Genomic DNA, 56,817 nt, shown 5'->3' with positions numbered 1-56,817 from the left:
GTGCTGCGCGACATATTCGGAAGAACGGATTATAGCCGGGCGATCAACGGGCCGACCGGCACCTTCCCTCGCCGCGCCAGAAGTCGGATCGTGACTGCCGCCAGATACGGATCGCATTCGTGATCGGGCTTTCGCGCATCGCGTGGTCCGCCCTGACGCCATCGGCAGTCACGACACGGGGTCCCGACGACGAGACGTGACGGCTTGCCCCTTCCGCCATCCGCCGCGTCCCGCCATCGGGATCGGTGTGCCGCGACGCTTTAGCGTCGTCGCAGCGCCGGCGCTGAGCCGGTGTGATGCGTGCGCGCCGCAGCCCACGCGGCGTGCATGATTCTCTCCAGCCGGACGGCATCGACCGCCAGTGCGCGGAACACGATGCCGGCGTCGTTCGGCAGCTGACTGGCACCGGCCAGCGTACCCTCGACCTCAGCAAGCGCCCGCAAGGTCTGCAGCAATTCGGCATCGGCTGATTCGCCCAGCAGCCACAGCGACCCGTGCATGCGCAGCCCGGCGTTTGCGCCGGCGTTGCCCGACAGCCAGTTTCCGCCGTCGATGCACATCCGTTCCCGTGCCAGCAGCTGTCCGTTCGCGTCGCGCACCGTCATCGCCGATTCGAGCCGGGCAAACGATCGCTGCCCACCAGTGGGGTCGTGTGGCAGAAAGCTGTCGGCAACCACGACCAGCGCGCCGTCCGCCAGTGTCACCTCGACATCGCTCACCATGTGGCTGCCCGGAAACAGGATGAGCGGCGCCGGCATGTACTCCAGCAATGCGCGCGGATGTGCGACGAGCCGCAGGCGCTGCACCGCCGATCCACCGTGCATCGCGTGCACGATGGTCGATGCCGGGGTGGCGACGTGGGCGCGCGCACCCTGCCCCACGTCGATCCGGCCGGCCAGCCGCTCGTGCTCGAACAATCCGCCCGACACCGACTGCAGATATACGACGCACAGATCGGGCGCCGAGCCATCGACGTGCAGCGCACGACCGACGTGCACCGGGTAGCCGACGAACTGGCGCCCCAGGTAGCTGCGGCCGGTCGCGTCGCGCGCGAAGGCGAGATCGACGCAGGGCCGAATCTCGACCGGCGGCACCTGTTCTGCAACCGAGCGCAGCGCATCGACAAGTGCCGGCTCAGCGATCAAACAGCACCTCCTGCGCGATGCGCTCGACCACCGCGTCGACACCGTCGCCGCGCGCGCAGTTGGTGAGCAGCGTCGCGCGGCCGGCGCGCACCTCTTCCGCTTCGGCCACCATGCGCGGCAGATTCACATTCACGTGTGGTGCGAGATCGACCTTGTTGATCACCAGCAGGTCGCACTGCAGTACGCCCAGGCCGCGTTTGCGCGGAATATCGTCGCCGCCAGCCACGTCGATCACGAACAGCCAGTAGTCGACCAGATCGAGCGAGAAGGAGGACGCCAAGTTGTCGCCGCCACTCTCGATCAGGATCAGTTCCAGGCCGGGGTAGGCGCGGTCCAGCTCGTCGGCGGCGGCGAGGTTGAGCGTGGGGTCTTCGCGGATTGCGGTGTGCGGGCAGGCGCCGGTTTCCACCGCCAGCACGCGCTCCGGCGCGATCAAGCCGCTGCGGCGCACGCGCTCGGCGTCCTCGGCGGTGACCAGATCGTTGGTGATGACCGCGATGTCGGTGCCGCGCGCGATGAAACGCGGAATGAGCTGTTCCAGCAGCGCGGTCTTGCCCGAACCGACCGGGCCGCCGATGCCGACGCGGGCGGCGCCGCGCGGTCGTGCGTGGGAATTCAGTTGTGCGGACATGGCATCACCTCAGCATGTAAAGACGGTTCAATGGCACGCGGTCGACCGGCGGGCAGCTGATGACGCGGCCATCCACGCTCACTTCGAAGGTCTGCGGATTGACCGTGATGTTCGGGCAGGCAGCGTTGCGCACCATGTCGGACTTCTGCAGCGTGCGCGTGCCCTTGCAGGGCAGCAGTGCCTTGCGGATGTCGAGCCGGCCATGCAGGTCGCTGTCGAGCGACGCGGCACACACGAAATTGGCCGACAGCCCCTGCGGTGCGCGACCGAAGGCGCCCCACTGCGGACGCATGATGAGCGGCTCGCAGGTCATCAGCGACGCGGCCGAGTCACCCATCGCGCCATAGGCAATGAAGCCGCCCTTGACCACGATTTCCGGCTTGATACCGAAGAAGGCGGGCCGCCACAGCACGATGTCGGCGAGCTTGCCCGGCTCCAGCGAACCGACGTGGTGATCGACGCCGAACGATCGCGCCGCGTTGATCGTGTACTTCGCGATGTAGCGCAGGATGCGTTCGTTGTCGGCGCTGCGCGTGGTTTCCTCCGGCAGGCGACCGAACTGGTCCTTCATCTTGCTGGCCAGCTGCCAGGTGCGGCAGATCACTTCGTTGATGCGCCCCATGCCCTGGCTGTCCGAGCCCAGCATCGAGATCGCGCCCATGTCGTGCAGCACGTCCTCGGCAGCGATGGTCTGCGCGCGGATGCGGCTTTCGGCGAAGGCCACGTCCTCGGGCACCGCCGGATTCAGGTGGTGGCACACCATGATCATGTCCAGGTGCTCGTCGAAGGTATTCACCGTGTAGGGGTTGGTCGGGTTGGTCGACGACGGCAGGCAGTGCTGCAACCCGGCCACGCAGATCACGTCCGGCGCATGGCCGCCGCCCGCACCTTCGGTGTGGTACATGTGAATGGTGCGGCCCCTCGTCGCCGCCAGCGTGTCCTCGAGGAAGCCGGATTCGTTCAGCGTGTCGGTGTGCAGCTGGACCTGGAAATCCATCTCGTCGGCCACCGACAGGCAGGTGTCTATCGTGGCCGGCGTGGCGCCCCAGTCCTCGTGGATCTTCAGGCCGATGCAGCCGGCCTTCATCTGTTCGACCAGCGATTCCGGGCGCGACGAATTGCCGCGGCCAAGGAAGCCGAAGTTCATCGGCCACTGTTCGGACGCCTGCAGCATGCGACCGACATTCCATGCGCCGCCGCAGTCGATGCCCACGGTGATCGGCCCGAGCGATCCGCCGAACATGGTCGTGATGCCGGAGGCCAGCGCGTGCTCCACCAGCTGCGCCGAATCGAAATGCACGTGCACGTCCAGCCCGCCGGCGGTGGCGATCAGCCCTTCGCCGTCGCGCACGGTGGTGGCGTTGCCGACCAGCAGCTGCGGATGCACGCCATCCATCACGTGCGGATTGCCGGCCTTGCCGATGGCGACGATGCGCCCGTCTTTGATGCCGATGTCGCCCTTGACGATGCCGGCAACCGCATCAATCACGACGACGTTGCTGATCAGCATGTCGAGCGCGCCCTGTTCGGACGTGAGGCCGCCCATCATGCCGAGCCCGTCGCGCAGCGTCTTGCCGCCACCATGCAGGCACTCGTCGCCGGGCGTCGAGAAGTCGTGCTCGATTTCCGCCAGCAGCGAGGTGTCGCCCAAGCGCACCATGTCGCCCTTGGTCGGACCGTACATCGCCGCGTAGTCGCGGCGGGTGAGCCATGTCATGTCGTGTTCTCCCTGTTGTCGATGACAGCGCTCAGGCGCCGCGGAATCCGGCCTGGCGTGCGCGCGCCAGCGCGTCCGGCAGGCCGGTGGCGTCGCCGGTCGGGCCCTCGGCCAGACGGTTAAGACCGAACACCTCGCCGCTGCCGCCGAAGGCGACCAGCGTCACTTCCTTGTCCTCACCGGGCTCGAAGCGCACCGCGGTGCCGGCAGCGATGTCGAGGTGCATGCCCCAGGCCTGGGCGCGGTCGAATTCGAGCGCGCGGTTCACCTCGAAGAAGTGGAAATGGCTGCCCACCTGTATCGGCCGGTCGCCGGTGTTCAGCGCGCGCAGCGTGGCGCGGCGGCGACCGGCGTTCAGTTCAATCTTCCCCTCGGCCGGGATGATTTCGCCCGGCGTGCGCAGCGGTGTGCCCGCTGTCTCGGTCTGTGCACCCGCGCCCGGACGTATCGGGTCATGCACGGTCACCAGCTTGGTGCCGTCGGGAAAGCTGGCTTCGACCTGGATCATCGGCATCAGCGCCGCGACGCCGGGCAGCACGTCGTCGCTGTTCAGAATTTGCGAGCCGAAGCCGATCAGTTCGGCCACCGTGCGGCCGTCGCGTGCCCCCTCGAGAATGTCGTCGACGATGATCGCGATCGCCTCTGGACAATTGAGCTTCAGGCCGCGCGCGCGGCGCCGGCGCGCCAGTTCGGCGGCGTTGAATATCGTCAGTCTTTCGAGTTCGGTCGGTGTCAGCAGCATGGGGTGCCTCCTCTCTTCTGCATGTCAGTCAGCACTCAGTTCGCGAACAGCCGGGCATTGCGCGGCTCGTGGCGCATGGCGGCGATGTCGAGCGCCGGTGCGCCGTTCCACAGTTCGTCGGTCGAGGGCGGCGTCGTGTCGATGACGCGCGCGATCAGCGGCCGCGTGCGCGCCAACAGGCGCTGACCTTCGGTGTGACCGATCAGACCCATGCGCAGCGCGGCACCCACCACCGTGGTGCACAGGCCGCTGGCCGCCATCGCGTCGCAGCCGGAGGCCGACAGTCCGTAGGCGCCCCAGACGAGGCCCTGCACCACCGGCAGATGCCCGGGCAGACCGGCGGCGCGCACCTGGTCGAGATAGACCTGGGCGATGCCGAGACCGAGATCGGCGTGCACGCGAAGCTGCGTGAAGCCGAGCCGACGGCTCGCGTCGCGCCAGCCGCGCACGAGGTTCATCGCCTCGCACAGGCGGTCCAGTTCGGTCGCCTCGGCCAGCGCGGCCGCGCCACGCTGCGACCAGGCGGTGCGCGCCGCCTGCATCAGCGGCCGGTCGAATCCAGCCCAGCGCTGTTCGATGTGGCTGCACAGCAGCTCGAACACCTGTTCGGCGCCGCCAACCTTGCCGTCGAGCTTCAGCGACTCCAGGCCCCACGAGAACGAGGTGGCACCGCTGGGAAAGAAGCTGTCGGCGAACTGCAGCATGCCGAGCATGCCGATCGCGTCGCCGCCGCCATCGTCGGGCGACGGAATGTGAAAAGGCGCGTGCGGTGCGTTCATGTCAGTGCGCATGGGGAACGGCGAGATAGCGTGTTCCGCCCTGCGCCGGCGCATCGAGCACGGTCGCGTCGCCGCGCGCCAGCAGATGCGTCATGCGCTTCAGATAGCCCTCGCGCGGGCCTTCGAGCGCGATCCACAGGCAGTCGGCTTCGAAGCGCACCTTCCAGTGCATATTGCCGGCGAAGTAGCCTATCTCCAGCGCGCCAGCGGCGTGCGCGGCGCGCAGCACCAGCCACTGCGGCTCGTCGAGCATCACCAGCACGGCGCGCCCCGGTTCGAGCAGCAGCACGGAGCCGTTCTCGAGCTGTGCGCCGCGGTCCAGCATCAGCGCCAGTTCGGTGCCGCGGTCGGTCACCAGGCGCTGACGGCGGCGGGCCAGGTCGTTGCGCGACAGGCGCACGCGCTCGACGCCGCCGTCGTGTTCGATGTGATGCAGCCGGTCGGCAATGTCCGGGTCGGACGCATTGCCGACGATGTCTGTCAGTCTGAGCATTGTTCGGTCTCTTCCTTGCGGTCGGGTCCGGGCTGTCCCGCAGATGTCGCGGGACAGCCACCAGCAGCGCAGCCGCCCGCGGGCGGCGTGCGGCTTACAGCGTCGGGTAGGGATTGGGTTCGATCAGCGGCGATTCGTAGATCAGCTTGACCTGACCGTCGGCGGTGAAGGAACCGATGCGCGCCTGTTTCCACAGGTGGTGGTTGGTCGCGTGGAACTTCACCTTGCCTTCCGGTCCTTCGAACTCGAGGTTGGCCGAGGCGGCGACCACCTTGTCGACGTCGAAGCTCTTGGCCTTCTCGACGGCCATCTTCCACAGGTAGACCGCGGTATAGGCGCTGGCCAGCGTGTCGCCGGTGACGCGCTTGTCGCCGTACTTGGCCTTGAAGGCGGCGACGAATTTCTTGTTGGCCGGGTTGTCCAGGCTCTGCAGATAACTCATGCAGGTGAGCACGTCCTGCACGTTCTCCTTGCCGATGCCCGACACTTCCTCTTCCGACACGGCCAGCGCCATCACCGTGGTCTTGTTGAAGTTCACGCCGGCCGCCTTGAGCTGCTTGTAGAAGGCGACGTTGGAGCCCCCGACCACGGTGCTCAGAATGATGTCGGGCTTGGTGGCCTTGATCTTGTTGATGGTCGAACCGAAGTTGGTGCTGCCCAGCGGCAGGTATTCCTCGCCCAGCACCTTGCCGCCGCCCTTGACTATGGTCGGGCGCGCGATCTTGTTGGTGACGCGCGGCCAGATGTAGTCGGAACCGATCAGATAGACCGTCTTGCCGCGATTGGCCAGCAGCCAGTTGCAGGCCTGTATGCACTGCTGGGTCGCTTCGTGTGCGGTGTAGAGGATGTTCGGCGACTGTTCCTGGCCTTCGTAGTAGGTCGGGTAGTACAGCAGGCCCTTCATCTGTTCGAACACCGGCAGCACCGCCTTGCGCGACGCCGAGGTATAGCAGCCGAACACCGCCGCGACCTTGTCGCGATCGAGCAGCTTGCGCGCCTTCTCGGCGAAGGTCGGCCAGTCGCTGGCGCCGTCCTCGACCACAGGTACGATCTTCTTGCCAAGCACGCCACCGGCGGCGTTGATCTCGTCGATGGCCAGCTTCTCGGCGTCGACCACCGACGCTTCGGCCAGCGCGATGGTGCCGGTCAGCGAGTGCAGGATGCCGACCTTGACCGTATCGTCGGCCATGGCGTTGCGCACCATCCACGGACCTGCGACGGATGCGAGCGCAAGGCCTTTGATGATGTCGCGCCTGATTTGATTCTTCATGATGGACCTCGATGGAAGTGATGAAAGAAAGTGGCTTGCGATCGCACCGTCGTCGTTGCCGGTGCGGACTTACGTGTCGAGAAGGCGAAAAAAAAAGGCCTGCCCGGATCCGGAGATCCAGGGCAGGCCCTTTTGCCTTGTTCCGCGCCGGCAATGCTGGCGGAGCGGAAAGTTGAATCGATGATAGGAAGGCTGCTGCGGTGCGTCAAGCATCGGCAACGGCTTTTTTCTCAAATTCTTTTCGATGGTCCGAGAGCGTGGATGCACGCGCTTTCAGATCATCAATACATCGGCATTCTCGTGCGCGCGCCGACGTTTCGCATCAGCGCGCGCCCTCCCCTGTCGGAGCGGCCTTGGCGGACCTTACGCTCCGATCGAGGCTGCAATCGCGAGCAAGCTCGCTCTCACAAGACTTCGACTCCAGCAACGCGTCACGCACCCCTGTGGGAGCGGCGCCTGCAATCTGCAGGCTTCGGTTCAGGCTACCGTCGGGGTCAAGACCCCTCCCACAGAACCCCGGCTCCAGCTCGGGTCACGGATCCGGTGCACGTCCCCTGTGGGAGCGGCCTTGGCCGCGACGCGGGGGCTGCGTGCCGCGGCCTTCGATGCGGGCTGCCGTCGCGGTCAGAAGACCGCTCCTACAAGATCGTGTCGTCTTCATCCGCAGTCGTCGATCTTCGGTACATGAACACACAACGGCCTGCGCCCGGTGCACTCGACGCACGCGCCGGATGCAGCCGGTAGCGGCCGGTCATGAAGTCGACCACGGTGCGCGCGGCGTTCACCGACAACGCCGGCTTCCACAGCCAGATGTCGCGCTCGGGATCGACGCCGCACAGGCCGAACAGCGCGTGTTCCGGGTCGTCGGCCATGCCTATGGACCACTCGTCCATGCGCGCGCCGAACTCCTTGATGTAGGTGAGGCACTCGAACTTGATCTGCTGCACGCTATAGCTCATCGCATCACCCCGGAACCGGAATCAGCCGTGCCGGCGACGACACCGCTGCGGTGCGGCTGCGCCACTGATCGAACAGCGCGGCCCCCTTCTGTTTCTCTTCGGCCGACATCTGGCCGATCATGCCTTCGAGCGCGTTGAGCGCGCTGCCCACGCCGTGCTGTGCAGCCAGCGACAGCCAGGCGAAGGCCTGCGCCCTGTCCTTGTCCACGCCCAGGCCGTTGGCGTACATGAAGCCCAGCCGCGCCTGCGAGGGAAAGTGCCCCTGCCCGGCCGCCTGCCGGTACCAGTGCGCCGCCTGCGCCTCGTCCTGCGCGGTGCCCTGCCCCTTGAAATAAAGCGTCGCCAGATTGCTCTGCGCCATCGCGTCCCCGGCCTCTGCTGCCGCGCGCAGCCAATGCAGCCCGCGTTCCGGATCGGCCGGCGTGCCGTTGCCCATCATCAGCATGGCGCCGACATTGGTCTGCGCCGGCACATGGCCGCCTTCCGCGGCACGCAGATACCAGCGAAAGGCCGTCGCCAGATCGGCCGGCACGCCTTCGCCATTCGCGTGCAGCGCGCCGACCCAGGCCTGCGCCTCGACACAGCCTTCATCCGCCAAGGTTTCGAACAGCTGCGCCGCGGTCGCCAGATCGCCGTCGTGGTAAGCGGCCACCGCATCGTCGAGCTGCAGCGTTGTTTCCATCAGTGCATGCATATGGATATCTCCCGGTGTGCGTGATCTGCCTTCAGCGCGCAGCGATGCACGCCATCACTTGTGTCTCGATCCATCGTCCGCCGGCATCAAGCCGGGTGGCGGGGTCGCAGCCGCGCCCGCCGATGCCGCCGCCTTCGATCGCCGACTGCGCCTCCGCGGCGGCGGCGAGACGGGCGTTCAGCAGCGTCTCCCATGAAAGCGTCGCGTCGTCGCCCCCGAAGATGGCGACGCGGCACAGCGTGCGGGTCAGCGATACCGGCTGCAGCACGACGGCACAGCAGCCTGGGGCGGATGACAGCAGCACCAGATTCGGAAACAGCAGCGCCGCCCGACCTTCGGCGTCGGCACGGCACAGCGCGACGTCGCCCGACACAAGCGTGGCGGAGGCCGCCAGCAGATGCTGGGCGACCAGCTTCCAGTTGGCGTCGCAGGCGATCCAGCGGCTGCGATGGCTGTCCGCCTGCACACCGGCCCACGCCGGTAGCGTCGACGTCAGCGCTCGGGCGGTCGGCCCGAACGACGACCCGTGCGGATCGAGGCTGACGAACAGCAACGGCCCCCAGCTCGCGGTGCGCACCGGCAGCAGACGCTCAGGCCGCAGGCCGAGATACTGGTACATCTCGGGCGTGCCCTCGCCCAGCTCGCCGGCGGCAATCGCCGGACGATCCAGGCTGTGACCGCAAGAGGTGAAGGAACACGGCGTCTTCGCGCCCTGCTGGCACTGCAGCGGCACCACGCGACAGCCACCGTGCTGCGCCTTGTTGAAGCGGCCGGCCAGGCCGCCGTCCGGCAGGCGCTGAACATGGATGGCATGGTCGCCGACGGTGAAGGGCAGCAGGTCGCCGGCGGCCGGCATATCGAGCGCGCTGCCCACGCATACCCACTCGCGCGTCCAGATCGCATCGTCCTCGGCGCGGGAAAAATCCAGCCCGCGGAAGGCGGCGACGTCGAATGCGCCGCTCCCCAATGGCCGGCGGTGCAGATGCACCGGATGTTCGGTCATGCATTCCATCTGACGAATCCTCGATGTGATGCCTTCTGCGCGGAGTTCGCCCGCAGTGCGGGCGAACCCTGCCCGTGCGTCAGATCAGCCCTTCGACGCCAGCGCCGGCGACTCGTAATCCGCGCGACCGCGGTGCTTGTACGCTTCCTTCGGCGCGGCCGGCAGCGGGCCGTCCAGCATGAAGCGGTCGAGCACGTTCTTGGTCAGACGCGAAATGTTGTTGTCGCAGTTGTTCCACGGCAGCGAACCGCAGTAGGCGATGGAGCTGAAGGCAAAGCAGCCCCCGCCATTGGGTGTTTCGTGGAAGGTGATGTCGGCGCGCACGCGCGGATGCACGGTGCCGTCAAGCCCCTGCTGGTTGAAGCCGAAATCCTCCATCACCAGCAGGTAGGCCTCGGTGTGACGGCCGGCCGACGTGGCGACGGTGAGGATGTGCGGCGGCGAACCCAGCATGGTGTCGACGATGTCCAGTTCCAGACCGGCCGCACCGCCGCCGACCAGACCGAAGTTGCCGAGGTTCTCCTCGTAGCTGATGCCGTCGAAGGCCCAGCTGACGCGCGGATCCAGACTTTCCGGCGTGCGCGAGAAGTAGGACGAGATGTCGAAGCCCTCGGACGACATGCCGGTGCCCGCCACCGAGTGCAGGTAGCGGCCGCGGTAACGCCACATGCCGCCCAGTTCGCCCGTTCCCTGGTGGTAGTACTCGCCCGGATCGGCGCGCCAGGTGCGGATGCCGGATTCGCAGCGGCGCATTTCGGTGACGATGCCGCGGCCCAGTCCGTCGTAGGCCGGATGGAAGGAATGCACCCAGTACCAGGCATCCGCGCCCATATACATCAGGCGGCCCCCGCGCTGCGTGTAGTTGTGCAGCGCGTCGAGCTGGGTGCCCGAATTGTGCTCGGGGTGCGAGCCGGTGATGATGACGTTGTAGTTCTCCAGCCGGGCCAGACCGTCGTAGGTCACGTCCTCGTCGGTGAACACGTCGTACTCGTAGCCCATCTGTTCCAGCCAGCAGATCAGGTGCAGATCGGCCGGGTACTGCCACGGCGCCTGCGCGAGGAAGTGGTCGTACTTGGGGCGGATGCTCAGGATGGGACGCAGTCGCGACGACAGGCAGATGCCGCTGCCGTCGGTGTGGGTGTCGTAGATCGAGCCGCCGTACTCGCGGTGTTCGGCGAGGAACATGTTCTGCTGCTGCATGATGGGCACGCGATAGACGAACAGTTCGGCGCCGCCCGCGTTGCACGCGACGTGCTCGTTCGCGTAGGCCATGTAGCTGATGGTGGGCACCATGACCGCGATCTTCGACTGTTCCTGGCCGATCTTCGGCACGATCCAGAACGGGACGTAGTCCTCGTCACCTTCCGGCGTGGTGAGCTTGGCGGCGTAGAAGCGGCTCTTGATGTCGGCCGGCACGGTCCATTCGAAGCTCACTTCCCAGCGCGCGTTGTCGAGGTCGTCGTCGTGGAAGTGGATGGCACCGTATTCCTTCGGCGCCACCTTCCAGTCGAAGGTCTGGCCGGCCCAGTTGTAGCCGGTCAGCGCGCGCGTCGGGCAGTTAACGAGCGTGGCGTCGAAGCGGTAGGGGCCGGCGTCCTTCGCGACCAGCGTGTCGATGCCGTCGGAAAAGTCCCAGGCGGCGACGATGGCTTCCGACAGCGCGCCGGTCGGGCCGGCGTTGCGGCGCTCGGTCAGGCCGGGCTGCGCGCCGCCCTTCATCATTTCGATCTCGAAGCGCGACAGCGCGCGGCTGCACAGGCGCGGGCTGTCTATCTTGCCGTTGTAGTGGCCGCCGACGATGACGCCCTGCGGCAGCGACGACAGGCCCAGCGGCCCCGGCTCGACATGGTCGACGTAACCGGCGATCACCAGCGGCAAGTCAGTGTGTTCGACCTTGCCCTTGAAGCTCGCCTTGACCGGCGGGATTTCGGGGTCCAGCGCATACACCACCTGAGGCTCGTGATACAGCACCACCTCGCCGGTCTTCGCGTCGAAACTGGCGGCTATGACGTGCCAGGCGTGGTCGCGCAGCGGCGCGCCGGTGCTGTAGGTCTCGCCATTGATACGCAGCTCGACACAGCCGTCGGTATTGATGAACAGGCCGTAACCCTTGCCGTCCGACCATTTCGTCACCAAGCCCTGGGCGCCGTGCTTCCAGTAGCGCTTGTCGGTCTTCGGCGTAGTCGGCCAGATCCAGCACTGCAGCGTGAAGCTGTCCGGCTTCAGCTGCGGCGCATCCGCCACGAAGCCGTACGAGCCGCCGTAGACGACCTGCTTGATACCGTCGTAGACGCCCTCGCAGTCCGCCTTCACCGCCTTCTCGATGAAGCCCGGACCACGCGGATTGGTGTCGCCGTTGATCATCTGCACGATGGACGCGCTGTACTTCTTCGGTCCGTCGCAATTGACGTAGAACTTGATCTTGTCGCCCGGATGGACACTGAACTTGTCGGCGTATCCGGTCAGTCGCATTGCACACATGGTCATTTCTCCAGGCCGAGCGCCGCCCTCCGGGGGCTCGGATGCTTTTGCAGTAGATGGGGTGAAGACGGGTGCGGCCGCAGCCGCGCGTCAGCGCTGGGCGGTGATCAGGTCACCGGCCAGTTGTCGTCGCGCCGCTTGTAGCCTTCGTGGTAGTGCTCCGGCATGCCGTCGGTCTCTTCCATCTCGTCGAGACGCATCAGGAAGATGGCGTGCTGGATGTCCTGCTCGCTGGTGTAGACGGTGTCGTCGACGAACACCGGCGGCACGCCGCGGATGCCGGACAGACGCCCGATGCGCCATTCCGCGTCGATCTTGGTGCAGATGACGATGAGCTTGCCTTTGGGCGACGCACCGCGCATGCGCAGCAGCACGCGCTTGAGCAAGGGGTCTTCGTGCACGCCGCCGCTGATGTGGGTGGTGTCACCGGGTGTCGCGCACTTGAGCACCGAGAAGCCGGCCACGCCGGCCATGGACTTCACGCACTCGAGGTGTTCCTGGATCAGCCGGTCGCGTTCCGGCGTGCCTTTCCTGGGGATCGGAATCACTGCACTCTCCTTCAAGGGTTGAACATCTGGAAGCTCCTGTCGCGACCGGCCGGCACTGGCCAATGCGAAAAATCGCGAAAAATCGCAAAAACTCGAAAGCGAAAAACCAAAACAAAAAGGCCTGCCGGATCCGGAGATCCGTGCAGGCCTTTTTGCCCGTCTTCGCGCCCGGCAGTGTTGGCGGGGCGAAGCGTTGAGTGAATCTTAGTGAGCCTCTTTCGCGCGGTCAAGCTCTGTTAGTATCGATCACGTTTTTTGTCACCCGGCCGCAAACCCGTGTCCACAAACGATCCCATCAAGGTCGGTGTTCTGTTCTCGCGCGAGGGCGTGACATCGCGCATCGAAAACACGATGCTCGCCGGAACGCTTTTCGCGATCCGCGAGATCAACGATGCCGGCGGCATCCACGGCCGGGAGCTGGTTCCGGTCTACTACGATCCGCAGTCGAATCCGCAGCAATTCCGCTCGCTCGCGACCCGTCTGGTGCAGGATGACAAGGTCAATGTCATCTTCGGCTGCTACATGTCGAGCACGCGCAAGGCGGTGCTGCCGGTGGTCGAAAGATGGAACCGCCTCCTGTTCTGCCCGACCATGTACGAGGGCTTCGAGTTCTCGAACAACATCATCTACACCGGCGGTGCGCCGAACCAGAACAGCGCTCTGCTTGCCGACTACATGTCGACCCGTTTCGGCGCGCGGGTGTACCTGATCGGCAGCGACTACATCTTTCCCTACGAGTCGAACCGCATCATGAGCGACTTCGTGCACCACCGTCAGGGTGGCGCCAAAGTGGGCGAGCGCTATGTGCATCTCGACGCGAAGGAAAGCGCCTTCACGCCGATCATGAAAGACATCAAGGCCAAGCAGCCGGACTTCATCTTCTCGACCATGGTCGGCAAGACCACCCGCATGCTCTACCAGGCCTACGCGGACGCCGGTTTCGATCCGAAGAAGATGCCGATCGCCAGCCTGTGCACCAGCGAGGAAGAAGTATCCGAAATGGGTATCCGGCTGGCCGAAGGTCACTACACGGCGGGCACCTATTTCCAGTCGATCGACACCCCGCGCAACCGCGACTGCGTGGCGCTGTTCCGCAAGCTGTTCGGCAACGAGGTGCAGCCCAACATGAGCTGGGAGTCGTCCTACTACCAGGTGCATGTGTTCGCCGACGCCTTCCGCGAAGCGGGCAGTGACGAACATGACATCCTGCTGCCGCACATCCTCGGGCGCGAGTTCGACGCGCCGCAGGGCCGCATCCGCATCCTGCCGCACAACCACCACGCCCGCCTCTACCCGCGCATCGGCCGGGTGAACAGCGAGGGGCAGTTCACGATACTGGCCGAGACACCGGGCGGCGTCGACGCCGACCCCTATCTGGTCAGCCATTCCTTCGACGACTGGAGCACGCGGCTGCGCGTCAATGCGAGCGAAGAGGAATCGAAGTGAGCAGTCCGCCGCGCACAGGCGTACGCAGCAAGCGGATCACGCCGGAATTCCTGACCCAGCTGCGCAATCTGCGCATCGTCGTACTGCATCCGCGCGACGCCGACGGCGAGGTGCTGATCCAGCAACTGAAACGCATAGGCTGCCAGGTGCAGACCTTCTGGCCGCCGGTGCAGGACATCCCGGACAACGTCGATGTCGTGTACTACGCGATCCAGTCCAACGAGATGCACGCGCCGCTGAACTTCAGCAACTTCGAACAACCGCCCGCGGTGATCGCCGTCGTCGGCTACGAGAACCCGACCATCTTCGAAGTGATGCTGCGCCTGGGTGCCACCGGCGTGCTCAGCGCCCCACTGCGCTCGACCGGCGTGCTCGCCTCACTGGTGCTCACCGTCGGCCTGACGCAGGAGATGCGCGGCTACAAGAAGAGGGTGCAGCGGCTGGAGCAGAAGCTGCTCAGCGTGAACCAGATCAACGACGCCAAGGCCATCCTGATGCGCACCCGCGGCGTCAGCGACGCCGAGGCCTACAAGATCATCCGCGAACAGGCGATGAGCAAGCGCGTGGCAACCGAGGAAATCGCGCGGGCGATCATTCATGCGGACGAGATACTGTCGGGGTAAGCTTTCTTCAGGGCAGTACTCGCAGCAACCCCGACATCTTGCCGTGCTCGTCGATGTTCTCGGACGCTGGTCAGGTGCCGCTGTCCGTCGTGCGGGTGGTCCGCTCACGTCGGGGAGAAGCCGCGTTTCGTGGCCAGGCCAACAGCCGCCCCGCCGGCCGCTATGCCGCCGGCACAAAAATTCACGTTCTCATTCAGCCGTTGCGGCGCCTCGGAAACACCGGCCAGACGGCCGCTGCGCGGGAAGCGCGTCGCCCTCCCCATTCGACGGGCGTGCATGGAACATCGTTTCGACATCGCCTCATGCCATCATGCTGACCGCTCAAGTTTCCGCAGCCCGGGTTGCAGACCCGCTGCTTCCGGCGGCCCGTCATGACATCCAGAATCCATTTGTTTCTCGCGCTTGCCCTGTTGCTCGGTTGCCGCTTCACGGTCGCGGCTGGGCCTTCCGTCACCCTGGAGGCGCCGTGGCGCCTCACCTTGGGCGAACCTGCCCAGCGCGTGGCAGCCATCAGCGCGGGCGGGCAGCCCGTCCAGCTCACGACGCCGGACCCGGCGGTATGCAGTGTGGACGAATCCGGATTGCTGCAGATCCACCGCGGCGGGCTGTGCCGCATCGACGCCACCCTGTCAGACAGGGAGGGTCAGGAGAGCGAATCGGTACGTCGCCATCTCCGCGTGATGCCGCGCGTGGACTTCGCCCTCTGCCAGTACGGTCTGCTATGCGGTGCCGGACTCGATTCAAGACGCCGGGCCTATGCACTAGACACGCGCAGTGACTTTGCCCTCCCATCCCGCCTCCGCACCGATGCGCGTCTGCTGCAGTTCTCGCGCGCGCAGAGTCACACGCTCGCGATTGACGATGAGGGCGGCATCCATGCCTGGGGAAACAATCAACGAGGGGCGCTCGGCGATGGCACGCTCACTAGCCGAGACGAGCCCGTCCGCGTTCAGCTTCCCGACGGCGACCGTGCGATCCGCGTGCTGGCGCGCGACCTGCCGCCAGGCTCGGGAGATGCCGAGTTCAGCATGGCGATCGGCGAGAGCGGACGGCTTTACGCATGGGGATTGAGCGACATAAACAGGGTCGGCGACAGCTGGCCCGTCTATGCCTCGCCGCAGCACTACACACTGCCGACGGATGCCCCGGTTGTGGACATCGACTCGAACGGACATCACGTCCTGCTTCTGGATGGCAATGGAACGGTGTTCCGCGTGAGTGCTTCCGCCCATCATGACCCCGCATATGCGCCTGTCCAGGTTCAGCTTCCGGGGGACGCCTCGATCGTGCAGGTAGCGGCCGGATATTGGTTCGACCTGGCACTGGCCGCCGACGGCCGCATCTTCCGGTGGCCGGCAGGCGCGCACGCCGAGGTGCTTCCCAAAGGACTGCCCGTCATCCTGCCGGCATCGATCGCCCGACCCATCGTAGAACTGGATGTCGGTCGGGAACGTGACGCCTGCCTCCTCGACGACGAGGCCTCGATGTACTGCTTCGAACAGTTCCTCGACACTCCGCTCGGCGAAGCGCGCGTACACCGTGGCGTCGTGTCGGTGGACATGGACGTGCCCGGATACCTGCTCACCCTGGCCGACGGCAGCCTGCGCGACTCGAGCCGCCAGCGGGCCCGTGTCGCCGCGTACAACGATCGCTTCGATGAACGCTACGAACTGGCGGGGGAAAGCGGCACCGCAGTCGGCTTCAACGCTGGCGCGACATCCGAGAACGGGGAAGACGTCCGCAACAATGCCCACCTGGGGCGCACGGTATGGTGGCGCTGGACCGCGCCGCGCAGCGGTATTGCGGAGTTCGACCTTGTGGGCAGCGGGTTCGATACGCTGCTGACGATATTCCGCGGCGAAGAACTCGGAACGCTTACGAGACTGGCTTCGAACAATGACGACGGCGACCTGCGCACAAGTCGGCTCACTTTCGAGGTCGAGGCGGGTACCGAGTACCAGATCAGCGTCGACGGGCACTCCCTTACCCCGACTTCGGTCTGGTGGCCCGATCCGGAGGGCAGCAGCGGAGACATCCGCTTGAACTGGCAGCTCGACCCCAGACAGCCGCAACGCCTTCTGACCGGCGCCACGGTGCCGATCGTGCTGCTCGACGCAGGTGCTGACGTGGTGCATGCGCTGCCGCTGCACTTGAGTTCTGGCCTTGCCCCGGAGGTCTATAGCGAAACACCCTCGATCTGCAGGTGGGCGGACGGTGAACTGAGCGCGTTGCGCCCCGGATACTGCCGGCTGACGGTGACGCAGGCGGGCAACCCGGACTTCGCGCCGTGGCGGACACGCCTGCTGCTGACAATCGGGCGTCCTTTCGCGGGCGGCTGGCTGGCGAGCTTCCGTGCCGTGCGCGATGGTCATCTGACGAGCTGGGGCTTTGGGGAGGGAGGCATTCTTGCAGACGACACCTTCGTGTCGCGGCTACGTGCGGCGCCCGCACGTGCCGTGGATACCCCGGTGGCCGGCGTCGCGGCAGGTCAGCTGCACATGCTAGTGCTGGACACGAGCGGACGGATACGTGCCTGGGGAAGCAATTTTTCGGGAGAGCTCGGTGCGCCCGGCATGGAACTGACCCAGGCATCGCCGGCGCTTCCCGGCGACGCCCGCATCCTCCAGATCACGGCTGGCTCGAACTTCAGCATGGCGCTTGCCGATGACCTGAACATATACGCTTGGGGTGACAACGTTTATGGTCAACTGGGGAGTCTCAGCGCACCGCCGCTTTCCCCTTGGTGGACCAGAGTCGACCTGCCTGCAGACGTGGCCCCGGTGGCGATATCCGCCGGCGGCAGCTATGCGCTTGCGCTGGATGCCGCCGGTCGTCTTTACGAATGGGGCAGTCTGAACCACGAGTGGCCCAATGCGGTGAAACCGCGCGCGCGCAAGGTGAACTTCCCGGCAGGAGTGAGGATCACCTCCATGTCGATCGGCAGCGACCATGCGCTGGCGCTGACCGACACGGGTGAGGTCTACGGCTGGGGAGCAAGCAGCTTCGGCGCGTTGGGAACGTCGTCGTGGGTCGTCGCTGCGGAGCCGCAACGACTTGCCCTGCCAGACGGCACTGCGGTGGTGGCCGTCAGCGCCCACAGCGGTTTCTCGGCGCTGCAGACTGCAGATGGTCGCCTGCTCGTGAGCGGCCCGGTCGGGTCGTCATCAATGACGATTGAGGAACTGCGGGCCACGCCGCCCGGATTCCGCGCGATCGCGCTGCCGGAAGGGCTGCGTGTCGTCGCGCTTCCAACCGGGGGCTATCAGCACCTTCTGGTCGAACTGTCGGACGGGCAACTGTATGGCTGGGGTGAGAACGAGGAAGGTCAGCTCGGTCTGGGCGACCGGGTATTGCGCCGCAGCCCTGCACGGATCCCCGATCCGCCGCCCAACGACCTGCGCCGTGATGCCGAGGCCGTTTCCGGCGTGACCGGACTTTCATCCGGCAGCACACGCGACGCGGCCCGCGAAGAGGGCGAGCCCGATCACGGCATGACCGAGACTAACGGAAGCATCTGGTGGCGCTACCATGCCACCGCATCAACGTCGATGCGCTTCATCGTTCAAGGCACCTCCGCCTCGCGCTCAATAGCGCTGTACTCGGAGCGCGACGGCGGAACACTGGTGCGCAGCGGACTGGCCAAGGCGACCGGCAGCGAACTGCGTCTGGTGGCCGACATCACGGACGGTTCAGACTATCTGATCGCGCTGTCCGGGCCCGATTCCGCAGCAGGAAACATAACGCTGTCCTGGCAACCCGACGAGGCGGATACCGGCAACGGTGATCCGGTCGCACCGGTCGTATTCGTTACACCACCGCGCCAACTCACGGTTCACGACAGCGCGCAACTGGAGGTGCTGACGGTGCCCGGCGCCTCGGTAGACATGGTCAGCCTCAGCCCGGAAACCTGTCGCGTCGACGGAACGACCGTGACCGCACTGCGCGTGGGCCTCTGCCGGATTCTGGCGGGGGTCGCAGATCAGCCCGCGACATCGAACATATTGCAAATGTCGGTCGTGGCGCCAGTCGCCCACGGTGACGCCCACAACCTTTTCCGGGCACCGTTGGGCCAGATCGAAGGATGGGGCGACAACCGCCTCGGACAGCTTGGCAACGGCACCTTTAGCAGTGCGAGTGCGCAGACCGGCGTCGCCCGCCTGCCAGCCGGGGTCGGCGCACGTGCGATCGCCGCCCGGGGTGCGCGTAGCGTTGCAGTGGGCAGTGACCGCCAGTTGTACATGTGGGGTCTTGAGTGGGCCCTGCGCTCGGGACCGGCGAGCGACGATGCGACGTCGTCGGGACTTGGAGGTTTGACCACCCGAGCAGTCGCGGCGGCCATATCCGCCCTGAAGCGCAGTGAACGCAGCTCCGAGCCTCCGTGGCGTTCGACGCCCACCGCCATGAACACGGACGGCATGCCGCCGCCCCTGGACGTCGCTCTAGGCGACGCGTTCGGACTGGTCCTGACCGATGACGCCAGCCTCTATGCCTGGGGTGACAACAACCGGGGACAGCTGGGCGACACGCCTGGCGGATCGTCGACCACGCCGGTCAAGGTAGTTCTCGACGGAGAGGTCATCGACTTCGCCGCCGGCGCGCAACACGCCGTAGCCGTGCTCGCCAGCGGCCAGATTGTCGCGTGGGGCGGCAACAGCCACAGCCAGGCAGGTGGTGCGGAGGCAGACGCGGTACGGCCAAGGAAGCTCGAACATCCCGACGGACTCGCGTTTCATCGGGTGGCCGCGGGCGACCAGCACAGCCTCGCGCTTGCCGAGGACGGCAGGATCGTGGGCTGGGGGAACAACCGTCACGGACAGCTGGGCGTCGCTGGTATTGACGTCTCCGACACGCCCGTCGACATACCGCTGTCGGCCACAGGCACGGTCACGGACATCGCCGCCTCTGCAGGCTATTCGATGGCGCTGGATTCGTCCGGATACATCTACGTATGGGGACGCATGACCGACCGCATCGGCAATCCGCTGCTGCCGATGACGTCCGCACCGCGCAGGCTGAGGCTGCCCGACGGCGTTACCGGGCTCGCGATTGCCGCCGGGGAACACCGGTTCAGCGTGCTCTGCGACGACGGCGTATTGCGTGTGTTCGGCGAAGACCAGGACATCGAGCTGACGCAGATGTCTGTCAGCGGCCAGGCTGTACCATCGTTTGAGGATGCTGGCGACTGAAATGCCGTTCGTTCCGCCAGCACAGGTGCGTCGACTGAAAGTCCGGGCGCCGGAGCCGAACAAAGAAAGGCCGCCCGAAGGCGGCCTTTGTCACTGCTGCGGAAAGACGATCAGAACAGTCCCGACACCTTCCCATGCTCGTCGATGTCGATCTTCTCCGACGCCGGCACCTTGGGCAGGCCCGGCATGGTCATCATGTCGCCGCAGATGGCGACCACGAAGCCGGCGCCGTTGGCCAAGCGCACTTCGCGCACGTTGAGCGTGTGGCCGCTCGGTGCGCCCTTGGCGTTCGGATCGGCGGAGAAGGACATCTGGGTCTTCGCCATGCAGACCGGGAAGCGGCCGTAGTCGGCGTTCCAGCTTTCGAGCTGCTTGCGGGCGGCATCGGAGAAGGTGACCACAGCGGCGCCGTAGATCTTGGTGGCGATGGTGGTGATCTTGTCCTGCAGCGTCGCGTTCTCGTCGTAGACGAAGCTGTGCTTGCCCGGTGCGTTGTCGCAGATGTCGGCAACCATGCGCGCCAGTTCTTCGGCGCCGGCGCCACCGCTCGCCCAGTGACGGGCGATCACGAACTTGCCGCCGAGCGCTTCGATACGGCTCTTCAGCAGCGCGATCTCGGCGTCGGTGTCGAAGGTGAAGTGGTTCACCGACACGACGCAGGGCAGGCCGTAGTGCTCGGTGATGTTCTTCAGGTGGCGCTCGATGTTGACGATGCCCTTTTCCAGCGCGGCGAGGTTTTCCTGGTTCAGGTCTTCCTTCTTCACGCCGCCGTGGAACTTCAGCGCGCGGATGGTGGCGACCAACACGACGGCCGACGGGTTCAGCCCGGCCATGCGGCACTTGATGTCGATGAACTTCTCGGCGCCGAGGTCGGCACCGAAGCCGGCTTCGGTCACGACATAGTCAGCCATCTTCAGGCCGGCCTTGGTCGCGGTGACCGAGTTGCAGCCGTGCGCGATGTTGGCGAAGGGGCCGCCGTGGATGATGGCCGGGTTGTTCTCCAGCGTCTGCACGATGTTCGGCTTGATCGCGTCCTTCAGCAGCGTGGCCATGGCGCCCTGCGCCTTCAGGTCGCTCGCGTACACCGGCTTCTTGTCGCCCAGCGTGTAGCCGATGATGATGCGGCCGAGACGTTCCTTCAGGTCCATCAGCGAATTGGCCAGGCACAGGATGGCCATGACTTCGGACGCGACCACGATGTCGTAGCCGTCCTCCCGCACGAAGCCGTTGGCGGTTCCGCCGAGACCGATGGTGATCTTGCGCAGTGCGCGGTCGTTCATGTCGACCACACGCTTCCACTGGATCAGGCGCGGGTCGATGCGCAGTTCGTTGCCGTGGTTGATGTGGTTGTCGATCAGCGCCGACAGCAGGTTGTGCGCGGCACCGATGGCGTGGAAGTCGCCGGTGAAGTGCAGGTTGATGTCTTCCATCGGCACGATCTGCGCGTAGCCGCCGCCGGCCGCACCGCCCTTGACGCCGAACACCGGGCCCAGCGAGGGCTCGCGCAGGCAGATCATGGTCTTCTTGCCGATGCGGTTCAGCGCGTCACCCAGACCGACGGTGGTCGTGGTCTTGCCTTCGCCTGCCGGCGTCGGGCTGATCGCGGTGACCAGGATGAGCTTGCCGTCCGGACGGTCCTTCAGGCTGTTCAGGTAGTCGAGCGACACCTTGGCCTTGTAGTGGCCGTAGGGCTCGATCGCGTCTTCCGGGATGCCCAGCTTGGACACCACCTGGCTGATGCGCTGCATTTTCGCCTGCTGGGCGATTTCGATATCGGATGCCATATTGGTTTTTTCCGTGTAGTCGTCAATCGGGGTGGAAAGCGGCGGGCCTCACTACCCGCCGTTACTGCATCTGCTTCATCTGCTTCTTATATTGATCACGCGGCCGGGCCCTCCCCGGCCGCGCTGCCGCACGCTCAGCGTGCCGCGGCGATCGTGTCTGCCTTGGCGATCAGCGCTTCGGCCATGCGGATGCTGGCGATGTCGATCAGGCGACCGTCGAGCGACACGGCACCGCGGCCTTCCTTCGCCGCCTGCGCCATCGCTTCGAGAATGCGGCGTGCCTTGGTCACTTCGGCTTCCGACGGCGTGTAGACCTTGTTCGCCAGTTCGATCTGCGACGGATGAATCGCCCACTTGCCTTCGTAGCCGAGCACGGCGGCGCGGTTCGCCGCGGAAATATAGCCGTCCGGGTCGTTGAAGTCACCAAACGGGCCGTCGATCGGACGCAGGCCATAGGCGCGGCAGGCGACCATCATGCGGGTCTGCGCGGCGTGCCACGGATCGGTCCAGAAGGACTGGCGGTTGCCCTGCTCGTCCTTGTCGGTCAGCACCACGCTGTCCTTGTTCACGCCACCGATCACGGTGGTGCGGGCGCGGGTCGAGGCGGCGTAGTCGGCGACGCCGAAGCTCATCGCTTCGAGGCGCTTCGACGACTGCGCGATCGCCTCGACGTTGGCCATGCCGAGCGCGGTCTCGATCAGCACTTCGAAGCCGATGCGCTTGGTGCGCTTCTTGGCCGCTTCGATCTGCGTGACCATCATGTCGACCGCGTACACGTCGGCGGCGGTGCCGGCCTTCGGGATCAGGATCATGTCCAGGCGCGGGCAGGCTTCGACGATGTCCACCACGTCGCGGTACATGTAGTGGGTGTCCAGACCATTGATGCGCACCATCATGGTCTTGTTGCCCCAGTCGACGTCGTTCAGGCCTTCGATGATGTTCTTGCGCGCCTGTTCCTTGTCGTCCGGCGCGACCGCGTCCTCGCAGTCGAGGAAGATGATGTCGGCGGCCGACTTGGCGGCCTTCTCGAACATGCCCGGGTTGGAACCCGGAACGGCCAGTTCGGAACGGTGCAGGCGGGGCGTCGCTTGTTCGATGATCGTGAAGCTCATGGATGTCTCCTCCGGTGGATGGTGCGAAGTCTGTTCAGAAGTCGGGGCGAACGATCAACCGGTGGCGCCGAAACCGGCGGACACGCAGTTGATCGACAGCAGCAGGGCCTTGCGGAATTCCTCTTTCCGCGCGGCGTCGTCGGTCATGCGGAAGGCGCGCAGCAGCGAAATCTGCTGGCGGCTCACCTGGTTGACCACCGGCAGCCGGTGGTCGAGTTTCTGGCGGTAGTCGGGGAAGCGCTCGGCCAGGCCACGGGTGCCCGACAGGCGCAGGATCTGCGTGCGCGTGATGTCGTACTCGCGGGCGATCATGCCGAACACCTCCTCGCGCACACCGGCGTCGGCCACCAGCTGGCTGTATTCGCGGGCGATGTCGAGATCGACCACGGCCAGCGTTTTTTCCACTTCATCGACGATGAGACGGAACAGCGGCGACTCGTTGAACATGCGCGCCAGCAGCGCCTCGCCGCTGGCACCGCGCACGCCGATGAAATTGGCGAGGCTGGAGCCGACGCCGTACCAGCCGGTGACGATGTGGCGGTTCTGCGACCAGGCGAACACCCACGGAATCGCGCGCAGCTCGGCCAGCGACTTGGCACCGAAACGGCGCGCCGGGCGCGAGCCGATGTTGAGCAGCGAAATCTCTTCCAGCGGGCTGGCTTCCTGGAAGTAACCGACCAGCGCCGGATTCGAAATCAGGTTCTGGTAGGCCGCGTGCGCCGCGCCCGACAGCGCTTCGAGCGCGTCGTCGAATTCGGGTACCGCGTGCGGACCGTCGGCGCGGCCGGACTTCAGCGCGTGGTCGAACACGCTGGCAGCCAGCAGTTCGAGGTTGAAGGCGGCCGTACCCTTGTTGGCGTACTTGCTCGAAATCACCTCGCCCTGCTCGGTCAGCCGGAACAGGCCCTGGATCGAACCGGCCGGCTGCGCGGCGATCGCGCGCCCGGCCGGCACGCCGCCGCGGCTGACCGAACCGCCGCGACCGTGGAAGAAGGCGATCTTGACGCCGGCTTCGCCGCCGACCGCGGTCAGCTTCTGCTGCGCCTTGAACAGTTCCCAGTTCGACGACAGGAAGCCGCCGTCCTTGTTCGAGTCGGAGTAGCCGATCATCACTTCCTGCACGCCGCCCAGCGCGCGCACCGAGCGCTTGATCAGCGGCATCGCCAGCAGCTCGCGCATGATGGCCGGCGCGCGGCGCAGGTCATCGATGGTTTCGAACAGCGGCATGATGGGCAGCGAACAGCGCTCGACTCCGGCCGGGTCGGCGTACAGGCCGGCTTCCTTCGCCAGCAGATAGACGCCGAGCACGTCCGACACATTGCGCGTCATGCTGAGGATGAAGCTGCCGAAAGCTTCGCGGCCGACACGCGGGCGCATCTCCGCGATCAGGCGGAACAGGCCCAGCGTTTCGGCGGCAACCGCCGGCAGGCCGCTGGTGTCGCGCACACCGGCGCGCGGCGCGGCCAGTTCGGCCAGCAGCCAGTCGCGCCATTCGGCGCTGTCCTGCGCCGGTGCCGGCACGTCCTCCGGTTCGCCGCGGCTGGCGCGCCACAGCACTTCCAGCGTCTGCGTGACGCGGGTCGAGTTCTCGCGCACGTCGAGACGCACCGTGCTGAAGCGGAACATTTCGATCTGGCGGCGCAGCGGCACCACTTCGGTGTCGGCGATGCGGCTGAGCTTCGCATCGCGCAGGCCAGCTTCGAGCGTGCGCAGGTCGGCGATCAGGCGGTCGGCCGATTCGTAGCCGCGACGACAGGCCGCGCCCTCTTCCGCCTGGGTGCAGGTAATGGTGTCGTCCAGCTTGCCCAGCACGCACACCAGGAACTGGCGGAACGGTTCGCCCGGATTGCGCGCGGCGATCGCGTTGCCCTCGCCGCTCTCTTCCAGCGCCAGCATCAGCGCGTCGCGGAAGTCACCGGACAGCGTGAGCGACGCTTCGGTTACCGACAGGCCACGCAGCAGTTCGAGCACCGACTGGCGGTGGCGGCGCAGGCTGGCCAGCCGGCATTCGACCAGCGCACCGCGCGTGATCGCATTGGTGACGAATGGATTGCCGTCCCGGTCGCCGCCTATCCAGGAACCGAATTCGAGGAAGCCCGGCAGATCCGCTTCGCCGAAGTGCTGCGCCATCGCCTCGTCGGCGCGCGCCAGCACGTCGGGGCCGACCTCGAACAGCGTTTCGTTGAAGAAGTGCAGGCCCCAGGCGATTTCCTGCGACACGTTCGGCTTTTCCAGCCGCAGTTCGCCGGTCAGCCACAGCAGTTCGATCTCGTTGCGCAGCGCGTCTTCGAGATCGTGGCGTTCGCGCGGCGTCCAGCGCGGCGATTCGAGCTCGATCAGCATGCGGTAGATGCGGCGATGCCGTTCGAGCACGGTCACGCGCTTGGCTTCGGTCGGGTGCGCGGTCAGCACCGGGCGCACCTTGAGGCCGGCGAAGGCCTCGCGCACGCGCTCCGGCGACAGGCCGGCCTTTTTCGCCGACGCCAGCACGCTGGCGAAGGTGCCGGGCAGGCTTTCGCGGCCCTGGTGGCGCTCGATCTCGCGCCGCTTGCGCATGGCGCCGTTCTGCTCGGCGATCGACAGCAGCTGGAACAGGATGCCCTGGGCCTGGATGGCACGGCCCAGCATCTGCGGGGAAAGACTGTTGCCCGACTCGCCGGCAAGCACCGGCAGCAGTTCGGGATGGTGGCGTTCGACCACTTCGCGCAGCAGCGAAAACAGCAGGTCGATCGCCTTTTCCGAGAAAGCCGCCCCGGAGGCGTCGGCAGACGCGGGAACGGAAATGGGATCACTCACCACGGTGGGAGTCTCGCAGGCTGGTGGCGGGCGTCCGCCCCACCGGGACGGACGGAAAGCAGGGCGCGCTCCGCGCGCCCCGTGCTGCTCTGCTCTTACAGCTTGGCCAGGACGGAAGCCACGGTGCTGCCCAGCTCGCCGGCGCTCGGCGCGACGGTCAGGCCGAAGGAACGCATGATTTCCGACTTCTCGGCAGCCGAGTCGCCGGCGGCCGAGATGATGGCGCCCGCGTGGCCCATCCGGCGGCCCTTCGGTGCGGTCAGGCCGGCGACGTAGCCGATCACCGGCTTCTTCATGTTTTCCTTCACCCAGGCGGACGCTTCGGCTTCCTGCGGGCCGCCGATCTCACCGATCATCACCACGGCGTGGGTGTCCGGGTCTTCCTGGAACTTCATCAGGTGGTCAAGGAAGGACGAGCCGTTGATCGGGTCGCCGCCGATGCCGACCGAGGTCGACACGCCGATGCCCAGCTGCTTCATCTGCGCCGCCGCTTCGTAGCCCAGCGTGCCCGAGCGGGACACGATGCCGATGTTGCCCTGCTTGTAGATGTGGCCCGGCATGATGCCCAGCATGGCCTTGCCCGGGCTGATGATGCCGGCGCAGTTCGGGCCGACCATCAGCGTGCGGCGCTCCTTCGGGTAGCGCATGAAGTAGCGCTTCACGCGCATCATGTCCTGCGCCGGGATGCCGTCGGTGATCGAGCACACCAGCTGGATGCCGGCGTCGGCCGCTTCCATGATGGCGTCGGCGCAGAAGGCCGGCGCGACGAAGGTGATCGATGCTTCGGCACCGGTCGCGGCGACCGCATCGGCAACCGTGTTGAACACCGGCTTGCCGAGGTGGGTGGAGCCGCCCTTGCCCGGGGTCACGCCGCCGACGACGTTGGTGCCGTACTCGATCATCTCCTTGGCGTGGAAGGTACCTTTGTCGCCGGTGAAGCCCTGGACGATGATCTTGGTCTTTTCGTTGATCAGAATGCTCATAACTAAATCCTCTTGTGCATCGGTTATTCGCCGCGCGCCGCCCGCCGGGCCGCCCCAAGGGCGAGCGCAGCCCCCTCGGGGGGCAGCGAACGGAGTGAGCGTGGGGGTCTCTTCACTCAGCTGGCGGCGTGGGCGCGGGCGGCATCGACCGCCTTCTGGGCCGCTTCGGTCAGCGAATCGGCGCTGATGATGGGCAGACCGCTCTCGCGGATGATGCGACGGCCCTCTTCCTCGTTCGTACCGGCCAGGCGGACGATCAGCGGCACCGTGATATCGATGTCGTTGCAGGCCTGCACCACGCCCTGAGCCACCCAGTCGCAGCGGTTGATACCGGCGAAGATGTTGACCAGGATGGCCTTCACGTTCTTGTCCGACAGCACCAGGCGGAAGGAATTGGCCACACGCTCGGGCGAGGCGCCACCGCCGACGTCGAGGAAGTTGGCCGGTGCGCCGCCGGCGTACTTGATGGTGTCCATCGTGGCCATGGCCAGACCGGCACCGTTGATGATGCAGCCGATGTCACCATCGAGGCCGACGTAGTTCAGGTTGTGCTCGGCGGCCTGCACTTCGCGCGGATCCTCCTGCGACGGATCGCGCATGTCGGCCACGGCACGCTGGCGGAACATCGCGTTGTCGTCGAAGGACATCTTGGCGTCCAGCGCCAGCACGCGGTCGTCCTTGGTGACGACCAGCGGGTTGATTTCGACCATGGTGGCGTCGAGATCGCGGAAGGCGCGGTAAGCACCCATGATCGCGGTCACTGCACGTGACACCTGCTTGATCGACAGGCCGAGACCGAAAGCGATCTGGCGGGCCTGGAAGGCCTGCAGGCCGACGGCCGGCTCGACCACGACCTGCATGATCTTTTCCGGAGCACTGTGTGCCAATTCTTCAATTTCCATCCCACCTTCGGCAGAGGCGATGACGCGAACGCGCTCGGCTTTGCGGTCCAGCACGATGCCCAGATACAGTTCGCGCTCGAACGGCTCGGCCACTTCCACGTAGACGCGCTGAACGGGCTTGCCCTCGGGGCCGGTCTGAATGGTCACCAGGCGCTTGCCCAGCAGTTCGCGGGCGGCGGCATCGACCTCATGGTAGGTCTTGCACAGCTTGATGCCGCCGGCCTTGCCGCGGGCTCCGGAGTGCACCTGGGCCTTCACCGCCCAGTGCCAGCCGCCCAGTTCGGTCGCCGTGTACACGGCCTGGTCGGGGCTGTAGGCCACGCTGCCGCGCGGCACCGGCACGCCGAAGCCCGCCAAAAGCTCTTTCGCTTGGTACTCGTGAATGTCCATGCTTCACCTTCTGTCGTGTGGAAGAGAGTGGTGGTTCATCGCTGAACCGCGAGGTGCCCGCACAGGGTCGAACACCGGATTCGTTGTAAAGAATTATGGATGAGGTCTTTTCAATTAAGCTTCACTTATACTTATCACGGCAATAAGAAAGTCCGATACGAGGCCCTTGATCCATCAGATATAGTCTGCTTGCCTTGTATTACTTCATAAGGCCTGCAGAGGACGCGGGCCGAAAGCTCACATCAGAAAGGTAATCCGAATGTTTGACCCGAAACAGACCATCGCCCATTCCGACCCCGAACTGTGGGCCGCCATGGAAGCGGAGTACGCCCGTCAGGAACACCACATCGAGCTGATCGCGTCGGAAAACTACGCCAGCCCGGCGGTCATGGAAGCCCAAGGCTCCGTACTGACGAACAAGTACGCCGAAGGTTATCCGGGCAAGCGTTACTACGGTGGCTGTGAGCATGTCGACGTCGCGGAACAGCTGGCGATCGATCGCCTGAAGGCACTGTTCGGCGCCGAATACGCCAACGTGCAGCCGCATTCGGGTTCGCAGGCCAACGCCGGTGTCTACATGGCGATGCTGCAGCCGGGCGACACCATCCTGGGCATGTCGCTGGCGCACGGCGGTCACCTGACCCACGGTTCGTCGGTGAACTTCTCCGGCAAGATCTACAAGGGCGTGGCCTACGGCCTGGATCCGGAAACCGAAGCAATCGACTACGCACAGGTCGAAGCGCTGGCCAAGGAACACAAGCCGAAGATGATCGTGGCCGGTGCGTCCGCCTACGCCCTGCACATCGATTTCAAGCGCTTCCGCGAGATCGCTGATTCGGTCGGCGCCTACCTGCTGGTCGATATGGCCCACTACTCCGGCCTGATTGCTGCCGGCCTGTACCCGAGCCCGATCGGCATCGCCGACTTCGTCACCTCGACCACGCACAAGACGCTGCGCGGCCCGCGCGGTGGCGTGATCATGGCCAAGGCCGAGTTCGAGAAGCCGCTGAACTCGATGATTTTCCCGGGTATCCAGGGCGGTCCGCTGATGCACGTCATCGCCGCCAAGGCCGTCGCCTTCAAAGAAGCCGCGACCCCGGAATTCAAGACTTACCAGCAACAGGTGCTGAAGAACGCCCAGGTGATGGCCGAAACGCTCGTCGAGCGTGGCGTGCGCATCGTTTCGGGCCGTACTCAGTCCCACCTGTTCCTCGTCGATCTGCGTGCCAAAAACATCACTGGCAAGGACGCAGAAGCAGCGCTGGGCCGTGCACACATCACGGTCAATAAGAACGCCATCCCGAACGACCCGCAAAAGCCGTTCGTGACCAGTGGCATTCGAATCGGCAGCCCTGCCATGACGACCCGCGGCTTTATGGAAGCCGAGGCGAAGCAAGTTGCAAACCTGATCGTGGACGTGCTGGACGCACCGAACGACGACGCCGTGATCGCACGCGTGGTCGCCGACGTCACCAAGCTGTGCGACGCGTTCCCGGTCTACGGCCGCAACAAATAAAACAAGCGGTCAGCCACCCCGACATCTTTCAAAGCAATTACAGGAGTTTCGCCATGTCTCGAATCGCCGGTCGTAACCATCTTTACGTGCCTGGTCCCACCAACACGCCGGAGCGCATCCTGCGCGCCATGGTCGTGCCGCAGGAAGACCACCGCTCGCCCAAGTTCCCGGAACTGGCGCTGTCGGTCCTGGCCGACCTGAAGAAGGTGTTCAAGACCACCGAAGGCACCATCTTCACCTTCCCGGCATCCGGTACCGGCATGTGGGAAGCCGCGCTGACCAACACGCTGTCGCCGGGCGACAAGGTGCTGTGCTCGCGCTTCGGCCAGTTCAGCCACCTGTGGGCCGACATGGCGCAGCGTCTGGGCTTCGAAGTCCAGGTGCTCGACGTCGAGTGGGGCACCGGCGTGCCCTATGACCAGTACGAAGAAATCCTGCGCGCCGACAAGGAACACAAGATCAAGGCCGTGCTGGCCTGCCAGAACGAGACCGCCACCGGCGTGTCGAGCGACATCGCCAAGGTTCGCAAGGCGATGAACAACGCCAACCACCCGGCGCTGCTGATGGTCGACACCGTGTCGTCGCTGGTGTCGATCGACTTCCGCATGGACGAGTGGGGCGTCGACTGCACGGTGTCCGGTTCGCAGAAGGGCTTCATGCTGCCGGCCGGCATGGGCATCCTGGGCATGAGCCCGAAGGCGCTGAAGGCGATGGACACCGCGACCTCGCGTCGCTGCTACTTCGACATCGGCGACATGATGCGCAACAACGCCACCGGCTACTTCCCCTACACGCCGTCGATCCCGATGCTGTACGGCATGCGTGAAGCGCTGAACACCATCTTCGAAGAAGGCCTGGAGAACATCTTCGCCCGCCACGAATACCTGGCCAACGGCGTCCGCGCCGCCGTCCAGGAAGGCTGGAAGCTGAACCTGTGCGCCAAGGCACCGGAGTGGTACTCGAACACCGTCAGCGCCATCCTGGTGCCGGAAGGTTTCGACGCCGCCAAGGTAATCAGCAACGCCTACAACAAGTACAACCTGTCGCTCGGCGCCGGCCTGTCGAAGGTTGCCGGCAAGGTGTTCCGCATCGGTCACCTCGGCGACCTGAACGCGCTGTCGCTGATGAGCGCGATCGCCGGTGCCGAAATGTCGATGCTGGACAACGGCATCAACGTCACCCCGGGTTCGGGCGTGGCGGCCGCCTCGACCTACTGGCGCACGAACGCTCCGCAGGCGAAGTAATATTGCGGCGGCCCGCTCCGGCGGGCCTGCGTGTCTGCTGCTCGGCCGGGTTCGCCCGGCCTTTTACATCCATAGAACAGAAGGAAGAGACATGTCGCACCACGTTGTGTTTCTCGACCGCTCCACGCTGAAGGCCAATGTCCGTCGTCCGTCCTTCGACCATACCTGGGCTGAGTACGACACCACCGCCCCGGACCAGATCGTCGAACGCCTGAAGGACGCCACCGTCGCCATCACCAACAAGGTGCCGCTGCGCGGCGACGTGCTGGCCCAGCTGCCGAACCTGAAGATGATCGGCGTGGCCGCCACCGGCTACGACGTGATCGACGTGCCGGCCTGCCGCGAACGCGGCATCGTCGTGTCCAACATCCGCAACTACGCGGTGCACACCGTTCCGGAACACGCGTTCGCGCTGATCCTGGCCCTGCGCCGCAGCATCATCGCCTACCGCCAGGACGTCGAGCGCGGCCGCTGGCAGGAGGTGGACCAGTTCTGCTTCTTCGACCACCCGATCTACGACCTCTTCGACAGCACCATCGGCATTTTCGGTGAAGGCGTGCTCGGTCAGGGCACGGCCAAGATCGCCCGCGGCTTCGGCATGAAGGTGCTGTTCGCCGACCATCCGGGCCCGAAGGCGCCGGGCGTGGAATTCACGCCGGTGGAAGAAGTGCTGGCCCAGTCCGACATCATCTCTCTGCACTGCCCGCTGACGCCGGAAAGCCGCAACATGTTCAGCATGGAGCAGTTCAAGAAGATGAAGCGCAGCGCCATCCTGATCAACACCGCCCGCGGCGGGCTGGTGCACGAGGAAGACCTCGTCACCGCGCTGAAGGAAGGCATCATCGGCGGCGCCGGTTTCGACGTGCTGACCAAGGAACCGCCGAAGGAAGGCAACCCGCTGCTCGACCTGCGTCTGCCCAACTTCATCCTGACCCCGCACGTGGCCTGGGCCTCGGACGGCGCGATGCAGTTCCTGGCCGACCAGCTGATCGACAACGTCGAAGCCTACGTCAAGGGCAGCCCGGTCAATACGGTGACCTGATCGCCGCGACACGCCTCAAGGTCCGTCGGCTGTGCGGCCGGCGGATTCCTCTCTTCCAGACATCCGAGACATCACAATGAAAAAGCTGCTTTACCAATTCGATACCGATGAACATCCGTCGGTGTTCGACAGCGTCGTGTGCCACGACGGTGGCGCGGACCACGTGATCGGCTACGGCGGCGTGCATCCGCACAACGTCGGCGCCATGGTCGACGGTGCGATCTTCACCCGCGCACCGAAGGACAAGAAGAACACCGCCATCTTCATCGGCGGCAGCAACATGGCCGAAGGCGAAACGCTGTTCAAGGCGGTCAAGAAGAAGTTCTTCTCGAACTTCCGCGTGTCGGTGATGCTCGACTCCAACGGCTCGAACACCACGGCAGCCGCCTGCGTCGCCTGGCTGGCGCACAGCGGTTCGCTGAAGGGCAAGAAGGCGGTCATCCTCGGCGGCACCGGCCCGGTCGGCACGCGCGCTGCCGTGATGCTGGCCAGCGAGGGCGCCACGGTGACGCTGGTGTCGCGCAAGATCGCCACCGCCGAAGAAGCCGCCAAGCAGCTCAAGGCCAACTTCAACCTCGACGTCGCGGTCGCCGAAGCGGCTGACAACGACGCGCGCGGCCGTGCCATCGAAGGCGCGAACGTGGTCATCGCCACCGGCGCCGGCGGCATCCAGCTGCTGGAAGAGCGTCACTGGAAGGACAACCCGACGCTTGAAATGATTGCCGACGCCAACGCGACGCCGCCGCTGGGCATCGAAGGCATCGACATGATGGACAAGGGCGTGGTCAAGCACGGCAAGATCGTGTTCGGCGCCATCGGCTTCGGCGCGCTGAAGATCGCGCTGCAGCGCGCCTGCGTCGGCAAGCTGTTCGAAAGCAACGACATTTCGCTCGACGCGTCGGAAATCTACGCGATGGCGAAAACCATGGTGGGCTGAGCCATGACGATGATCAAGGACAAGCCGGTCACCACCTTCCTCGACGAGCTCGCCTCCAGCGCGCCGACCCCGGGCGGCGGCAGTGCCGCCGCCATCATGGGCGGCATGGGCGCGGCGCTGGTCAGCATGGTGTGCAACCTGACCATCGGCAAGAAGGCTTATGTCGAAGTCGAAGGCGAAATGAAGGATCTGCTGGCCAAGGCGGAAGCCCTGCGCGCCCAGCTGACCGACTTCATCCGCGCCGACGTTGAAGCCTTCGACGGCCTGATGGCCGCCTACGGTCTGCCGAAGGACACCGACGAGCAGAAGGCCGCCCGTTCGGCCGCGATCCAGGACGGTCTGAAGAAGGCCACCGACGCGCCGCTGGCCTGCGCCCGCGCCTGCGCCGACGTGATCGCGCTGTCGCTGGTCGCCGCCGAGAAGGGCAACAAGAACGTCGTATCGGACGCCGGTGTGGCCGCTCTGGCCGCCGTCGCCGCGCTGCGTTCGGCCGCACTGAACGTCGACATCAACGTGCCCAGCATCAAGGACGCCGATTTCGCCGCTTCGCGCCGTGCCGAAACCGACGCCCTGCTGGCCAAGTGGGTGGCCGAGGCTGACCGTGTCGTCGAGGTTGTGAAGAGCAAGCTCTGACCCGCCTGCTCGGCATTTTCAGGGGCGCCTGCGGGCGCCCTTTTTTCGTTTACCGCAGGGCTGCGGGCTACTGCTGCGCCTGGATCTGCGCCTGCACCCGATTCAGCCATTCGCGCATCGTCGCCAGCAGTTCGCCCTGGCTGAACGAACAGCTTTCGCCGGAAAACAGCCGCGCCGATTCGAGCCGCATCAGCAGGCCGTCGAGTACCTCGCGCCATTTGGCCTGCAGCGTCGCATCGTCCACACCATGGCGACGCCAGGTGGCGATCAGCGCATCCATGTCGATGCGCCCTGCTTCGAAATCGGCCAGCGAGCGGGCCAGCGCTTCATTCATCGTCATCCTTTCCACTGTCAGCACAGGCGCCTCCACGCGCCGCCGCTTGCGCTGGTCCCGAGGCATGCGCGTACAATCGCGACCCTGGTTGCGTTGCACAATAACTCGCCCGACCGCAGGTCGTGTCAGCCGGGAGTCCGCATGAGTCTGTACGCCCTCGACGGCAAGACGCCCGTCGTCCATTCCAGCACCTGGATCGCGCCCAGCGCGAGCATCATCGGCGATGCCGAACTGAAGGCGGACACCAGCGTGTGGTTCGGTGCGGTCATCCGCGCCGATAACGACCACATCTCGATCGGCGAGCGCTCGAATGTACAGGATGGCGCGGTGCTGCACATCGACGACGGCGTGCCGCTGACCATAGGCACCGACGTGACCATCGGCCACCACGCGATGCTGCACGGCTGCACGGTCGGCGACGGCTCGCTGGTCGGCATCCACGCCGTCATCCTGAACCGCGTAGTGATCGGTCGCAACTGCCTGATCGGCGCCAATGCGCTGATTCCGGAGGGTCGCGTCATTCCCGACCGCTCCCTGGTGCTCGGCTCGCCCGGCCGCGTGGTGCGCCAGCTTACCGACGAAGAGGTCGAGGGGCTGATGCGCAGCGCCGCCGGCTATGTCGACAAGTCGCGCCTGTACCGAGACAGTCTGCAGGCCGTCCCCAGAGACTGACGTACCCTTCAGCACGGCGCGCGGGCGGTCGTTATCCCGGTGAACCACCGACATCGGGAGACTGCAATGACCCAGCGCACCCACTTCTTCTTCACCGGCGCCCACGTGCTGCCGGCCGTCATGCTGGCCGCCAGCGGCGAAACCACCGTGATGGCGGTGCTGACCTATCTTGCGCTGCTCGGCGTCGCACTGCTGTCGGCGATGGGCGAAGAGCACGCCCGCGTGCCGGTGCGCATCAAGGCCGACGAAGAGCGGGACATCCACCGTCGCCGCTGAAATCCCCGGCCGCTATACTCCCGTCGTCATGACGATTGCGGGAGCACAAATGAAATTCCCCCTCTGGCTGCTGCTTGCAGCCTGCGTGTCCGGCGCGAATGCGGCCGAACCGTCTGCCGCGCGGCGCGAAGGCATCGTGGTCGACCTGAACGCCGAAGCGTCCCGTCTCGCCCAGAACGACCTTGCACGCGCTCAGGCCTACATCGAACTGGGCGACGCCACGCCCGGACCGCTGGCGAAGAAGGTGAATGCGGCGATGCAGGCCGCCCTCGCCACGACCAAGCCCTACACCAGCGTGAAGGTACGCAGCGGCAACACCTCGACCTATCCGGTCTACAGCAAGAACGGCCGCACCATCGAAAGCTGGCGCATGCGCTCGGAACTGCTGCTGGAGTCGAAAGATCAGGCGGCGCTGTCCGAACTGCTGGGCAAGCTGCAGTCGCAGCTTGCGGTCGGCCAGCTGACGCTGGAGCCGAGCGAGGACACCGCGCGCGAAGCAGAGAACGCCGCCATCGGCGACGCCATCGCCGCCTTCAACGCACGCGCGAAGATCGTCGCCGCGTCGCTCGGCGGCAACTGGCGCATCCTGCACATGAACGTGAGCAACACCTCCGGCATGCCGCCGCCGCGACCGCTGATGCGCAGCAAGGTGGCGATGGCCGAGGCGGCAATGGCCGACATGCCGGTCGAGGCCGGTGAATCGCGCGTCAGCGTGAACATCAGCGGACAGATCGAGATTGACCGCAAGTAAGCAGGCGCTCACGCTCACCGCAGCGCTGCTGCTGGCGGGCTGCGGCACGCTGCCGGCGCCGCTGCCCGATGCGCCGCCCACGCCGCAACCGCCTGCCGTACAGACACCTGCGCCTGCGCCGACGGCGGCCCTGCAGCTGGCCGACGACACCCACGCGCAGGACGCGGTGATCTACGCGCTCGGGCTGATCGGCAACCAGTACCGCTTCGGCGGTCGCAACCCGGACAGCGGGCTGGACTGCAGTGGCATGGTGAGCTGGATATTCGAGCAGGTAGCCGGCATCCGCCTGCCGCACAACGCGGCGCAGATCGCCCGCCTGGCGCGCCCGGTCGATCGTGCGTCGCTGCAGCCGGGCGATCTGGTGTTCTTCAACACCAGCGGCAAGCCGCATTCACACATGGGCATCTACGCCGGCGAGGGGCGCTTCATCCACGCACCGAGCACGCGCGGAAAGTATGTGCGCACCGATGCGCTGGACAGCGGCTGGTTCGCCGCGCGCATCAGCGGGCTGCGCACGCTGCGTCGCGACGTCTGAACATCCGGAAAAACGACGAAATCCGCCTGACGGGGGTCAGGGCTTGCTGCGCGGCACCTGCACGAACACCTCGCCCGGCTTGACCAGGCCCAGTTCGATGCGTGCGCGCTCCTCGACCGCGTCAAAGCCGGTCTTGAGGTCTTTCACATCCGCCTCCAGCGCGACGTTGCGCGCTTCGAGCCGGGTGTTGAGCGCGCGCTGCGCTTCCAGCGCACGCTCGGCTTCCCATGCCTGCAGCCACCCGCCCTTGCCGAGCCAGAGCGGGTACTGCAGCGCGGCGATCAGCGCCACCAGCAACAAGGACGGCCAGTGGCGGACCATGATCGCCGACCTGCCCGCTTACTTGCGCAGGTTGTAGAACGCCGAAGCGCCCGGGTACCACGCGGTATCGCCGAGATCTTCTTCGATGCGCAGCAGCTGGTTGTACTTGGCGATGCGGTCCGAACGGCTCAGCGAACCGGTCTTGATCTGCATCGCGTTCAGGCCGACCGCGATGTCGGCGATGGTGCTGTCCTCGGTTTCGCCCGAGCGGTGCGAAATGACGGCGGTGTAGCTCGCGCGCTTGGCCATCTCGACGGCGGCGAAGGTTTCGGTCAGCGTGCCGATCTGGTTGATCTTGATCAGGATGGAGTTGGCGATGCCGCGGGCAATGCCTTCCTTCAGGATCTTGGTGTTGGTGACGAACAGGTCGTCGCCGACGATCTGCACGCGGCTGCCCAGACGTTCGGTCAGCAGCTTCCAGCCGTCCCAGTCGTTCTCCGCCATGCCGTCCTCGATGCTGACGATGGGGAACTTGTCGGCCAGCGTGGCGAGGTAATCGACCAGCTGGGCCGATTCCATCGTCAGGCCCGCGCCTTCGAGGTGGTACTTGCCGTCCTTGTAGAACTCGGAGGCGGCGCAGTCCAGCGCCAGCACCAGATCGCGGCCCGGCTCGTAGCCGGCGGCCGAGGCGGCGTCGAGAATCATGTTCAGTGCTTCTTCAGCGCTGCCGACGTTGGGTGCGAAACCGCCTTCATCACCGACCGTGGTCGGGTAGCCCTTCTTGTCGGTGAGCTTCTTCAGCGCGTGGAACACTTCGGCGCCCATGCGCAGCGCTTCGCGGAAGCTGGTCACGCCGACCGGCATGATCATGCATTCCTGGAAGTCCAGGCTGTTGTTGGCGTGCGCGCCGCCGTTGATCACGTTCATCATCGGCACCGGCATCGCCATGCCACCCGAGCCGCCGAAATAGCGGTACAGCGGCAGGCCAGCCTCTTCAGCGGCGGCCTTGGCCACCGCCATCGACACCGCCAGCGTGGCGTTCGCGCCGAGGCGCGACTTGTTCTCGGTGCCATCGAGCTCGATCAGCGTCTTGTCGATAAAGGCCTGCTCTTCGGCATCCAGACCGATGATGGCTTCCGAAATTTCGGTATTGACGTTCTCGACGGCGGCCAGAACGCCCTTGCCGAGGTAACGGTCCTTGTCACCGTCGCGCAGCTCGATGGCTTCGCGCGAACCGGTCGAGGCGCCGGACGGCACGGCGGCGCGGCCCATGATGCCCGACTCGAGCAGCACGTCCGCTTCAACAGTGGGATTGCCGCGCGAATCCAGTATCTCGCGCGCGACGACATCGACGATTGCACTCATGGTCGCTCCAGGTCCTCAGTAAATTTATTGAATTCGAATTTTGATCGTGTCCCGCGCCATCAGGCGAAGGCGGATTCGAGGAATCCGTGCCTCTTCGTGACGGCGTCGAGGTCGCGCAGCTGGGTCAGCAGCGCTTCCATCATCGGCAGCGGCCACGCATTGGGGCCGTCCGACATCGCCTTCTCGGGATTCGGGTGGCTTTCCATGAACAGGCCGGCGATGCCCACGGCCACCGCAGCACGCGCCAGCACCGGCACGAACTCGCGCTGTCCGCCCGAAGAACTGCCCTGCCCGCCCGGCAGTTGCACCGAGTGCGTCGCGTCGAACACGACCGGGCAGTCGGTGTTGCGCATGATGGCCAGCGACCGCATGTCGGACACGAGGTTGTTGTAGCCGAAGGAGGCACCGCGCTCGCACACCATGATGGTGTCCGCGCCGCCGTTCGCTTCCTTCGCCTTGTCGACCACGTTCTTCATGTCGCCCGGCGCCATGAACTGGCCCTTCTTGATGTTCACCGGCTTGCCGGTAGCGGCACAGGCGTGGATGAAGTCGGTCTGGCGGCACAGGAAGGCCGGCGTCTGCAGCACATCGACGTACTGCGCGACGATGGGCGCCTCTTCCGCGGTGTGCACGTCGGTCAGCACCGGCACGTTCAGCTCGCGCTTCACGTCGGCCAGGATTTCCAGGCCTTTCTCCATGCCGGGGCCGCGATAGCTCTTGCCCGAGCTGCGGTTGGCCTTGTCGAAGGACGACTTGTAGATGAAGGGAATGCCCAGTCGGGCGGTGATTTCCTTCAGCTTGCCTGCCGTGTCGAAGGCCATTTCGCGCGACTCGATCACGCACGGGCCGGCGATCAGGAAGAAGGGCTGGTCGAGGCCGACGTCGAATCCGCACAGTTTCATGGCGATCTCCTTAGCCTGTCACCTTGCGCACGGACCGCTTGACCGCGCCGCGCGCGTCCTGGCGGGCAATGGCCGCGCGGGCGAAGGCGGAAAACAGCGGATGGCCGGCGCGCGGCGTCGAGGTGAATTCGGGGTGGAACTGGCAGGCGACGAACCACGGGTGGTCCGGCAGTTCGATCATTTCGCACAGCGGGTCGGTCGCATCCTGCGAACGGCCGGACACGCGCAGACCCACCTTTTCGAGCTGGGCGAGGTACTGGTTATTCACCTCGTAGCGGTGACGATGACGCTCGACGATGGTCGCGGCGCCGTAGATGTCGCGCGCCAGGCTGCCTTCGGCGAGGTTGCAGTTCTGGCCGCCCAGGCGCATCGTGCCGCCGATGTCCGACGACTCGTCGCGGCGTTCGAGCTTGCCCTCGGCGCTCATCCACTCGGTGATCAGGCCGATCACCGGGTGCGGCGCGTTGCGTTCGAACTCGGTGCTGTGCGCACCAGTCAGGCCGGCCACATTGCGGGCGTACTCGACCACCGCCAGCTGCATGCCGAGGCAGATGCCCAGGTAGGGCACGCCGTTCTCGCGTGCGTAGCGGATGGCGGCGATCTTGCCCTCGACGCCGCGGCGACCGAAGCCGCCGGGCACCAGGATGGCGTCCATCGGGTCGAGCAGCGCACGGCCGCCATCGGTGGCGCGCTCGATCGCTTCCGAGTCGATGTAGTGGATGTTGATGCGCGAACGCGTATGGATGCCGGCGTGCACCAGCGCTTCCGACAGCGACTTGTAGGACTCGGTCAGGTCGACGTACTTGCCGACGAAGGCGATGTCCACGTCGCGCTCCGGATGCTCCAGCGCGTCGATCAGTCGCGTCCAGGCACTCAGATCAGCCGCGCGGGCCAGGATGTTCAGCTTGTGACAGACGATCTCGTCCAGCATCTGGTTGTGCAGCATGGCCGGGATCTTGTAGATGCTGTCCGCGTCGGTGACCGAAATGACCGCTTCCGGCAGCACATTGGTGAACAGCGCGATCTTGCGCCGCTCGTCGTCGGGCACCACGCGGTCGGAACGGCACAGCAGGATGTCCGGCTGGATGCCGATCTCGCGCAGTTCCTTGACCGAGTGCTGGGTCGGCTTGGTCTTCAGTTCGCCGGCGGTGGCGATGTAGGGCACCAGCGTCAGGTGCATGAAGCAGGTGTTGCCGCGGCCCTCTTCGATGCCCATCTGGCGGATCGCTTCGAGGAAGGGCAGCGACTCGATATCGCCCACCGTACCGCCGACCTCGACGATGGCCACGTCGGCGCCTTCGGCGCCACGCTTCACATAGGCCTTGATCTCGTCGGTGATGTGCGGGATCACCTGCACCGTCTTGCCCAGATACTCGCCACGGCGCTCCTTCTTGATCACCGACTCGTAGATCTGGCCGGTGGTGAAGTTGTTGCGCTTGCCCATCTTGGCGCTGGTGAAGCGCTCGTAGTGGCCGAGGTCGAGATCGGTTTCCGCCCCGTCTTCGGTGACGAAGACCTCACCGTGCTGAAACGGGCTCATCGTGCCCGGATCGACGTTGATGTAGGGGTCGAGCTTGAGGTGGGTGACACGGATGGAGCGCGATTCGAGAATCGCGCCCAGCGAGGCGGCTGCAATGCCCTTGCCGAGCGAGGACACCACGCCACCGGTGACGAATACGTACTTGGTCATGTATTGCGCTGCAGCGGGAAATGCGCAGTTTACCGGAAAAGCGGCGGCCCTTGAACACCGCGGCGCGCTGACCAGAGCAGTTGCCGGCGACACTGCGCCTTCATTTCTGCCCTTCCCGCTCCCCGTGCAACGCTCAGCGACGCATCAATCCGCTTCGTCTATCCAGGCCAGCTGGATGGCTTCCAGAATCTTTTCGCCGCAGCGGCTCTGTTCGTCGTCGAAACCGGGCAGCGCCATGACCCACTCCATCAGGTCGGTGAAGCGCACGTACTGCGGATCGACATCGGGTCGCGCCTCGGTCAGCGCAATCGCGATCTCGCGTGAATCGGTCCATTTCATCGCCGTTACCTCTTCCCTTCGCTGACCATGTTGATGGTGTATTTCGGAATCTCGACCACCAGCGGCGTGCCGGCCACCTCGGCCTGACAGGACAGGCGCGAGTTCGGCTCCAGGCCCCAGGCCTTGTCGAGCAGATCCTCCTCCAGTTCCTCGGCGGCTTCGAGGCTGCCGAAGCCCTCGCGCACGATGACGTGACAGGTGGTGCAGGCGCAGGACTTCTCGCAGGCGTGCTCGATCTCGACGCCGTTGGCGAGCAGTGCGTCGCAGATGGTGGTGCCGGGGGCGGCTTCGATCACTGCGCCTTCGGGGCACAGTTCGACATGGGGCAGTACGACGATCTGGGTCATGCGGGTCTCGGAATTCGGTTTCTTACAGTGATTCGACGCTGCGACCGGCCAGCGCGCGCTGGATGCTGCGGTTCATGCGGCGGGCGGCAAACTCGTCGGTGCTGCGGCCGAGCACGTCGATCGCCTTCTTGATGGCGGGGGTGTCTTCGCCAGCGGCAGCTTTGGCCAGGTCGACCAGCACCGCGTCGATCGCGGCGCGTTCCGCCGGGTCGAGCAGATCGCCGTCGGCGGCCAGCGCAGCGCGCGTCGCCTCGCCCAGGCGCTGCGCCTCGACCCGCTGTTCGGCCAGAGCGCGCGCACTCATGTCCTCCTGCGCGTGCTCGAAGCCCTCGCGCAGCATGCGCGTGACTTCGTCATCGCCCAGGCCATAGCTCGGCTTGACTTCGATGCGCGCCTCGATGCCGGTGCCCATCTCGCGCGCCGAAACGCTGAGCAATCCGTCGGCGTCGACCTGGAAACTGACGCGGATGCGCGCCGCACCCGCCACCATGGGCGGAATGCCACGCAGTTCAAAACGCGCCAGCGAACGGCAGTCGGACACGCGTTCTCGTTCGCCCTGTACGACGTGGATGGCCATCGCTGTCTGGCCGTCCTTGAAGGTGGTGAACTCCTGCGCGCGCGCGGTCGGAATCGTCGAGTTGCGCGGAATGATCTTCTCGACCAACCCGCCCATCGTCTCCAGCCCGAGCGACAGCGGAATCACGTCGAGCAGCAGCCAGTCCTCGTCGGCGCTGCGGTTGCCGGCGAGCACATTGGCCTGGATGGCAGCGCCGATGGCGACCACCTTGTCCGGGTCGAGGTTGGTCAGCGGCTCCTGGCCGAAGAACTCACCCACCGCGCGCTGCACGTGCGGCATGCGGGTGGCGCCGCCGACCATCACGACGCCCTTGACCTCTTCCGGCGACAGACCGGCGTCACGCAATGCCTTGCGGGTCGGCGCCAGCGTCTTCTCCACCAGTTTCTTCGTCATGTCGGCGAAGGCGTCACGCGTCAGCGTGACATCGATCTCCTCGCCACCGGACAGCTTGAGTCCGATATGCACGGCGTCCTGCGCGGAGAGCACTTCCTTGGCGCGACGCGCTTCCATGTATAGCGTGCGCATGTCCTCCAGCCCGGGCGGGCCGATGCGCGAAGCCTCGATCAGCCAGCAATAGACGCGATGGTCGAAATCGTCGCCGCCGAGCGCGGCATCACCGCTGGTCGCCAGCACTTCGAACACACCGCGCGACAGCTTGAGGATGGAAATGTCGAAGGTGCCACCGCCGAGGTCATAGACCGCGTAGATACCCTCCGAGGCATTGTCGAGACCGTAGGCGATGGCGGCCGCGGTCGGCTCGTTCAGCAGGCGCAGCACTTCCAGGCCGGCCACACGTGCGGCGTCCTTGGTGGCCTGCCGCTGCGCATCGTCGAAATAGGCAGGTACGGTGATGACGGCGCCGGTCAGCGGACCGCCCAGACTGGCTTCGGCGCGCTCGCGCAGCGTACGCAGGATGTCGGCCGACACCTCGACCGGGCTTTTCGCGCCCTGCGCGGTACGCAGGCGGACCATGCCCGGCGCGTCCTCGAACACATAGGGCATCGATTCGACGTGCGCCACGTCGGCCAGACCGCGTCCCATGAAGCGCTTGACGGAAGCGATGGTATTGCGCGGGTCCTGCGCCTGCGCCGCCTGCGCGGCGTGGCCGACGACGGTGCGACCGTCGGCGAAATAGCGCACGACCGATGGCAGCAGCGCGCGGCCCTTGTCGTCGTTCAGCACCACCGGCACGCTGTTGCGCACGGTGGCGACCAGTGAATTCGTGGTGCCCAGGTCTATGCCCACAGCCAGCCGGTGCTGGTGCGGCGCGGTGGATTCGCCGGGTTCGGCGATCTGCAGCAGGGCCATCAGTTTTCCAGTGTTTCGTGTGCCTCGGCGATGTCCTCGCCGAGCTTCGCGATGAACATCATGCGACGCACGGTGGCCGCGGCAGCCGCGTTGTCGTGCTCGACATCAAGCTGGCGGGCCAGCAACGCCTCCGCGTCGCGGCGCGCTTGCCGCAGATTGCGCGCCAGCGCGTCCAGCGCATCGACGTCGCGTGCGTCGCGCGCCTCGTCCAGCGCCTCGCGCCATTCCATCTGCTGCATCAGGAAGTCGGCCGGCATCGCGGTGTTGTTTTCCGCGCCGACGTCAATGCCTTCCAGTTCCAGCAGATAGCGCGCACGCGACAGCGGCGCGCGCAGCAGGCGGTAGCCTTCATTGATGCGTGTGGCCCACTGCATCGACAGCCGCCGTTCCTGCTCGGCGCGATGCGCGTGGCGGTCAGGGTGCGCCGCCGACTGCAGCTCGTGATAACGCGATTCGAGCGCGCGTTCGTCGATCTCGAAGCGGCGCGGCAGACCGAACAGCGCGAAGTGATCGCTGCTGAACAGGTCGGCTTCGGGCAGCAGGCCGGCGGACTCAGACATTGAAGCTTTCGCCGCAGCCGCACTCGTCCTTGACGTTGGGGTTGTTGAACTTGAACCCCTCGTTCAGGCCTTCGCGCACGAAGTCCAGTTCGGTCCCTTCGAGGTAGGGCAGGCTTTTCGGGTCGATCAGCACCTTGACGCCATGGCTCTCGAACACCAGATCGTCCGCCGCGAGATCGTCCGCGAATTCAAGCTTGTAAGCCATGCCGGAACACCCGCTGGTGCGCACGCCCAGGCGCAGGCCGACGCCGCGACCGCGCTTGGCGATGTAGTTGGCGACGTGTTTCGCCGCCTTTTCGCTCAGTGTGACACCCATGTCGTGCTCCTTCAGGCTGCGTCGGACTCCGGCGCCGCTGCGCCGTGCTTCTTGCGGTAATCCTCGACCGCCGCCTTGATCGCGTCTTCGGCGAGGATGGAGCAGTGGATCTTCACCGGCGGCAGTGCCAGCTCCTCGGCGATGGCGGTGTTCTTGATCTCCATTGCCTGATCGAGCGTCTTGCCCTTGACCCATTCGGTCACCAGCGAACTCGACGCGATGGCCGAGCCGCAGCCGTAGGTCTTGAACTTGGCGTCCTCGATGATGCCGTCCGCACCCACCTTGATCTGCAGCTTCATTACGTCGCCGCAGGCCGGCGCGCCGACCATGCCAGTACCGACGTCATCGTCCTCCTTGCCGAAGGAGCCGACGTTGCGGGGGTTTTCGTAGTGATCGAGCAGTTTGTCGCTGTAGGCCATGTCTTTCTCCTTGTCTTCCTGTCTTTCCCCGATGCGCCCGGTGGCACATCGTCAGTGGTCTGTGCTCAGTGATGAGCCCACTGCACGGTATTCAGATCCACACCTTCCTGCACCATTTCCCACAGCGGCGACAGTTCGCGCAGCTTGCCGATCTTGCGGTGGAGCAGATCGATGGTGAAGTCGACTTCCTCTTCGGTGGTGAAGCGGCCGATCGAGAAGCGGATCGAGCTGTGCGCCAGTTCGTCTTCGCGACCGAGGGCACGCAGCACGTAGGACGGCTCCAGGCTGGCCGAGGTACAGGCCGAACCGGAGGACACCGCCACTTCCTTGATCGCCATGATCAGCGACTCACCCTCGACGTAGGCAAAGCTGATGTTGAGGTTGTGCGGGACGCGCGCTTCCAGGTCGCCATTCACATAGGTCGCCTCGATGTCCTGCAGGCCCTTGAGCAGACGGTCGCGCAGCATGCGGACGCGCTCGTTCTCGGTGCCCATTTCCTCGCGCGCGATGCGGAAGGCTTCGCCCATGCCGACAATCTGGTGCGTCGCCAGCGTGCCCGAACGCAGGCCGCGCTCGTGACCACCGCCGTGCATCTGCGCTTCCAGACGGATGCGCGGCTTGCGGCGCACGTACAGCGCGCCAATGCCCTTCGGGCCGTAGGTCTTGTGTGCCGAGAAGCTCATCAGGTCGACCTTCAGCTTGTCGAGGTCGATCGCCACCTTGCCGGTCGCCTGCGCGGCGTCGACGTGGAAGATGATGCCCTTCTCGCGGCAGATCTCGCCGATCTCGGCGATCGGCTGGATGACGCCGATCTCGTTGTTCACGAACATGATGGACACCAGCACGGTGTCCGGGCGCAGGGCGGCGCGGAACACGTCCAGATCGACCAGGCCGTCGTCCTTCGGGTCGAGGTAGGTCGCCTCGAAGCCTTCGCGTTCCAGCTCGCGGAAGGTGTCGAGCACCGCCTTGTGTTCGGTGCGCATCGTGATGATGTGCTTGCCCTTGCCCGAGTAGAAATGCGCCGCGCCCTTGATGGCGAGGTTGTTCGATTCGGTCGCGCCCGAAGTCCAGACGATTTCCTTGGGGTCGGCATTGACCAGCTTGGCCACCTGTTCGCGCGCCTCCTCGACCGCGGCTTCCGCCTCCCAACCGTAGGCGTGGCTGCGCGAGGCCGGGTTGCCGAAGTGCTCGGTCAGCCAGGGAATCATCTTGGCCGCCACGCGCGGATCCACAGGCGTGGTCGCCGAGTAGTCGAGGTAGATCGGGAATTTCAGCATGTCATCGGCTCCATCAGGTCCTTGTTTACTTCATCACGCCGCAGCCATCGCCCGCAGACCACGGAGCTCGTCCGCGACCCGCACCAGCGCGCTGCAAAAATCATCCACGTCCTGCATCGTCGTCGCCGCACCGACGCTCACCCGCACCGCGCCGCGTGCCAGGTCCGCCTCGACGCCCATCGCTGTCAGCGTGCGCGACGGTTCGGGCGAGGCGCTGGAACAGGCCGCCCCGCTGGCCACCGCAAAACCGGCGCGGTCGAGCTTGCCGACCAGGGTTTCGCCATCGATGCCAGTCAGCGCGAAATAGCAGGTGTTGGGCAGGCGTTTCGCCTGCGCCCCGAACACGACGCCACCGAGCGCCGCCACGCAGCTTTCGATGCGCGCGCGTTGCGCCTGCATCGCCTCGCGCCGGGCGCCGAGTGCGGCAACCGCCTGCTCGCAGGCCACGCCGAAACCGACGATGGCCGCAATGTTCTCGGTACCCGAGCGCAGGCCGCGCTCGTGGCCACCTCCGGCAATCAGCGGTTCGATATCGACCCGCTTGTCCAGCACCAGCGCACCGGCACCCTGCGGGCCGCCGATCTTGTGCGCCGACAGCGTCATCGCCGCCACGCCGAGCGCACGGAAATCCAGTTCGATCTTGCCCAGCGCCTGCACCGCATCGCTATGCAGCCAGGCGCCACTGCGCTTGGCCGCGGCTGCGAAGGCAGGAATGTCCTGCAGCACGCCCGTTTCGTTGTTGGCCGCCATCACCGACACCAGCGCGGCGCGCGGATCGAGCGTATCGACCAGCACCCTGCCCTGCGTGTCGGCCGCGATGCCGGCCAGTTCCCAGCCGCCGCGCGCAAGCTGGCGCGCCGGTTCGCGCACGCACGGGTGCTCGATCGCCGACACCGCGATCACGCCCGGTTTCATGCGGGCCGCAGCGCCTTTGATGAACAGGTTGTTCGCTTCCGAACCACCGCTGGTGAACACCACCTCGGTCGGGTGCGCCTTCACGGCGGCCGCCACCTGCGCCCGTGCGTCGTCAATCGCGCGGCGGGCGGCGCGACCGTACTCGTGGCGGCTCGACGCATTGCCGAAACGCACGCCCAGCCAGGGCAGCATCGCCTCGCGCACCGCGTCGAGCAGCGGTGTGCTGGCGTTGTGGTCGAGGTAGACCGGCGCAAACATGATCAGGCCTGCACGCTCGCCGGCTCGGTCGAACAGGCACGCGGCGCGTGGTCGTGCAGCACCACCTTGTGACTGTTGCGCTCGCGCTGCTGCACCATCAGATCGTGCAGATTGATCGAGTCGAGGTAATCGAACATGTGACGACTGAGGTTAGACCACAGGTCGTGCGTCATGCAGCGGTGTTCGTCCAGACAGTTTTCCTTGCCACCGCACTGGGTCGCGTCGAGCGGCTCATCCACCGCGATGATGATCTGCGCCACCGAAATCGTGCGCGCGTCGCGCGCCAGACAGTAGCCGCCGCCCGGGCCACGTACGCTGGCCACCAGCTCCTGGCGGCGCAGCTTGCCGAACAGCTGTTCGAGGTAGGACAGGCTGATGCGCTGGCGTTCGGCCACGCCGGACAGCGTGACCGGACCGTTTTCCTGCCGCAGGGCGAGGTCGAGCATCGCAGTGACTGCGAAGCGTCCTTTGGTGGTCAGTCTCATCGCGTGGGCTCCTGAAATCAGCCGGGACATCGGCGAACCGGAGGAGGCCGGTTCAATTCCCGATCATTTCAGTCGACTTTATAATTCCCGACAAGTTCAGTCAACAATTCGTACGGATCTTGTCCAGATCGACGTGCGAGTGGTCGGCCATTTCTTCCTTCGCCTCGTCGTCGAGCTGTATGCCCGCGCGCTCGAGCTTCTGCAGCAGGCACTCGATGCGGCGGTCGCTTTCCAGCGCATGATCGACCAGTGCGGTGAGCGCCTTGGCCATCGGATCTTCCATGTCGCGGGTGACGCCATAGGCGGTGAAGCCGGCCTGTTCGGCTCGCCGCTTCTTCTCGTCCTCGACCCCGGGCGCGGTCGCCTCGATGATCCGCGCCGGGTTACCGACCGCGGTGGCCCCTGCCGGCACCGGTTTCACCACCACTGCGCAGGAACCGATCTTGGCGCCGTCACCGACCTCGAAACCACCCAGCACCTGGGCACCGGCACCGATGACGACTCCCCGGCCCAGCGTCGGATGGCGCTTCGCACCGCGGTACAGCGAAGTTCCGCCCAGCGTAACCCCTTGATAGATCGTGCATTCGTCACCCACCACGGCCGTCTCGCCGATCACCACTCCCATACCGTGATCGATGAACACGCGACGCCCCATGGTCGCTCCCGGGTGGATTTCGATGCCGGTCAGCACGCGGCCGATGTGCGACAGGAAGCGGCCGAGCCACAGAAAGCCGCGGCGCCAGCAGGCGTTGGCCATGCGATGGATGAACAGCGCGTGGATGCCCGGATAGCAGGTCAGCACTTCGAAGGCGGAGCGGGCGGCCGGGTCACGGTCGAGCACGCTGGCAACGTCTTCGCGCAGGCGTTGGAACATCGTCTTTCCTTGTGGGAAGCGCCGGCAGCGCTGCCGGACGGTTGAAACCCGAGAATTTTAGTCGGTTTTTGTGCACCTGCGAAGTTCGCTACCGCTCGGGCGCCCGAGGTTTCTTGCCGCCGATGGCCTTGAGCGCGCCCATCAGCAGATGCAGCTCCTCCGCCTCGACCTGAGCCCGGCCGAACAGACGACGCAGGCGCGGCAATGCGCGGCCCGGATTCACCCGGTCGAGGAAACCCGATTCGAGCATCAGCTGCTCGAACAGCGCATACAGGCTTTCCAGCCCCTCGTGCGGCGCAAGCGCCGGAGGCACTTCGGCCGGCAGCACGGCGCCACCGACCGCCATGCGCAGTTCGTGGCACATGATCTGGGCGGCGGCCGCGACATTCAGTGAACGGTAGGTTTCGCTGGTCGAAATGGTGACCGGCAGCGAACACATCGCCACCTCCTCGTTGGTGAGGCCCGAACTTTCGGTGCCGAACACCAGCGCCACCTCCGCATCACTGCCCGCCAGCAGCGTGGCCAGTTCGGTCGCGGCCGAGCGCACGTCGCGCACCGGCAGCGCCATTTCGCGCCGACGCGCGGTCAGCGCCGCCTGAGCAACGGTGCCGGCCAGCGCCGCCTCGATGCTGTCGACGACCACGGCGTTATCGAGCACGTCGGTTGCGCCCGAACTCATCGCCACCGCGTCCTCGTGCGGAAAGTGCTTCGGATTGACCAGATAGAGGCGCGACAGCCCCATCACCTTCATCGCCCGCGCACAGGCGCCGATATTGCCCGGATGGGTGGTGTGCGACATGACCACGCGCACGCGGTCGAGAGAAGCGAACGGGTTCAACCTGAAAACCTCAGTTGATTGACGACGTGGGCATGGTTGGCGGGGTGTGCGGCAACGCGCGAGGACACGGCGGGATGGCTCCCAGCAAGGACGCGCAACGCAGCCGGGCGCCCCGCCAGCCGTGTCCGCGACGTCGAAGCGGTCTCGGCCCATGTGCAAGGGGCAGGCAAATGATAAAAGGTACGGAGATGAAGGCCTCCGCCTCGCACGGATGCCAAGCGGTCAACTGAGGCTTTCAGGTTCATATTAGAATGCAGGGTTTTCCTGCCGAGATGCGGGCCACAAGGTCCGCGTACAGAGACATTCATGCATCCGACGCTCACCACCGCCGTCAAGGCCGCCCGCCGCGCGGGTCAGATCATCACCCGGGCCAGCCAGGATGTGGACCTGCTGAAGGTCAGCAGCAAACGCCAGAACGATTTCGTGACCGAGGTCGACCGTGCCGCTGAAGACGCCATCGTCGGCATCCTGCGCGAGGCCTATCCGGACCACGCCATTCTAGCCGAGGAGAGCGGCGAGTCCGGCCCCGAGTCGGAGTACCGCTGGATCATCGATCCGCTGGATGGCACCACCAACTTCATCCACGGCATGCCACAGTATGCGGTGTCGATCGCGCTCGAACACCGCGGCCAGATGCAGTCGGCGGTCGTGTTCGATCCGGTGCGCAATGAAATGTTCACCGCCAGCCGTGGCCGCGGCGCCTTCCTCAACGACCGCCGCATCCGCGTGTCGCGCCGCGCCAAGCTGGGCGAGGCCTTGCTGGGCACCGGCTTCCCCTATCGCGTGTGGGACCACGTCGATGCCTATCTGGGCATGTTCAAGTCGCTGATGGAAAAGACCTCCGGCCTGCGCCGCCCGGGTGCTGCAGCGCTCGATCTGGCCTACGTCGCCTGCGGTCGCTTCGACGGCTTCTTCGAGATCGGTCTGTCGCCGTGGGACATCGCCGGCGGCAGCCTGCTGGTCAGCGAAGCCGGCGGCCTGGTCGGCAATCTGCAGGGCGAGACCGGCTATATGGAAAGCGGCAATCTGGTCGCCGCCACGCCGCGCATCTACCCGGCCATCCTGCAGGCCATCGAACCGCACCTGACCGAAGCCCTGCGCGGCTGAAAGACGGCCGGCCCGGCGGGCCGGCCGGACAGGTCCGTCAGCAGCGGAAGCGGGACACGACGCTGTTGAGGTCGCCCGCCACGCGGGTCAGCTCTTCCGTCGCGGTGGCGGTGGCGTGCATGCCCTGGCTGGTCGCCTCGACCATCTGCGCCACCTGCTCGATCTGGCCGGCCAGACTGTTGCTGGCGATGCCCTGTTCGCGCGTCGAGTTGGCCACCTCGGCCACCAGTTCGCGGGCACGGGTCGCGCCCTCGGCGATCCGGCGCAGCATGTCGGCCGACTGTTCAGCCGAGTTCACGCTGTTACGCGCCCGCTCGGAAGCCGCATCCATCGCGCTGACCGCCGCTTCGCTTTCCCCACGGATCGCACTGACCGTCTGACCGATCTGCAGCGTCGCCTGCGTCGTGCGCTCGGCCAGCTTGCGCACTTCGTCGGCCACCACCGCGAAGCCCCTGCCCTGTTCGCCAGCACGCGCCGCCTCGATGGCGGCGTTCAGCGCCAGCAGATTGGTCTGCGCGGCAATGTCGTTGATCGCCGTCGCGATGCCGCCTACCTCGTTGGCGCGTGCGCTCAGCGACGCGATGCGCTCGCTCGCCTGCACCACTGCGTCGGCCAGCGAGCGCATTTCCTCGGCCGCTTCATGTACTTGCCGTTCGCCGGCCACCGCCATTTCCGACGACTCGACCGACTGCCTTTCGGTCTCGCCGGCATTTTCCGAGATGTGGGTGATGCTCACCGTCAGCTCTTCCATCGCGGCCGCCATGGTTTGCGTGGAGTCGGTCTGCTGCTGGGCCGATCCGGCCACCTGGCGTGAGGTGGCGCTGATGTCCGCGGTAGCGGCGCCGACCTTCTGCGCGCCGGCGCTGATCTCCGACACGGTCGTGCGCAGCCGCGAAATCAGCGTATCCAGTTCCGCCAGTACGCTGCCCGCCGGCGCGCTGCCAACCCCGGCCCGCAAATCGCCCTCGACCACCTTCTTCATCGCCTCGACGGCCACCGCCGGCTCGCCCCCGACCTGGCGCATGACCGAGCGACCGATCGCGATCACCAGTGTCAGCACCACGCCTGCCAGCAGGACAACGATGCCCAGATTGATCGCCAGATCCTTGCGGAAGGCGGCTTCCACGTCATCGACGTAAAGCCCGGTGCCGACCACCCACTGCCAGTCCGGCACCGGCGCCACGTAGGCGACCTTGCGCACGGCCTCGGTCTCGTTCGGACGCGGGAAGTGGTAATCGACGAAGCCGCCGCCGGCCTGGCCGGCCTTCACGATCTCGGCCACGAAAGGCTTGCCGAGCTTGTCCCGCTCGTCGATGAAGGGCTTACCCTCGCGCTGCGGCTGTGTCGGGTGCAGCACGTTCACGCCGTCCGTGCTGTAGATGTAGAAGTACTCGCGTTGCTGGAAGCGCACGTTGCGCAGCGCCTCGCGCGCCTGCGCCTGAGCCTGCTCGCGCGTCAGCTTGCCGTCCTTCGCCAGCTGCTCGTAATAGCCGATCTGTGTGCGCGTCGATTCGACCAGCGCGCGCAACAGTTGCATGCGCTGCTCGTGCGCCGCGCTGCGCATCTCGAAGGCGCCGATGACGCCGATCATGAGCATACCGGCCAGTGCGGCCACGCCCACCGCCAGCATCTTGCTTCGCAAAGTCCAGTTGGCGAACATGACGACTCCGTAAGTAATTGAAATCAGTCATCTATATCGGCGGGAAATATTCCCAACTTTAATACTGCGCCGCAACATTCCTATCGTCATCGCGCCGGATCGCAGTGAGCCGATACAATCGCCGGTCCGTTCCGCCTGCCACTCGGCACGCGGACCCCGCCCGCACCTTCGTTTCGCATGGACAACAAAGACCTTTCGGGCCACACGCCGATGATGCAGCAGTATCTCGGCTTCAAGAGGCAGCACCCCGATCTGCTGGTGTTCTACCGCATGGGGGATTTCTACGAACTGTTCTTCGAGGACGCGATCCGCGTCGCGCGGCTGCTCGACATCACGCAGACCCACCGCGGGCAGTCCGCCGGGCAACCGATTCCGATGGCCGGCGTACCCTTCCACGCCGTCGAGCAATACCTCGCGCGGCTGGTGAAGATGGGCGAATCCGTGGTGATCGTCGAGCAGATCGGCGATCCGGCCACGTCGAAGGGCCCGGTCGAGCGTGCCATTTCGCGCATCGTCACGCCGGGCACGCTGACCGACGCCAGCCTGCTCGACGAGCGCGCCGACTCGCTGCTGATGGCGCTGCACGTCGAGCGTGCGCGGGCCGGCGTCGCCTGGCTCAACCTCGCCAGCGGCGAGCTGAAGCTGACCGAAGTCGCTGCCAACGTGCTGCCGTCGCTGCTCGACCGCCTGCGCCCGGCCGAACTGCTGGTCGCCGATCTCGCCAGCGCACCCGAGGGCAGCTGGGCGGTCACGTCGCGCAGCGCCTGGCAGTTCGACGTGACGGAGGCAACCCGGCTGCTGTGCGAGCACTTCGGCAGCCGCGACCTCGCCGCCTTCGACGTTGCCGAGGTACCGATCGCGCTGGCCGCCTGTGGCGCGCTGTTCAGCTACGCGCAGGCGACGCAGCAGCGGGCGCTCGCCCACGTCACGACGCTCGCGGTCGAACACGATTCGAACTGGCTGCGCATGGACGCGGCCACCCGGCGCAATCTCGAGCTGACCGAAACCCTGCGTGGCGAGGCGTCACCGACGCTGCTGTCGCTGCTCGACACCTGCGCCACCTCGATGGGCTCGCGCTGGCTGCGCCGCGCGCTGCACCACCCGCTGCGCGAGCGCGCACGCGCCGACGCGCGACAGGAGGCCGTCGCCGCGCTGCGCGACACCGACCGCGCCGACCGGGTGCACGACGCGCTGCGCGGCATCGCCGACATCGAGCGCATCGCGGCGCGGGTCGCGCTGCGCACCGCACGGCCGCGCGACCTGTCCAGCCTACGCGACTCGCTGGCGAAGCTGCCGGCCATCGCCGAGGCAATCCCGCTCGATCGCGGTCTGCTCGACCAGGCGCGTGCCACACTGGCGCAGCCGCTGGCCGCCAGCGACCTGCTCGCCCGCGCCATCATGGACGAGCCGGCCGCACAGCTGCGCGACGGGCGCGTCATGCGCGCCGGTTTCGACGCCGAACTGGACGAACTGCGCGGCCTGCAGGACAACTGCGGCGAGTTCCTGCTGGCGCTAGAAGCGCGCGAGCGCAGCCGCACGGGCATCGCCAACCTCAAGGTCGAGTACAACCGCGTACATGGCTTCTACATCGAGGTCACGCACGCCAACGTCGAGCGCATCCCGGACGACTACCGCCGCCGGCAGACGCTGAAGAACGCCGAGCGCTACATCACGCCGGAACTGAAGGCCTTCGAGGACCGCGCACTGTCAGCCGCCGATCGCGCCACCTCGCGCGAGAAATTCCTGTACGAACAGCTGCTCGACGCGCTGGCGCCCGAATTGCCGCTGCTCGGCGACATCGCCCGTGCGCTAGCTGAACTGGATGGCCTGATCGCTTTCGCCCGCGCCGCCCAGCGCCACGACTACTGCCGGCCGCAGTTCGTAGACGAACCGGAAATCACGATAGAGCGCGGCCGTCACCCGGTGGTCGAACAGCAGGTCGAAAACTTCATCGCCAACGACACGGCGATGCATGACGCGCGTCGCATGCTGCTGATCACCGGCCCGAACATGGGCGGCAAGTCGACCTATATGCGGCAGGTGGCGCTGATCGCGCTGCTGGCGCACTGCGGCTGCCCGGTGCCGGCGCGCGCCGTGCGACTGGGCCCGCTCGACGCCATCCACACCCGCATCGGCGCCTCCGACGACCTCGCTTCGGGCCGCTCGACCTTCATGGTCGAAATGACCGAAGCGGCCGGCATCCTGCACGGCGCCACTGAACGCAGCCTGGTACTGATGGACGAGATCGGCCGCGGCACCTCGACCTTCGACGGCGTGGCGCTCGCCCAGTCGATCGCCCGCCATCTGCTGACGCGCAACCGCAGCTGGACCCTGTTCGCCACCCACTACTTCGAACTGACCCAGCTCGCGCAGACCCACGCGAGCTGCGCCAACATGCACCTGGATGCGGTCGAGCACGGAAGCCGCATCGTTTTCCTGCACGCGATCGAAGAAGGCCCGGCCTCGCAGTCCTACGGTATCGAGGTGGCCGCGCTGGCCGGCGTGCCCGGTACGGTGATCCGCGACGCCCGACGCGCGCTGCAGCAACTCGAAGCCAGCCGCATCAACGCCGGTCCGCAGGCCGATCTGTTCGCGCCCGCGCCACCACCACCGGAACCGCCGTCGCACGCGGCGGTCGATGCGCTCGCCACGCTCGACCCGGACAGCCTCAGCCCCCGCGAGGCACTGGACGCGCTGTACGCACTGAAAAAACTGCTCTGAGGACACCGCAATGGCTCACGCCGTGATCTGGATCTTCGTCGCACTGGTCGTCGGCATCTGGACGCTGATGGCCTGGACCGCCGACTCGGTACTGAACTGGCCCGGCTGGAGCGCCAACGCGCTGGCCGAATGGCCGCTGTGGCTGGACAGTCTGCGGCCGCCGGTCTGGTTGGCCCCGTGGCTGCCGCAGGAATGGCTGGACGACAGCCGCGCCTGGCTGCTTGACGCGGGCCCGGAAATCCAGGCCTGGCTGCAGCAGACGCCCGACCTGCGCGGCCTGCTCGGCTTCATCGTATGGACGGTGTGGCTGATCGGCGCCGGCATGATGCTGCTGATGGGCATCGCCGGCAGCGCACTGGTGAAGCTGTTCCAGCCGAAGAAGGTCGCTGACGCGCCGCCGCCTCGACACTGAGCCTCCGTCCGGGGAGCGGCTCCACCCGCGTGCCGCGCCCCGGACATCTGTCACGCCGGCATAAGCTTCCGGTTTGCCGCGCCCGGCAGCACCTTCAGCGCCGGCCCCTGCTGCAGCACGTAGCTGCGGCTCTTTACCGTGCTGACGTAGCGCCACTCGCAGCGGCAAGCATCCCGGGTCGTGGTGACGATCATGAAGCCGCGGCGCGCAGTGTCGGCGTACTGCAGCGGACCGATGATCTGCGTCAGCCCGGCGGCGACCGCCAGCGGGTTTTCGCTCGGGAAGTACTCCTCGAAACCGGGCGAGGTCACGCCGGGCGTCGCGAACTCGACGCCCACCGCGCGGCCGGCGTAGTCCGCCAGGTCACTCGCCCAGGCGTTATGCGTGTCGCCCGACAGCACGACCAGGTTCTTGTCCAGCGCACGCGCGGTGCCCAGCACCGTTTCGCGCGCGACCGCGTAGCCGTCCCAGGCATCGAGGTTGTACGGAATCGCAGGCTGCGCGAGCACCGCCTGCTCCTGCGGCGTCAGCGTGGCCGGTGCGGTCTGCGCCTTCACCACCAGTGCGCTGTAGGCTGAAAAACTGATCTGACCGAGCACCAGCGGTGCCGGAATGTTCATGCGGCCCATCAGTACCTGCTGGCCGAGCAGATCCCAGGTGGTGTCGGACTGCGCCAGTTGCAGGCCCAGCCAGTCATTCTGTTCGGCGCCCAGCAGCGTGCGGTTCGGGTCGGCCAGATCGGCGGCAAAGCGTGCGCCGTCAAAACCGGTGGCGCCGAAATAGTCAGCGTAGTCCATCTGCCGGTCGCGGCCGATGACGCGGGTGTCCAGCATGTGCAACGACAGCAGGTTGCCGAAGCGGAAGCTGCGGTAGATGCGCTCGGGCTGCGCCGGATCGGCGACGCGCGTCGGCATCCACTCGTGGTAGGCCTTGATCGCCGCCGCGCGCCGCTCCGCGAACACGCCTTCCAGTCCTTCGCTGTGGTTCTCGGCGCCGTCGCGCCACGTGTCGTTGGCAATCTCGTGGTCGTCCCACACCGCGATCACCGGCAGCGCGGCGTGCAGCGCCTGCAGATCGGGGTCGGTGCGGTACTGGGCGTGACGGATGCGGTAGTCGTCCAGCGTCAGTATCTCGCCGGCCGGCTCGGACACGCGACCCAGTGCGGCTGCATCGCCCGAGGCGTAGCCACCGCGCGGGTACTCGTAGATGTAGTCGCCCAGATGAACCGCCGCATGCAGGTCGTCCAGCTTGGCCGCCTCGGCATAGACGTGGAAATAGCCGGCCGGGTAGTTGGAACAGGAAAACACCGCCAGCTTGACCTGCTCGACCGCACCGGCCGGCAGCGTGCGCGTGCGGCCGACCGGTGACAGCTGGCCGTCGGCGCGGAAGCGGTAGTACAGGCGTGCAGCCGCCGGCAGGCCGAGCACGTCGGCCTTCACCGTGTAGTCGATGTCCTCGCCGGTCAGCACGCGGCCGCGCCGGATGATGCGGCTGAAGCGCGCGTCCAGCGCCACTTCCCACAGCACGGCAACGGTGCCCGGTCGGGTCGGCGACACGCGGGTCCAGATGATGACGCGGTCGGACAGCGGATCGCCGCTGGCCACGCCGTGCTGGAACAGGCTGTCGGTCGCCGCCAGCGCGGTGGCGGAGCGGACGACGGCGGAACCGGCCAGCGCACCGGCGCCGATGCCGCGCATGAAGTCGCGGCGGGAAAAGACATTGCGGGACATCGCGGAAGCTCCGGGCGGAAGAAGTTGCCGCGGAGTGTGGTGAGCGCCGGTGACAGGTCGATGACGGATTGTTGAACGCGTGATCAACGCGGCGACATGCGCCTGTCACATGCACTGCCTATCGTGCGTCGCAACAACCGCATTCCCGGAGTCGCCCGATGAAGAACACCCTGCTTGCCCTCGCGATCACCGCTGGCCTGTCGCTGCCCGCCCACGCCGTCACGATGGACAGCGCCACGCTGAACGGCAATCTGCTCGACACCAGCTTCAGCACGCCGTCGCTGATCGCGCTCGACGTATCGCTGCTGAACAACGCTGCACTGAGCTTCAGCTTCGTGCTCGATGCCGCCGACATCGCAGCCGGCAGCGCCGACTTCAACGCCATTCTGCGCGACGCCAGCGGCTTCGGCATCGGTTCGCTGAACGTGACGCTGAGTGGCGCACCCGTGTCATGGACCGCAGGTTCGGTGCGCGCGGCAACGGTGAATGGCGATCTGCTCGACGCCAATTTCTTCGCAGGCGCTACGGTGACGGAGTTCTACTTCGGCAACCCCTTCTACGAGGACGGCCTCGCCGACTGGCGCATCGCCTTCGCCGGCCTGAGTGCGGGCGACCGCTTCACGCTGGACATCACGACCACGCCGGCCGTACCGGAGCCGCGCGAGTGGATGATGATGCTGGGCGGTCTGGGCATGATCGTGCTGAGCGCGGCGCGCAAGCTGGGGCGCTGACGCCTCACCGCGGTCGACTGAGGCGTCTGCGTCCGATCACCGGCGGCATCGCGAGCAAGCTCGCTTGTATGTTCTGCCCTGGCAAGCGTAGGAATAGCTTG

General features: G+C 66.1%; 51 protein-coding genes. 16 read left to right on the top strand and 35 right to left on the bottom strand.

Translation table 11 applies throughout. The features are described 5' to 3' along the window. Positions 1–260: 260 nt before the first annotated feature. From IV112_RS15865 to IV112_RS15810, 12 genes are all read right to left on the bottom strand, one after another. The gene (locus IV112_RS15865; RefSeq protein ID WP_304005047.1) at positions 261–1,145 is read right to left on the bottom strand and encodes an urease accessory protein UreD; all 885 of its coding nucleotides are present in this window, start codon (positions 1,143–1,145) and stop codon (positions 261–263) included. Next, on the bottom strand, positions 1,135–1,776 hold the full coding sequence (gene ureG, locus IV112_RS15860) for an urease accessory protein UreG (RefSeq protein ID WP_304005044.1): 642 nt from the start codon (positions 1,774–1,776) through the stop codon (positions 1,135–1,137). Before ureG ends, IV112_RS15865 begins: the two co-directional genes overlap by 11 nt. 4 nt (positions 1,777–1,780) lie before the next feature. Continuing rightward, the gene (gene ureC / locus IV112_RS15855) at positions 1,781–3,493 is read right to left on the bottom strand and encodes an urease subunit alpha (protein ID WP_304005040.1); all 1,713 of its coding nucleotides are present in this window, start codon (positions 3,491–3,493) and stop codon (positions 1,781–1,783) included. A gap of 31 nt (positions 3,494–3,524) precedes the next feature. After that, entirely contained in the window at positions 3,525–4,235 is a 711-nt protein-coding gene (locus tag IV112_RS15850; RefSeq protein ID WP_304005037.1) for an urease subunit beta, read from the bottom strand. A gap of 35 nt (positions 4,236–4,270) precedes the next feature. Continuing rightward, positions 4,271–5,014, bottom strand: coding sequence for an urease accessory protein UreF (locus tag IV112_RS15845; RefSeq protein WP_304005034.1), 744 nt, complete (start codon positions 5,012–5,014; stop codon positions 4,271–4,273). Position 5,015: 1 nt separating this feature from the next. Continuing rightward, positions 5,016–5,507: an urease accessory protein UreE gene (ureE, locus tag IV112_RS15840; protein ID WP_296812270.1), complete on the bottom strand. Its 492-nt coding sequence runs from the start codon at positions 5,505–5,507 to the stop codon at positions 5,016–5,018. Positions 5,508–5,601: 94 nt separating this feature from the next. Further along, positions 5,602–6,777, bottom strand: coding sequence for an urea ABC transporter substrate-binding protein (urtA, locus tag IV112_RS15835; RefSeq protein WP_019917770.1), 1,176 nt, complete (start codon positions 6,775–6,777; stop codon positions 5,602–5,604). Positions 6,778–7,415: 638 nt separating this feature from the next. After that, a complete protein-coding gene (locus IV112_RS15830) occupies positions 7,416–7,736 on the bottom strand; it encodes a hypothetical protein (protein ID WP_043363895.1) in 321 nt (106 codons plus the stop codon). Between the two features lie 4 nt (positions 7,737–7,740). After that, entirely contained in the window at positions 7,741–8,430 is a 690-nt protein-coding gene (locus IV112_RS15825) for a tetratricopeptide repeat protein (protein WP_304005027.1), read from the bottom strand. 31 nt (positions 8,431–8,461) lie between these two features. After that, positions 8,462–9,442 (bottom strand): hypothetical protein, encoded by a 981-nt coding sequence (locus IV112_RS15820; protein WP_304005024.1) that lies wholly within the window; start codon positions 9,440–9,442, stop codon positions 8,462–8,464. 75 nt (positions 9,443–9,517) lie between these two features. Next, the gene (locus tag IV112_RS15815) at positions 9,518–11,914 is read right to left on the bottom strand and encodes a N,N-dimethylformamidase beta subunit family domain-containing protein (RefSeq protein ID WP_304005021.1); all 2,397 of its coding nucleotides are present in this window, start codon (positions 11,912–11,914) and stop codon (positions 9,518–9,520) included. A 107-nt stretch (positions 11,915–12,021) separates the two neighbouring features. After that, the gene (locus IV112_RS15810) at positions 12,022–12,462 is read right to left on the bottom strand and encodes a hypothetical protein (protein WP_019917764.1); all 441 of its coding nucleotides are present in this window, start codon (positions 12,460–12,462) and stop codon (positions 12,022–12,024) included. A gap of 276 nt (positions 12,463–12,738) precedes the next feature. Between IV112_RS15810 and IV112_RS15805 the strand changes: the two genes are divergently transcribed. The 3 genes from IV112_RS15805 to IV112_RS15795 all read left to right on the top strand — a co-directional run bounded on the left by IV112_RS15805 (position 12,739) and on the right by IV112_RS15795 (position 19,717). Further along, positions 12,739–13,908, top strand: coding sequence for a transporter substrate-binding domain-containing protein (locus IV112_RS15805; protein ID WP_304005018.1), 1,170 nt, complete (start codon positions 12,739–12,741; stop codon positions 13,906–13,908). Continuing rightward, the gene (locus tag IV112_RS15800) at positions 13,905–14,531 is read left to right on the top strand and encodes an ANTAR domain-containing response regulator (RefSeq protein ID WP_304005014.1); all 627 of its coding nucleotides are present in this window, start codon (positions 13,905–13,907) and stop codon (positions 14,529–14,531) included. Before IV112_RS15805 ends, IV112_RS15800 begins: the two co-directional genes overlap by 4 nt. A gap of 371 nt (positions 14,532–14,902) precedes the next feature. Beyond that, on the top strand, positions 14,903–19,717 hold the full coding sequence (locus tag IV112_RS15795) for a hypothetical protein (protein WP_304005011.1): 4,815 nt from the start codon (positions 14,903–14,905) through the stop codon (positions 19,715–19,717). Positions 19,718–19,827: 110 nt separating this feature from the next. Here IV112_RS15795 and IV112_RS15790 read toward each other — a convergent pair whose 3' ends face one another. From IV112_RS15790 to IV112_RS15770, 5 genes are all read right to left on the bottom strand, one after another. Then, on the bottom strand, positions 19,828–21,501 hold the full coding sequence (locus IV112_RS15790) for a formate--tetrahydrofolate ligase (protein WP_304005008.1): 1,674 nt from the start codon (positions 21,499–21,501) through the stop codon (positions 19,828–19,830). Positions 21,502–21,635: 134 nt separating this feature from the next. Further along, positions 21,636–22,613 (bottom strand): HpcH/HpaI aldolase/citrate lyase family protein, encoded by a 978-nt coding sequence (locus tag IV112_RS15785; protein ID WP_020165103.1) that lies wholly within the window; start codon positions 22,611–22,613, stop codon positions 21,636–21,638. 54 nt (positions 22,614–22,667) lie between these two features. Beyond that, entirely contained in the window at positions 22,668–25,412 is a 2,745-nt protein-coding gene (locus IV112_RS15780) for a phosphoenolpyruvate carboxylase (RefSeq protein ID WP_304005004.1), read from the bottom strand. A 92-nt stretch (positions 25,413–25,504) separates the two neighbouring features. Continuing rightward, positions 25,505–26,392 carry a succinate--CoA ligase subunit alpha gene (gene sucD, locus IV112_RS15775; protein WP_304005002.1) on the bottom strand — a complete coding sequence of 296 codons (888 nt, stop codon included), beginning with the start codon at positions 26,390–26,392 and terminating at the stop codon, positions 25,505–25,507. A 116-nt stretch (positions 26,393–26,508) separates the two neighbouring features. Then, positions 26,509–27,684 (bottom strand): malate--CoA ligase subunit beta, encoded by a 1,176-nt coding sequence (locus tag IV112_RS15770; protein WP_019917756.1) that lies wholly within the window; start codon positions 27,682–27,684, stop codon positions 26,509–26,511. Between the two features lie 259 nt (positions 27,685–27,943). On the opposite strand from IV112_RS15770, the gene glyA reads away from it, so the two are divergent. The 5 genes from glyA to fchA all read left to right on the top strand — a co-directional run bounded on the left by glyA (position 27,944) and on the right by fchA (position 33,056). Continuing rightward, positions 27,944–29,200: a serine hydroxymethyltransferase gene (glyA, locus tag IV112_RS15765; RefSeq protein WP_304004997.1), complete on the top strand. Its 1,257-nt coding sequence runs from the start codon at positions 27,944–27,946 to the stop codon at positions 29,198–29,200. Positions 29,201–29,253: 53 nt separating this feature from the next. Then, positions 29,254–30,444 (top strand): aminotransferase class V-fold PLP-dependent enzyme, encoded by a 1,191-nt coding sequence (locus IV112_RS15760; RefSeq protein ID WP_304004995.1) that lies wholly within the window; start codon positions 29,254–29,256, stop codon positions 30,442–30,444. A 91-nt stretch (positions 30,445–30,535) separates the two neighbouring features. Beyond that, entirely contained in the window at positions 30,536–31,486 is a 951-nt protein-coding gene (locus tag IV112_RS15755) for a D-2-hydroxyacid dehydrogenase (RefSeq protein ID WP_304004992.1), read from the top strand. Between the two features lie 76 nt (positions 31,487–31,562). Continuing rightward, on the top strand, positions 31,563–32,423 hold the full coding sequence (locus IV112_RS15750; protein WP_020165108.1) for an NADP-dependent methylenetetrahydromethanopterin/methylenetetrahydrofolate dehydrogenase: 861 nt from the start codon (positions 31,563–31,565) through the stop codon (positions 32,421–32,423). 3 nt (positions 32,424–32,426) lie between these two features. Continuing rightward, entirely contained in the window at positions 32,427–33,056 is a 630-nt protein-coding gene (fchA, locus tag IV112_RS15745; RefSeq protein ID WP_019917751.1) for a methenyltetrahydrofolate cyclohydrolase, read from the top strand. Positions 33,057–33,123: 67 nt separating this feature from the next. On the opposite strand, the gene IV112_RS15740 is transcribed toward fchA, so the two are convergent. Beyond that, complete coding sequence (locus IV112_RS15740) at positions 33,124–33,390, bottom strand: hypothetical protein (RefSeq protein ID WP_304004989.1); 267 nt, start codon at positions 33,388–33,390, stop codon at positions 33,124–33,126. 141 nt (positions 33,391–33,531) lie between these two features. On the opposite strand from IV112_RS15740, the gene IV112_RS15735 reads away from it, so the two are divergent. The 4 genes from IV112_RS15735 to IV112_RS15720 all read left to right on the top strand — a co-directional run bounded on the left by IV112_RS15735 (position 33,532) and on the right by IV112_RS15720 (position 35,624). Further along, positions 33,532–34,062: a gamma carbonic anhydrase family protein gene (locus IV112_RS15735; RefSeq protein WP_020165110.1), complete on the top strand. Its 531-nt coding sequence runs from the start codon at positions 33,532–33,534 to the stop codon at positions 34,060–34,062. A gap of 66 nt (positions 34,063–34,128) precedes the next feature. Beyond that, positions 34,129–34,338: a hypothetical protein gene (locus IV112_RS15730; RefSeq protein ID WP_304004985.1), complete on the top strand. Its 210-nt coding sequence runs from the start codon at positions 34,129–34,131 to the stop codon at positions 34,336–34,338. 49 nt (positions 34,339–34,387) lie between these two features. Then, the gene (locus IV112_RS15725) at positions 34,388–35,089 is read left to right on the top strand and encodes an SIMPL domain-containing protein (protein ID WP_304004982.1); all 702 of its coding nucleotides are present in this window, start codon (positions 34,388–34,390) and stop codon (positions 35,087–35,089) included. Then, entirely contained in the window at positions 35,076–35,624 is a 549-nt protein-coding gene (locus IV112_RS15720) for a C40 family peptidase (RefSeq protein ID WP_304004979.1), read from the top strand. The genes IV112_RS15725 and IV112_RS15720 overlap by 14 nt, the downstream gene beginning before the upstream one ends. A 36-nt stretch (positions 35,625–35,660) precedes the next feature. On the opposite strand, the gene ftsB is transcribed toward IV112_RS15720, so the two are convergent. The 15 genes from ftsB to IV112_RS15645 form a co-directional block, all read right to left on the bottom strand. Further along, a complete protein-coding gene (ftsB, locus tag IV112_RS15715) occupies positions 35,661–35,945 on the bottom strand; it encodes a cell division protein FtsB (RefSeq protein WP_304004976.1) in 285 nt (94 codons plus the stop codon). Between the two features lie 18 nt (positions 35,946–35,963). Continuing rightward, positions 35,964–37,250, bottom strand: coding sequence for a phosphopyruvate hydratase (gene eno / locus IV112_RS15710; protein WP_019917735.1), 1,287 nt, complete (start codon positions 37,248–37,250; stop codon positions 35,964–35,966). 59 nt (positions 37,251–37,309) lie between these two features. Continuing rightward, the gene (gene kdsA, locus IV112_RS15705) at positions 37,310–38,152 is read right to left on the bottom strand and encodes a 3-deoxy-8-phosphooctulonate synthase (RefSeq protein ID WP_304004972.1); all 843 of its coding nucleotides are present in this window, start codon (positions 38,150–38,152) and stop codon (positions 37,310–37,312) included. 10 nt (positions 38,153–38,162) lie between these two features. Next, entirely contained in the window at positions 38,163–39,842 is a 1,680-nt protein-coding gene (locus IV112_RS15700) for a CTP synthase (protein WP_304004968.1), read from the bottom strand. 144 nt (positions 39,843–39,986) lie between these two features. After that, positions 39,987–40,181 carry a Fe-S cluster assembly protein IscX gene (iscX, locus tag IV112_RS15695; RefSeq protein WP_019917730.1) on the bottom strand — a complete coding sequence of 65 codons (195 nt, stop codon included), beginning with the start codon at positions 40,179–40,181 and terminating at the stop codon, positions 39,987–39,989. A gap of 5 nt (positions 40,182–40,186) precedes the next feature. Continuing rightward, the gene (gene fdx, locus IV112_RS15690; protein WP_304004963.1) at positions 40,187–40,528 is read right to left on the bottom strand and encodes an ISC system 2Fe-2S type ferredoxin; all 342 of its coding nucleotides are present in this window, start codon (positions 40,526–40,528) and stop codon (positions 40,187–40,189) included. Between the two features lie 22 nt (positions 40,529–40,550). Further along, positions 40,551–42,413: a Fe-S protein assembly chaperone HscA gene (hscA, locus tag IV112_RS15685; RefSeq protein ID WP_304004961.1), complete on the bottom strand. Its 1,863-nt coding sequence runs from the start codon at positions 42,411–42,413 to the stop codon at positions 40,551–40,553. Beyond that, the gene (hscB, locus tag IV112_RS15680; protein ID WP_304004957.1) at positions 42,413–42,973 is read right to left on the bottom strand and encodes a Fe-S protein assembly co-chaperone HscB; all 561 of its coding nucleotides are present in this window, start codon (positions 42,971–42,973) and stop codon (positions 42,413–42,415) included. Before hscB ends, hscA begins: the two co-directional genes overlap by 1 nt. Then, a complete protein-coding gene (gene iscA / locus IV112_RS15675) occupies positions 42,966–43,289 on the bottom strand; it encodes an iron-sulfur cluster assembly protein IscA (protein WP_019917724.1) in 324 nt (107 codons plus the stop codon). The genes hscB and iscA overlap by 8 nt, the downstream gene beginning before the upstream one ends. Before the next feature lie 11 nt (positions 43,290–43,300). Next, positions 43,301–43,708 carry a Fe-S cluster assembly scaffold IscU gene (gene iscU, locus IV112_RS15670; RefSeq protein ID WP_304004952.1) on the bottom strand — a complete coding sequence of 136 codons (408 nt, stop codon included), beginning with the start codon at positions 43,706–43,708 and terminating at the stop codon, positions 43,301–43,303. A 65-nt stretch (positions 43,709–43,773) separates the two neighbouring features. Further along, the gene (locus IV112_RS15665; protein WP_304004949.1) at positions 43,774–44,985 is read right to left on the bottom strand and encodes an IscS subfamily cysteine desulfurase; all 1,212 of its coding nucleotides are present in this window, start codon (positions 44,983–44,985) and stop codon (positions 43,774–43,776) included. A gap of 33 nt (positions 44,986–45,018) precedes the next feature. Continuing rightward, on the bottom strand, positions 45,019–46,158 hold the full coding sequence (locus tag IV112_RS15660) for a cysteine desulfurase family protein (protein WP_304004947.1): 1,140 nt from the start codon (positions 46,156–46,158) through the stop codon (positions 45,019–45,021). Positions 46,159–46,160: 2 nt separating this feature from the next. Further along, positions 46,161–46,643: a Fe-S cluster assembly transcriptional regulator IscR gene (gene iscR / locus IV112_RS15655; protein ID WP_304004944.1), complete on the bottom strand. Its 483-nt coding sequence runs from the start codon at positions 46,641–46,643 to the stop codon at positions 46,161–46,163. A gap of 100 nt (positions 46,644–46,743) precedes the next feature. Beyond that, positions 46,744–47,517 (bottom strand): serine O-acetyltransferase, encoded by a 774-nt coding sequence (gene cysE / locus IV112_RS15650; protein WP_304004940.1) that lies wholly within the window; start codon positions 47,515–47,517, stop codon positions 46,744–46,746. A gap of 88 nt (positions 47,518–47,605) precedes the next feature. Next, complete coding sequence (locus IV112_RS15645; protein WP_304004937.1) at positions 47,606–48,355, bottom strand: RNA methyltransferase; 750 nt, start codon at positions 48,353–48,355, stop codon at positions 47,606–47,608. Between the two features lie 306 nt (positions 48,356–48,661). Here IV112_RS15645 and IV112_RS15640 point away from each other — a divergent pair, with 306 nt between their 5' ends. Next, on the top strand, positions 48,662–49,462 hold the full coding sequence (locus IV112_RS15640) for an inositol monophosphatase family protein (RefSeq protein WP_304004934.1): 801 nt from the start codon (positions 48,662–48,664) through the stop codon (positions 49,460–49,462). 37 nt (positions 49,463–49,499) lie between these two features. Here IV112_RS15640 and IV112_RS15635 read toward each other — a convergent pair whose 3' ends face one another. Further along, positions 49,500–51,122 (bottom strand): methyl-accepting chemotaxis protein, encoded by a 1,623-nt coding sequence (locus tag IV112_RS15635; RefSeq protein WP_304004932.1) that lies wholly within the window; start codon positions 51,120–51,122, stop codon positions 49,500–49,502. Positions 51,123–51,299: 177 nt separating this feature from the next. On the opposite strand from IV112_RS15635, the gene mutS reads away from it, so the two are divergent. After that, the gene (gene mutS / locus IV112_RS15630; RefSeq protein ID WP_304004929.1) at positions 51,300–53,843 is read left to right on the top strand and encodes a DNA mismatch repair protein MutS; all 2,544 of its coding nucleotides are present in this window, start codon (positions 51,300–51,302) and stop codon (positions 53,841–53,843) included. A gap of 10 nt (positions 53,844–53,853) precedes the next feature. Continuing rightward, entirely contained in the window at positions 53,854–54,255 is a 402-nt protein-coding gene (locus tag IV112_RS15625) for a hypothetical protein (protein ID WP_304004923.1), read from the top strand. 50 nt (positions 54,256–54,305) lie between these two features. On the opposite strand, the gene IV112_RS15620 is transcribed toward IV112_RS15625, so the two are convergent. Then, positions 54,306–55,985 carry an alkaline phosphatase D family protein gene (locus IV112_RS15620; RefSeq protein ID WP_304004920.1) on the bottom strand — a complete coding sequence of 560 codons (1,680 nt, stop codon included), beginning with the start codon at positions 55,983–55,985 and terminating at the stop codon, positions 54,306–54,308. 158 nt (positions 55,986–56,143) lie between these two features. On the opposite strand from IV112_RS15620, the gene IV112_RS15615 reads away from it, so the two are divergent. Further along, a complete protein-coding gene (locus IV112_RS15615; protein WP_304004917.1) occupies positions 56,144–56,716 on the top strand; it encodes a hypothetical protein in 573 nt (190 codons plus the stop codon). Positions 56,717–56,817: the final 101 nt, after the last annotated feature.

It is taken from the genome of Methyloversatilis discipulorum, assembly GCF_018780585.1.
GTDB lineage: Bacteria > Pseudomonadota > Gammaproteobacteria > Burkholderiales > Rhodocyclaceae > Methyloversatilis > Methyloversatilis discipulorum_B.
This window is presented reverse-complemented; position numbering and strand designations above follow the sequence as displayed.

What these genes read in the sequence shown, in the direction of transcription:
- ureG (WP_304005044.1), bottom strand. Translation starts at nt 1,776, where the DNA reads ATGTCCGCACAACTGAATTCCCACGCACGACCGCGCGGCGCCGCCCGC.
- ureC (WP_304005040.1), bottom strand. Translation starts at nt 3,493, where the DNA reads ATGACATGGCTCACCCGCCGCGACTACGCGGCGATGTACGGTCCGACC.
- IV112_RS15850 (WP_304005037.1), bottom strand. Translation starts at nt 4,235, where the DNA reads ATGCTGCTGACACCGACCGAACTCGAAAGACTGACGATATTCAACGCC.
- IV112_RS15845 (WP_304005034.1), bottom strand. Translation starts at nt 5,014, where the DNA reads ATGAACGCACCGCACGCGCCTTTTCACATTCCGTCGCCCGACGATGGC.
- ureE (WP_296812270.1), bottom strand. Translation starts at nt 5,507, where the DNA reads ATGCTCAGACTGACAGACATCGTCGGCAATGCGTCCGACCCGGACATT.
- urtA (WP_019917770.1), bottom strand. Translation starts at nt 6,777, where the DNA reads ATGAAGAATCAAATCAGGCGCGACATCATCAAAGGCCTTGCGCTCGCA.
- IV112_RS15830 (WP_043363895.1), bottom strand. Translation starts at nt 7,736, where the DNA reads ATGAGCTATAGCGTGCAGCAGATCAAGTTCGAGTGCCTCACCTACATC.
- IV112_RS15825 (WP_304005027.1), bottom strand. Translation starts at nt 8,430, where the DNA reads ATGCATGCACTGATGGAAACAACGCTGCAGCTCGACGATGCGGTGGCC.
- IV112_RS15820 (WP_304005024.1), bottom strand. Translation starts at nt 9,442, where the DNA reads ATGGAATGCATGACCGAACATCCGGTGCATCTGCACCGCCGGCCATTG.
- IV112_RS15815 (WP_304005021.1), bottom strand. Translation starts at nt 11,914, where the DNA reads ATGTGTGCAATGCGACTGACCGGATACGCCGACAAGTTCAGTGTCCAT.
- IV112_RS15795 (WP_304005011.1), top strand. Translation starts at nt 14,903, where the DNA reads ATGACATCCAGAATCCATTTGTTTCTCGCGCTTGCCCTGTTGCTCGGT.
- IV112_RS15790 (WP_304005008.1), bottom strand. Translation starts at nt 21,501, where the DNA reads ATGGCATCCGATATCGAAATCGCCCAGCAGGCGAAAATGCAGCGCATC.
- IV112_RS15785 (WP_020165103.1), bottom strand. Translation starts at nt 22,613, where the DNA reads ATGAGCTTCACGATCATCGAACAAGCGACGCCCCGCCTGCACCGTTCC.
- sucD (WP_304005002.1), bottom strand. Translation starts at nt 26,392, where the DNA reads ATGAGCATTCTGATCAACGAAAAGACCAAGATCATCGTCCAGGGCTTC.
- IV112_RS15770 (WP_019917756.1), bottom strand. Translation starts at nt 27,684, where the DNA reads ATGGACATTCACGAGTACCAAGCGAAAGAGCTTTTGGCGGGCTTCGGC.
- glyA (WP_304004997.1), top strand. Translation starts at nt 27,944, where the DNA reads ATGTTTGACCCGAAACAGACCATCGCCCATTCCGACCCCGAACTGTGG.
- IV112_RS15760 (WP_304004995.1), top strand. Translation starts at nt 29,254, where the DNA reads ATGTCTCGAATCGCCGGTCGTAACCATCTTTACGTGCCTGGTCCCACC.
- IV112_RS15755 (WP_304004992.1), top strand. Translation starts at nt 30,536, where the DNA reads ATGTCGCACCACGTTGTGTTTCTCGACCGCTCCACGCTGAAGGCCAAT.
- IV112_RS15750 (WP_020165108.1), top strand. Translation starts at nt 31,563, where the DNA reads ATGAAAAAGCTGCTTTACCAATTCGATACCGATGAACATCCGTCGGTG.
- fchA (WP_019917751.1), top strand. Translation starts at nt 32,427, where the DNA reads ATGACGATGATCAAGGACAAGCCGGTCACCACCTTCCTCGACGAGCTC.
- IV112_RS15740 (WP_304004989.1), bottom strand. Translation starts at nt 33,390, where the DNA reads ATGAATGAAGCGCTGGCCCGCTCGCTGGCCGATTTCGAAGCAGGGCGC.
- IV112_RS15735 (WP_020165110.1), top strand. Translation starts at nt 33,532, where the DNA reads ATGAGTCTGTACGCCCTCGACGGCAAGACGCCCGTCGTCCATTCCAGC.
- IV112_RS15730 (WP_304004985.1), top strand. Translation starts at nt 34,129, where the DNA reads ATGACCCAGCGCACCCACTTCTTCTTCACCGGCGCCCACGTGCTGCCG.
- IV112_RS15725 (WP_304004982.1), top strand. Translation starts at nt 34,388, where the DNA reads ATGAAATTCCCCCTCTGGCTGCTGCTTGCAGCCTGCGTGTCCGGCGCG.
- ftsB (WP_304004976.1), bottom strand. Translation starts at nt 35,945, where the DNA reads ATGGTCCGCCACTGGCCGTCCTTGTTGCTGGTGGCGCTGATCGCCGCG.
- eno (WP_019917735.1), bottom strand. Translation starts at nt 37,250, where the DNA reads ATGAGTGCAATCGTCGATGTCGTCGCGCGCGAGATACTGGATTCGCGC.
- kdsA (WP_304004972.1), bottom strand. Translation starts at nt 38,152, where the DNA reads ATGAAACTGTGCGGATTCGACGTCGGCCTCGACCAGCCCTTCTTCCTG.
- IV112_RS15700 (WP_304004968.1), bottom strand. Translation starts at nt 39,842, where the DNA reads ATGACCAAGTACGTATTCGTCACCGGTGGCGTGGTGTCCTCGCTCGGC.
- iscX (WP_019917730.1), bottom strand. Translation starts at nt 40,181, where the DNA reads ATGAAATGGACCGATTCACGCGAGATCGCGATTGCGCTGACCGAGGCG.
- fdx (WP_304004963.1), bottom strand. Translation starts at nt 40,528, where the DNA reads ATGACCCAGATCGTCGTACTGCCCCATGTCGAACTGTGCCCCGAAGGC.
- hscA (WP_304004961.1), bottom strand. Translation starts at nt 42,413, where the DNA reads ATGGCCCTGCTGCAGATCGCCGAACCCGGCGAATCCACCGCGCCGCAC.
- hscB (WP_304004957.1), bottom strand. Translation starts at nt 42,973, where the DNA reads ATGTCTGAGTCCGCCGGCCTGCTGCCCGAAGCCGACCTGTTCAGCAGC.
- iscA (WP_019917724.1), bottom strand. Translation starts at nt 43,289, where the DNA reads ATGGGTGTCACACTGAGCGAAAAGGCGGCGAAACACGTCGCCAACTAC.
- iscU (WP_304004952.1), bottom strand. Translation starts at nt 43,708, where the DNA reads ATGGCCTACAGCGACAAACTGCTCGATCACTACGAAAACCCCCGCAAC.
- IV112_RS15665 (WP_304004949.1), bottom strand. Translation starts at nt 44,985, where the DNA reads ATGCTGAAATTCCCGATCTACCTCGACTACTCGGCGACCACGCCTGTG.
- IV112_RS15660 (WP_304004947.1), bottom strand. Translation starts at nt 46,158, where the DNA reads ATGTTTGCGCCGGTCTACCTCGACCACAACGCCAGCACACCGCTGCTC.
- iscR (WP_304004944.1), bottom strand. Translation starts at nt 46,643, where the DNA reads ATGAGACTGACCACCAAAGGACGCTTCGCAGTCACTGCGATGCTCGAC.
- cysE (WP_304004940.1), bottom strand. Translation starts at nt 47,517, where the DNA reads ATGTTCCAACGCCTGCGCGAAGACGTTGCCAGCGTGCTCGACCGTGAC.
- IV112_RS15640 (WP_304004934.1), top strand. Translation starts at nt 48,662, where the DNA reads ATGCATCCGACGCTCACCACCGCCGTCAAGGCCGCCCGCCGCGCGGGT.
- IV112_RS15635 (WP_304004932.1), bottom strand. Translation starts at nt 51,122, where the DNA reads ATGTTCGCCAACTGGACTTTGCGAAGCAAGATGCTGGCGGTGGGCGTG.
- mutS (WP_304004929.1), top strand. Translation starts at nt 51,300, where the DNA reads ATGGACAACAAAGACCTTTCGGGCCACACGCCGATGATGCAGCAGTAT.
- IV112_RS15625 (WP_304004923.1), top strand. Translation starts at nt 53,854, where the DNA reads ATGGCTCACGCCGTGATCTGGATCTTCGTCGCACTGGTCGTCGGCATC.
- IV112_RS15620 (WP_304004920.1), bottom strand. Translation starts at nt 55,985, where the DNA reads ATGTCCCGCAATGTCTTTTCCCGCCGCGACTTCATGCGCGGCATCGGC.
- IV112_RS15615 (WP_304004917.1), top strand. Translation starts at nt 56,144, where the DNA reads ATGAAGAACACCCTGCTTGCCCTCGCGATCACCGCTGGCCTGTCGCTG.